A 57671-nucleotide genomic window follows, 5' to 3' on the forward strand; every position below is an offset into this window, starting at 1 on the left:
GATTTAAAATCAGGTATTAATCAAGCGAATGATAAAATAAGCGATCTCCAAAATCAGCAGGCTAATGTGAAGAGCGAGATGAAACGGATCGATTATGCAATTGGTGATGCAACAGCAAAAATCAATGAAAAAACAGCTGAAATCGAAAAGACAAAAGCTGAGATTGTGAAGCTTCAAGAAGAAACGCAGGTCATCAAAGAGCGGATTGAAAAGCGAAATGTACTGTTGAAGGAACGTGCACGAAGCTATCAGGAAACAGGGGGGATGGTCAATTACCTGGATGTATTAATGGGATCCACCAGCTTTAGTGACTTCGTTGACCGTGCGAATGCAGTTGCAACGATTATGCAGGCAGATCAGGATATACTGAAACAGCATGAGGCTGACAAAAAGGAGCTTGCTTCAAAACAAGCACAAGTTGAAAAAGACCTTGAAAGCCTGGAAAACATGAAGGCTGAATTAGAAAAACTGAACCAGCAATTGAATGCACAAAAAGCTGAGAAAGATAAATTATTGGCAAACTTGGTTGAGCAAGAAAATGAAGAACATGAACATGCCATGGAATTGAAGGAAGAGGAACAACTCCTTGCTGCGCAAGAGGCTGCGATTCAACAGGCAATTAAGATGGAGCAGGAGGCTCAAGCCAGAGCGGCGGCGGCAGCTAAAGCAGCTGCGGAGGCTGCAGCTAAGGCAGCGGCAAATAATACGTCTTCAGCTTCAGTAAGCGGTGGCGGCGGTGGAGCCAGTTCCGGATCAACACCGGGTGTATCAAGCGGCTATTGGACCCAGCCTGCGGTCGGACGATTGAGCTCAGGTTTTGGAGGCCGCGGCGGGGGAAATCATTGGGGCGTTGACATAGCAAATCGTACGCAGGTGCCGATTGTTGCTGCTGCTGATGGTGTCGTCATTAAATCCTATTATTCTAGCAGTTATGGAAACTGTATTTTTGTTTCTCACTCGATAAATGGACAAGTTTATACAACTGTCTATGCCCATATGTCCTCACGTATAGCCGCCAGTGGTGCAGTAGTGAAAAAAGGCCAGCAAATTGGTGTGATGGGTAATACTGGTGCCTCAGAGGGGCAGCATTTACACTTTGAACTTCATAAAGGTCCATGGACACCGGATAAACGTTATGCGATCAATCCTGTGGGCATTGTACCACTGCCATAATAAAGAGGAGAAGCCTAAGCGCTTTTCCTTTTTTTTACCCTTTTAGACAAGCAGTCAAACCCGGCAGGTGGAAGTTTCACTTTTTGTTCATCCCCCATTCATAACTCGTCCACTTCTCACATATAAGTTTATAAACGGGCAGGAATTCGGTGCCTTTTTATAAAATGAATATGACAGGTATTTAACTTGAGGAGGATTCTGATGAATCGTAAATGGATTGCCCTGTTGATGACGGGTTCACTACTAACGGGGGCGGGGGGCACCTATGCTGGAATGAAAGTCTTTGATCGAACGGAAGCAGCCCCTAAACCTGAAGTAAAGGCACCCCCTAAAGAACAAGCAATAAATTCAGAAGGTCATACGGAGGATCTTGAGAAAGTAGAGCAGGCCTATGATCTTATACTAAGCAGCTATGTGGAAAAGGTAGACCAGGAAAAGCTGGTTGAAGGCGCGATTCAAGGAATGCTTTCTGTTTTAAAAGATCCATATTCCGTTTATATGGACAAGGAAACGGCCCAGCAATTCACGCAAACTTTGGAATCGTCCTTTGAAGGCATCGGTGCCGAGGTCGGGATGGTCGATGGAAAAATTGTCATTGTCTCTCCATTTAAAAATTCCCCCGCAGAAAAAGCAGGAATCAAGCCGAATGACCAAATATTGAAGGTAGACGGAAAAAGTGTCGAGGGCTTAGACCTCAGTAAAGCAACCCTGCAGATTCGCGGAAAAAAAGGCACTACGGTCAATTTAGAAATTGCTAGGAAGGGTCTAAAGGAACCGCTGTCCATTGATGTGAAGCGTGATGAGATTCCGCTTGAGACCGTTCATGCCTCGATTAAAAAGCAAGACGGTAAAAAGATTGGTTATATTGAGATTACCTCTTTTTCTGAAGATACAGCAGCTGATTTTAAAAAGGAATTAAAAGCGCAGGAAAACGATGATATTAAAGGGTTAGTTATTGATGTGCGCGGCAACCCTGGGGGACTTCTAGACAGCGTTGGGGAAATATTAAAAGAATTTGTGCCAAAGGATAAACCATATGTACAAACTCAAGAACGCAGTGGTGAAAAACGGCGATTCTTCTCCACTATTTCTAAGAAAAAGGAATATCCCGTAGTAGTCCTTGTCAACAAGGGCAGTGCTTCCGCATCGGAAATATTGGCAGGTTCGTTGCAGGAGGCGGCAGGCTACCCGCTTGTTGGTGAAACAACGTTTGGCAAAGGAACTGTCCAGCAGGCAGTCCCAATGGGTGATGGCAGCAATATTAAGCTGACATTGGCGAAATGGCTGACCCCCGATGGAAATTGGATTCATAAAAAGGGGATCAAACCGGATGTAGCGATCAAACAGCCGGCCATCTTTACCACGCATCCAATCCAGGTAAAGAAACCGCTTGTTGCAGACATGAACAACGAACAGGTGAAGAATGCTCAAGAAATTTTAGATGCCTTAGGTTTTGCACCGGGGCGGACAGATGGATACTTTAGTGAAGAGACCAAAACTGCGGTGAAAGGCTTCCAAGAAGAAAACAAACTGGAACCTACAGGGAAAATTGATGAGAAAACCGCAGCCAAGCTCGAGGAATCAGTGGTAAAAGAAATGAAGAAAGAAAAAAATGATTTACAGCTGAAAATGGCATTGAAGTTGATTACGAAATGATTATCTAGCAGAGGCCGCGGTCTCTGTTTTTATTTTTTAATGGCAGAAACTTAGTGTGATATATATTTTTGCCTTTTTCTAAAAACTAGCAATATGTTTTATCGCCCTAATTTGGTAAAATAATCTTTAAGGGACTTTTACATACTAGTTTACCAGAAATATTAATAGAGGCAGGTGGCAGGATATGGTACAAGTATGGCTTGTAGAGCTTTTAAAAGGGACAGGCAAGTTATTTCTTCATCCTGTTTTATACTATCTCGTTTTCCTTGCAGGAATATTAGGTGTGATGAGGGTAAAACGTGAGCGGAAAAATTTTCATATACGTGCGCATGATGCTTATTTTGAGCTTCGACAATTATTTCCACCGGGACTTCTGATTGGACTTGTGCTTTCTATAGTTGTGGTTGCTGCAGGGCTTACAGTTCCATTCACAGCTGTTCTTCTAATCGCAGGATTTACCTTAATTTGGTCACTGACAACCAATATTCGTTTGATGTCACCGGCATACACGGTTGGAGCTGCCTTTTTCACGATTATTTTAATTGCTCAAAATAATTTGTCGATTCCACTACTTTCTGGAGCCTTTGATTCGATTAGTGATAAGGTGTACCCTTCCGTTGTCGTTGTACTTGGCCTGCTATTGATAGCAGAAGGCATCCTTATTTTTAAGCATGGCAGTAAGGGGACTTCCCCTAAACTAACAAAAAGCAAACGAGGTCAAAGCGTTGGTGCCCATGAAGTAAAGCGGCTTTGGCTGCTGCCTTTATTCCTGCTGATACCCGGGGATGTACTGCAGCTGCCTTTTGATTGGTGGCCGGTTTTTCATTTGGGAGCGGAAAGCTATTCGCTGATCCTTGTTCCGATTGCAGTTGGTTTCCATCAGCAAATCAAAGGGATGCTTCCTGTCGAAGCGATTCAGCTGCACGGCCGGAGGGTCATTTTCCTAGGAGCATTCATCACGCTTATTTCCGTAGCCGGCTATTGGTATCCGCTTATTTCAATTGTGGCTGCCGCCCTCGCTGTCATCGGACGTGAATCATTAGCATTACTGGCCTATATGAAGGATGACAGTCGTCCGCCTTATTTTTCGAAAAGAAATCAAGGGGTCATGATCATTGGCATCATACCCGAATCACCCGCAAGTAAAATGGGACTGCAGGTTGGTGAGCTGATTACAAAGGCCAATGGCGTATTGGTTCATGATGAACATACCTTTTACGAGGCGCTGCAGAAGAATCGCGCCCATTGCAAACTCGAAGTCTATGATACCAAGGGAGAAATCCGCTTCGTCCAACGCGCCCTCTACGAAGGCGACCACCACGAACTCGGCGTCCTATTCGTCCAAGACCTGCACAAATATGAGGAAAAAATCGGATAATAAATGTTAGTGTGAATGTTAGGAAAGAATAGCTCGTTTCCTGCAACTAGCGCCAAAATAAAAACTCCCCAATTCTATTTGAATGGGGAGTTCTTTCATGGTTGAATATAAATCATTTTCCAGACTTTTTTTTGATAATAGTAAACAATCTATATGTTTGCAAAGGTTACATATTTTTAGTTTTGATCAACGGTTTGATATGCTTTCTTTTCATTAAAACGTTTTAACGCTAATTGAAGCAGTTCTTCAATTAAGTCTTTATAACTTAATCCGGTGTGTTCCCATAGAAGGGGATACATGCTAAATTGGGTAAAGCCAGGCATGGTGTTCAATTCATTGATATAGATTTCGTTTGAATCGGTTAAAAAGAAGTCGCACCTGCTTAGTCCGCTGCCATCTATCGCTTGATAGGCTATGACAGCATATTCCTGTATTTTTTTGCTGATTTCTTCGGGGATATCAGCAGGTATTTTCAATTGGACGGAATTGTTGATATATTTCTCGTCATAATCGTAAAAGTCTTGATCCTTCACGATCTCACCGACAACCGATGTCCGAATCTCATCGTTTCCGAGTATGGACAATTCTAACTCTCTTGCCTTAATTCCCTGCTCTACCAAAATTCTATGGTCATAACGAAGAGCTGCCTCGATTGCATCGAGTAATTCTTCCTTATTGCATGCTTTGGAAATGCCAAGGCTTGAACCCATGTTAGCAGGTTTCACAAACATCGGGTAGGCTAATGAACTTTCACAACGGGATAAGACGTTTTCAGGGCCATTCATCCATTCCCTTTTTTTAAAGGCAACGTATGAGACTTGAGGCAGTCCGACTTGTTGGAAAAGCTGTTTACTTACTAGCTTATCCATCCCGGCTGCACTTGCTAATACACCAGCCCCTACATAAGGTATATCCAAAACTTCAAATAATCCCTGAACCGTCCCGTCTTCTCCGTTTGGTCCATGTAACACTGGGAAAATAACAGCATTGTCTTCTTTTGAAATGGCAGGTGAAACACAAATTCCAAAAGAATGTTCACTTGCATTCTTTGACATTAATTTTTCTTTCCCCGCCTGTAATCTTAAGGCTTCTGAATGAGAAACAGGCCCATTTAATTGTGCCCCTTCAATCCATTCCCCTGATTTCGTTATATAAATGGGAATGACCTCGTGTCGTTCATAGTTTACTTCTTTTACAATCGAGAAGGCTGTAAGAATAGAAATATCATGTTCCGCACTTTTCCCGCCATAAATTAGAAAAACTTTCATCTCTCTATACCTCCAATATTTTCATGTCATGAAGCTGCTGTAAACAAGTGGTATTGTATCATAATTATGAATTTTTAAAGTAAATAATTATTCGAAGTAATAGGCTAGTAGATCTTTTCATTAAAATGAAATGTTTTATCTATTTTATATTTGTCCATTTTACGGTATAAAGTAGCCCTGCTTATCCCTAATTGTTTTGCAACATGATTCATTGAAGTCTGAGAATTTCCATAGGCATTAAGGGCAGCGATAATCGTCTCTTTTTCAACCTTATCTAAATTAAACTGACTACTTTCTTGGATATTGAATTTATGAATGATTCCATAAGGAAGATTATCTAATGTGACTTGAGATTTATCCGTTTTTAGTGCAACAATCGTACTAACCATATTTTGCAATTCTCTAATATTTCCTGGCCAATTGTAGGATAAAAAGGCGTTATAAAGCTTTTTACTAAACGATACCTTTTTTCCTTCCTTTTCATTATAGTAATTTAAAAATATGTTAGTTAAAGGAATGATATCACTTTTTCTTTTTCTTAAAGGAGGAATCGTAATGGCAGTAGATTCGATGGCGTAATAGAGATTTTCTCTGAACTCTCCTTTTGAAACTAAATGCTTTAAGTCTTTATTTGTCGAGATAATGAGTCTGGATTTTATTTTATTTCTAAAAATCAAATTCATCAATTTCCCTTGAAGACGCATGGACATATCACTTATTTCGTCAATAAACAAAGTACCTTCACTTGATTGATCAATCAAATTACTTTCTCCAAAAAGTTCTTCTTCCAAGCGATTTTCCAACGTACCGCTGCAGGATGCGGTAAAGAATGGTTTATTCTTTCTCAAACTTTCAGTATGAATGGCCTTTGCAAATATTTCTTTGCCCGTACCTGTTTCACCATATATTAGAATAATATTATCGGTGATGGATAATTTTTTACTCATATCCTTAGAGATAAGTAATTCTTTACTTGTACCAAATATATTTGAAAAATTGTAAACCTTATCTTCAGAAGTTTGATAAATTTCTTTCCCTAATTGCTCAATATCTTGGTGGATCAAAATATCTCCTAAGTATTTATGATCAAATACAATCGGATATAGCGTTCCGAAGACTCGAAATTTCCGCCGTCTTATCGTTATAACAAATACTTCCCAATCATCCTCTTTTGTTTCAAGTTTTCTAATTGAAAATTCATTAATTTTTTTTAAATAATTCAATTGGGTTAAATTGTTTCCTAATAACAATTCGGACTTTTTGTTTATATGCTGTAAATTTTGATTTGTGTCAAAAATGAAGACTCCTTGATTAATGAGGCCAACTAATGTGTTAAAAATTTGGAATTGATTATTAAAGGGCGATTCCTTTACTTTTCTAATAAATTTTTCATGGAGTAATTGTAAGAACTCCTCTATAAAACCATTAATAATGCCTGCCAAAGCTTCAACGTCCGTTTTGGTTAACTTACTACTTATCCGAATCACGCATAGAAAACAGTCTTCGTTTGTTTTTATCGGTTTGAGGATGTGGTGGTCATCAAAAAGCCATTGATGCGTTTTTGAACTTGAGGAGTATTTGTATACAATGGTATGTCTATTGTTATTGAGGGCATATTTACAAACCTCCACTTGTTCTAAGTCTGAAAGATTCATTGTTTTGTTCCATTTGTTTTCATAATAAATGGTTTGCTCAAGGATATTTAATATACAAATTTTCACACTAAAAAGACTTTCAATAATTTTTATTTGGCCGATGATTTCCGTTTTGTAAATGGTAAAAATAGAGCTCTTTATCATAAGTCCCTCCTGAAAATATCTCCGATTATACAATAGATAATCCTCAAAAAAACGTCTCAAAATGAGACAGTGTTCTCAAAATAACCAAGAAATAATAGTTGAAGCATGTATTTTTCCAATTGATTATCTTTATATTGATGGCCGATTGAAGTCGCTGTAATATGAACTCATCAAATAGTTATACAAAACCAATTAAAAAGGTTTGTATAAAATAAACTTCCATGGCCATGGAAAGGACTCTATAAAATTAAAATACTCAAAACTATTTGATTTGTAAAATAGAAGTTTTGGTTACCTTCATACAAATATAGGACTTTTTATAAAACCACTCAATCAAAGTAAATAAAAATGAATGACTAAAGGGGAGTTATATGATGAGTAAATTTATCATTACGAATATTGTAGCTAGAGAAATCATTGATTGCCGTTGGAACCCGACTGTTCAAGTTGATGTATACATTAACAATGAATTAAAGGGAAGCGGAAATGTTCCTTCTGGTCGTTCTACAGGATCGAACGAAGCGTTTGAATTAAGAGATGGTGAAAAGCGATATGGTGGAATGGGCGTTCAAAAGGCTGTATCGAATGTGAATAATATCATTGCCAAAGAACTCATTGGCATGGATGTAACCAATCAAAGAAAAATAGATGAGGTATTAATTAGTTTAGATGAATCGGCTAATAAGAAAAACCTCGGTGCGAATGCTTTAATGCCTGTTTCCCTGGCATGTGCTTATGCAGCGGCAAACAGTTTGAATTTGCCTTTATATAGATATTTAAATCCAAATGCACACATTCTTCCAGTTCCATTGTTTAACTTGCTCAATGGTGGAAAACTCACAAGTAATGATCTGGATTTCCAAGAATTTTGTATTTTCCCGACTGGAGCGGACAGCTTTAAACATGCACTTGAAATTGGCCGGGCAGTAAATGATGAATTGGCAAAAATTGTCTTAGAAAAATACGGGAAACTTGCATTGAACGTAGGTGATGAAGGCGGATTTGCCACACCAATAACAGATGTTTTTGAAGCAATGGAGGTCCTTTCAACAGCAGTCAACAACTCAGGATATGCCGATTTAATTGAATACGGTTTTGACTGCGCAGCTACACACTTATATGACAAGGAAAGAAAAGTCTATACCATCCAAGGAAAAGAATATGATGCAGACGGAATTGTGCAATTCTTTAGAGATTTGATGAAAACATATCCAATCGCTACAATTGAAGACCCAATGGATGAAGATGACGTTGAAGGATTCAGAAAAATCACACAAGAGCTGGGCATTCAGATTGTAGGGGATGACTTCTTCTGTACCAATCCTCGCATCATGAAACCAAAAATTGAAAAAGGCGGAGCAAATGCACTTCTCTGGAAGTTTAACCAAGTTGGTACACTCTCTGAAGCCATTGATGCTGCAAGCCTTGCATATCGAAGCGGTTATGGAGTAATGGTATCCGAAAGATCGGGAGAAACAGAGGATTCCGCCATTGCCGACTTAGTCGTAGCCTTAGACGCTGGCCAAATTAAAACTGGTGCTGGCGTACGTGGTGAGAGAACTGCTAAGTACAATCGCTTACTACAAATTGAAGAAGAACTAGGATCCTTGGCTAGATATGCAGGGAAAGAGTATAGAAATACGTACCGAGTTACCAAATAAGATCCCGCAATAATGGTTCCTAGCAGACTCACCAATAAGCATGAATCATCATGATTATATGTCTCAACCACACATATCAAATGTCGGCTGCTTACAATATATGCGTCAAGACTTTATTACCTTGATGAAGTGGGCAGCTGACATTTCTATATTAGAATTATCTGAAAATACTGTCAACCGTGTTTATTATTTGATTCAGATTGGAAGCGTTTTCGTATGATGAGGAGTGAAAATTTTAATTTAGGGAGGTAATTTTATTGAAAGATCAGAATGCTAATGTTCCTCGCCAAACTATCGAATCTGCTACGGTTAAAAAGGTTTTTACAAGGCTATTACCGTATCTAATCCTTTTATATATTGCTGCCTATATCAGCCGGGCGAATTTAGGCTATGCTGCTTTAGGAATGAATGATGATTTAGGAATTACTGCTCGGCAATTTGGTTTAATAGCAGGAATATTTTTTATTGGTTATTTTATATTTGAGGTCCCAAGTAACATGCTTTTACAAAAATTCGGTGCCCGCATCTGGATTGCCCGAATTCTTATTACCTGGGGCATTGTAGCGATGATTACTGGTTTTGCTCAGAGTGTTACTCATTTATATATATTACGTTTTTTGCTTGGTGTAGCCGAAGCTGGATTTTTTCCAGGCGTCCTTCTCTATTTAACTTACTGGTTTCAAGATAAAGATAAGGCAAAGGCCGTTTCACTATTCATGGTAGCGATTCCAATGTCTTACATGATCGGTGCTCCATTATCAGGATGGATTTTAGATCATATCCACTGGTTAGACTTCGCAAGCTGGCGCTGGATGTTCATCATTGAAGGGGCTCCGTCCGTTATCTTAGGAATTACGACTTTATTCATTTTGCCAAACGGTCCAAAAAATGTTAAGTGGTTGACAGAAGAGGAAAAGAATTGGTTATCCACGACATTGGAGAAAGAGAATGCAAATAAGGTGAAAGGTACTAAAGGCCATCTAACTAAGGATATTCTAGCTAATAAACAATTATGGGCTTTAGTATTAATCTATTTTGCGATTGAGATGGGTGAATATGGACTTGGGTATTGGGGGCCTCAAGTCATTGATAAAATGTCAGGGCATTTTTCTAATACTCAGGTGGGATTGATTACTGCCGCAACCTATATTTTAGGGGCTATTGTCATGGTTTATTGGGGGGCCCATTCTGATAAAACCCTCGAACGTAGAAATCATATCATATTACCTATGATTGTTTGTGCAGTGAGCATTGTAGCTATCGGGTATGTAACGAATACTTTAATGTCTGTTGTTATGTTAGCGGTTATCATTGCCGCAACCTATGCATTATTTGGGCCTTTTTGGGCACTTCCATCCGCATTTTTAACTGGCACTTCTGCTGCTGTCGGCCTCGCATTGATTAATTCATTTGGTAATCTTGCTGGTTTTGTCAGTCCATTTGTTATTGGTGCTGTTGCAGAATCTACAGGAAATATCTTGAATGGGTTTTATGCGATTGCCATTTTCATGGTTTTATCGATAGTAGTTATTATTTTTGGTTTTAAAGGTGTCGACAAGGGTATGCCTGCCAGATCAAATTCAAATATAAAAATGTAGGATGATAGGAGTTAAACGCCGGATTTTCCCTGTTACCGTTGATGGACGCCGGCATTTACTCCTATTTGCGAATTGATTGAAAATTAAAATTAACATTGAAGACTTAATTGGTTGTAGGTAATATAAATTCATCAAATAGTTTAACAGAAATAATTTTAAGAGGTTCTATAATATAGAATTCCATAGTCGCGGATTTTCAACTATAGAAGGGAGACGATCATAATGACCTATATAAAAAATAAAGATTCTATTTTAAGTCATGGAAATAAACAATTACGAAAAGATGCCATAGCCCTCATCGAACAATCATTAACCGATTGTGATCCTTATATACAAGTGAAAAAATTAGTTTCCATAGATAAAAATTTACTTAAGGTAGGAGAACTTCAATTTAATATGGATGAGATTGCAAACGTTTACGTGCTAGGAGCAGGAAAAGCATCATATCCAATCGTAAAAGCATTAGATGATATTTTAGGTGAAAAGATTACCAAAGGAGTTGTCACGTTAAAATATGGTCAGGAAGCTGACGGTTTAAAACATATCAAAGCCAATTTTGCCAACCATCCAACACCAGATGTGGCGGGTGTAAAAGCCTCAGAAGAAATTATGGAGATTGCCAAGAAGACGAAGGAAAGAGATATTGTTTTCTGCGGCATTACGGGGGGAAGTACCTCTCTCATGCCTATGCCTGTAGATGGGATAACAATTGATGAATTAACTGCTACCTACGATATTTTATTAAAATGCGGTGCGAATATTGTTGAGATGAATGCTGTCAGAAAGAAACTATGTAAAATCAAAGGTGGAAGGTTAGCCAAAAACATTCATAAAAAGGCTGAGATCATTAATTTAACTGTTTCTGATGTGATTGGGGACATGCTAGATTATATTACTTGTCCAACTGTACCTGACACTTCGACTCTTGATGACGCTAGAAATACTTTCACCAAGTATTCTCTGTGGGATAGAGTACCACCCTCGGTTGCAGCTTTTCTTCGAAATGCAACTGAACAAGATGAAACCCCTAAAGATTTATCTGATCATACTATTCATAATTTTATTTTGGTAAAAGGAGACGCTCCGTGTATTAGTGCAAAGAATAAGGCTGAAGAGTTAGGATATAACGCCATGATTCTCTCTACCATGTTAGAAGGAGAAAGCAAAGAGGTGGGAGGCCTATTCGCTGCCATTGGAAAAGAGGTTCTAGCTGCTAATCGTCCAATTGCAAGACCCTGTGTCATTATTGGGGGAGGAGAAACAACTGTAAAAATCACTGGAAAAGCTTCGGGGTCTGGTGGGCCAAATCAAGAATTCGCTCTTGCAGGAGCAACATGGATAGATGGCGGTGATGATATCTTAATTGCTGGAATTGATACAGATGGTACAGATGGACACTCTGATTTAGCAGGAGGAGTGGTAGACAACTGGACAATGAGCTTAGCGAGAGAAAAAAATATCAATGTTTTTGAGGCTCTGAATAAATTTGATACTTCACCCATTTTAAGAGACTTACAGGATGCCATCCATACTGGAGCTACTGGTACAAATGTTAACGACCTTAAATTAATGATAATAAAATAATACTCCTCTCTTCAAAGGAAATTCTAAATATCATTGTGAAAGAAGGGATAAGATGAAGGCAAGAACGGCAATTAATGGTTTTGGCAGAATTGGAAGGATGGTATTTAGAAAAGCAATCTGTAATGAAGAAATGGATGTCGTAGCCATTAATGCAAGTTATCCAGCAGAAACCCTTGCTCATTTAATAAAGTATGATACAAATCATGGGGAGTTTCGCGGCGAGGTCATACCTAATCAGGATTCGATTGTTGTTAATGGTAAAGTAGTGAAATTATTAAACAATAGGAATCCAGAGGATTTACCATGGGGAGAATTAGGGATTGATATTGTGATAGAAGCGACGGGTAAGTTTAATTCTCGTGAGAAAGCTGCTATGCATCTACATGCTGGAGCAAAGAAAGTCATTTTAACCGCACCAGGAAAAAATGCAGATATAACGATTGTAATGGGAGTAAATGAAAATGAATTAAATATGGATAAACATGATATTATTTCAAACGCTTCCTGTACAACGAATTGTTTAGCTCCTGTGGTAAAAGTACTGGATGAAAACTTTGGAATTGAAACGGGATTGATGACAACTGTACATGCCTATACAAATGATCAAAATAATATAGACAATCCCCATAAAGATTTAAGAAGGGCGCGTGCTTGCGGGCGATCGATTATCCCCACTTCAACAGGTGCTGCAAAGGCTTTAGCACTGGTATTACCACAATTAAAGGGCAAACTCCATGGTATGGCACTTCGTGTCCCAACAGCAAATGTTTCTTTAGTTGATTTAGTGGTGGATCTGAAAAAAGAAGTGACCATTGATGACATTAATAATGCTTTTTACCAAGCGGCAGACGGGGAACTGCAAGGAATATTAACTGTAACTGATGAACCATTAGTGTCAATTGATTTTAATACGAATGAGCATTCTGCTATTATTGATGGATTGTCCACAATGATGATTGGTTCTAATAAAGTAAAAGTCCTCGCTTGGTATGATAATGAATGGGGATATTCTTGTCGTGTCGTGGATTTAACTATGCAAGTTGCCAACGAATTGTTAGCGGTATCGATGCTCCAAACTAGGTAAGCAGCTATTTATACAAATATATGGTCAGGAGAAACTTTTAGGATCAATCAAAAAGGGAATCTACTTTAAAATAGGGCTGAAAGCGTTTAAATGAGCACAATACTTCAGATACTCCTTGTCACTTTATTTCAGGGGTAAATAGGAAGCATTGTGCTCATTTCACTTCTTAGTTGATAGAACTAGCCTCTTCATTCTGCATTTTATTTTTTTTGTATGCTAAGGGAGTCATGTTCATGGAATTTCTAAATTCTTTAATAAAATAGCTTGTACTATTAAAACCAACTTGATAAGCAACTTCAGTAATATTGCACTCACCTTGCTGCAGAAGAGATAAGCTCTTTTGAATTCGATAGTCTATCACATAATTTAATGGTGTACATTTTAAAAACCTCTTGAAATATCGACAGCATTCAGAGCGGCTCAACTGACCAGCCCTTGCAATATCCCCTAACAGAATTTTTTCTGCATAATGCTCGTGTATCCAACTTAACATTTGTTTCATTCTTTGACTCTTTACTATTTCTGTCTGAACATATTCTAGTTTAAAACCATTATCGATTAAGTTTTTCCAAATGAATGTCAGTTGCATGGTTATATCCATTTCATAATATGGGGACTTTTTCTCAATACATTGATAGATTGCTAAAATGGCATCTAAAATGTTTTTCCCCCAAATCTCATTTGCATCTACATATAAGTAAGGTAAATTAGTCGCTTGAATATAGGGCTTTACGTATGTAGTGTAGAGTTCTTGTGATAAAACAAAATAAGGAGAAAGATTTAAGCAGATGTAGACACAACCCAAATGATCTTTATCCTGTGCCATGTGCAGGCGTCCACTATTAATAAACAGTCCATCACCTTCTCGAACCACGATCCATTCCTCATTAACTTGAAAAATGGCTTCCCCTTTTACGATTAACACAAACTGAATTTCGTCATGCCAATGAAGAGGAATATAGCCATGTATATTTTGATTAATGGTGGTTTGATAACATGCAATCGGCATGACGACTGTATGATGTTTGGTTAGCTCTTTTAAATTTTCATCAATCATAAAGTTTTTCATTTGCATTGCTTACACCTCAATATTTTTATATTTTTATATTCAATAATAGTATTTTTCAAACAATTCTTAAATTATTATAATATTATAGTTACATTTGAAAAAATATGATTTATCAAAAATGTGCTTTAACACGCCTGTGTTTAAACAAATTTATTACCTGGTTGTTTCCAATCTACTTATTTTTTAAAAAGGGGAAATGAACATGACAGTTACTAATTTAAAGCTTTCAATCAATTCCGAACGCTTACTTAACCGCATTCAAGAACTCGGCCTAACCGGTCTGGATCCTGACAACAAGCGGACTAGATTAGCCGCTTCAGATGCAGATAAGGCTGGACGTGACCTATTAGTCACTTGGATGAAGGAAGCTGGATTGGAAGTTGAAATTGACAGAATCGGTAACATCTTTGGTATTTGGTATGGCACCGAATATAGGAATGAAGCACCAATTTTACTAGGTTCGCACATCGACACAGTCATTAACGCGGGTATGTACGACGGATGCTATGGAGTTCTTTCTGGGCTTGAAGTGATAACCACTTTGCAAGAGACAGGTTTTGTTCCTACTCGCCCAATTGCAGTCGCAGCATTCACCAATGAAGAGGGAGTGCGCTATCAGCCCGACATGATGGGGTCCCTCGTGTATGCTGGCGGGCTCTCAGTGGATGATGCGCTTAAATCGGTAGGAACAGATGGCACACTATTGGGCGAGGAACTGGAACGTATTGGATATGCTGGTACGAAGGAACCTGGCTTTTTAAAGCCGCATGTTTACATTGAGCTTCATGTTGAACAAGGTCCAATTCTTGATAAAATGGGTATTCCAATTGGTGCTGTTGAGAATCTTCAAGGCATATCTTGGCAGCGCATTACGGTTGAAGGTGTTGCCAATCACGCTGGTACTACACCAACTGATTTGCGGCGTGATGCAGGACTTGCGGCGGCACGGGTCATAACATATTTACGCGATCGTGCAAACGCTTCTAATGGGCAAACGGTTGCTACAGTTGGAACAATTGAATTTAAGCCAAATGCAGTGAATGTCATTCCATCTTTGGCTACATTCACTGTTGATTTACGTGATCCAAACGAACAGAGATTGCAAGAGGAAGAGCAGGCACTTGCAAACTATCTTAGAGGACTGGCGGCATCGGAAGAAGTAACCATTACAACTGAACAACTTGTACGTTTCCTGCCAGTCACTTTTGACGAAACAATAGTTCAATTGGTAGAGGAAGCCTCTAGCGGGCGCGGACTCGGGTCTAGACGAATGACATCCGGTGCTGGACATGATGCGCAAATGATGGCTCGCATTTGCCCGGCAGCTATGATTTTTGTTCCAAGTATTGATGGTATTAGTCATAATCCTAAGGAGTATACAAAAGATACTGACTTAACAGCTGGAACCAATGTTCTACTTGATGTCGTTAGCAACCTTGCGGGTAAGAATAAAACACTTTATTAAGGAGAAAAAATGAGAAATTTAATAGAAGCAAAAACAGATATTAAATATATTGTAAATGAAAATACAAGAAAAACAGATATTGAGAAAGCATCAGCAGCATTTATGAATAGTGAAGTAGTGGAAAAGGTAAGAAATTTTCATAAAAGCTTTCCAGAGTATAAAGTAACTCCACTTCAAAGCTTAGATGAGTTGTCTAAACAATTAGAGTTTGGCAATATATGGGTTAAAGATGAATCTTATCGATTTGGACTGAATGCTTTTAAAGTATTAGGCGGCTCCTATGCGGTTGGTAAATATCTAGCAGAAAAACTGAACGTCGATATTTCAGAGCTTTCTTTTGAAAAACTAAGAAGTAAAGAAGTAAAAGAGAAACTCGGTAGTATTACGTTTGTAACGGCAACGGATGGAAATCATGGAAGAGGAATTGCTTGGGCTGCAAACCAGCTGGGACAAAAATCAGTTGTATATATGCCAAAAGGGTCCTCGGAAATACGATTAAACAATATACAAAAAGAAGGAGCAGACGCTTCTATAACCGATTTAAATTATGATGATACAGTTAGGCTGGCAAGTCAGAAGGCTGAGGAAAATGGCTGGGTCTTGGTACAGGATACTGCCTGGGATGGATATGAAAAGATTCCAACCTGGATTATGCAGGGGTATGGAACGATCCTTGATGAAGCAGTGGAGCAGATTGCTAAAGCTGGTTTTGAACGGCCGACACATGTGTTTTTACAAGCTGGAGTGGGTTCTTTTGCTGGTAGTGTGCTTGGATATCTAGTAGAGAAATTTGGAGAGGATCGTCCGATGACAGTTATAGTCGAACCAGATAAAGCTGATTGTCTATACAAATCTATGAATATAGGTGATGGACAACCTCATTCAGTAACGGGAGCTTTGAACACGATTATGGCAGGTTTAGCATGCGGGGAACCAAGTACAACTTCTTGGGGTGTTTTAAAAGATTATGCTGAGATCTTTGTTTCTTGTCCAGATTATGTGGCAGCAAGGGGGATGCGAATTCTGGCAAATCCACTTGGCAATGACCCTCAAACTGTTTCAGGTGAATCTGGTGCAGTTGGATTAGGATTAGTTAGTTTATTGGCTGAAAATAACATGCTCAGTGAAATGAAAACGACATTGAAGCTAAATCAGGATTCAAAGATTCTTATTATCAGCACAGAAGGTGACACGGATCCGGATCATTACAGAAAAGTAGTATGGGATGGGGCATATCCATCTGTATAACTTATGACTAATTCGGTGCCTGACACCCTTTTTAAGATAACCACTAAGTCAAAAGGCTTTGTGGTTTTTTTATTGGGGAGATTCGGCTAGTTGAGTACGAAAAGTTTAATATGGTTGACAAAGGTGGAGCTATATTATATTATTATCTCGGAATTAAAATATTTTAATTCATAATATTTGAATTGGGAATTAAACAAGGTGGTGTTTGTAATGGGTTTATTAGATAAATTATTTGGAAAAACACATGAGGAGGAAACAAAAATGACAAAATTAAACATTGGAATTATTTTAGGAAGCACACGTCAAGGAAGAGTAAGTCCACAAGTAGGAGAATGGGTAAAAGGAATTGCTGACAAACGCGGAGACGCAAATTATGAAATCGTTGATATTGCAGATTTCAACCTGCCATTCTTAGGTACAACTGATGGTACAGAACCAGGAATTGCTAAATGGAATGAAAAGCTTGCTAGCTTAGATGGTTTCGTATTCGTTGTTCAAGAATACAACCACAGTATCACTGGCGCATTAAAAAATGCTCTTGATTTTGCTCGTGAAGCTTGGAATGACAAAGCTGCTGGTATTGTAAGCTATGGTTCAACAGGTGGTGCCCGTGCAGCTGAACATTTACGTGGAATCCTAGGTGAATTAAAGGTTGCTGACGTCCGCACACATCCTACATTATCTTTATTTACAGATTTTGAAAACGGAAGTGACTTCAAACCAGCTGAATTGCATCTAACAAATGTAAATGCAATGCTTGACGAAGTAGTGACATGGAGCGGAGCATTAAAAACAATTCGATAAAATAATAAAAGAGGGAATGCTTACCTGCATTCCCTCTTCATTTTATAAAGTGCGATATTTTTTCATCGAGAGAATATTCAGCACGATGAATATGGCAGCGAAAATGACTAATGCCATCAGGTCGCCGCTGATCTGACTAAAGCTTTCTCCTTTATACATAACGCCCTTTAGTGCGTCCCCTGCATAATACATTGGGAACACCTTCGCAACTTCCTGCAGCCAATTGGCCATCCCTTCAAGCGGGAAGATTCCGGCAAAAAATATTTGGGGAATGACTGCAATTGGGATAAATTGCATCATTTGAAATTCGGAAGCTGCAAATGTTGATAACAATATTCCTAATGATAAGGCGACCAGTGCTAATAGCAGATTGATCAAAAGGACATTCCATATCGAACCAACTAAAACAATATCTAAAACATTAATAGCATAAAAAACGACAATCACCGTTTGAATAACCGCAAATAGGCCATAGCCGGCCAAATAGGCCGTGACAATTTCCCCTCTGCGAATCGGGGTTGATAGTAATCGTTCCAATGTTCCCGTCGTCCGTTCGCGTAATAATCCAATTCCTGAAATGATAAAAACAAAGAAGAAGACGAAGAAACCTACTAAAATAGGGCTTAATACATCAAAAAACACCGTATCCTTATTTCCATACACATAGTTTGTTTCAATCTTTTTAGGCAACATGCCTGCCAATGCCGGATTTTGCTGGATGAGTTTTGATTGTGCCAGAGCTGAAACTGTTTGGTTAACTTTCGCTTGCAAGCCCTTTGCAGAACTTGGGTCATCATTCTGAAGTGTTAATGTCATTTGTCCATTTTCCTGTTGCAGCATCCCATTTAGAGCATCATTTACCACGGTACTTTTCGTTACGGTCTCATATTCTTTAATCTTTATATCTGCATCTTCAAAGGCTTTTACGAGATTGGAATCAACGCCCGCGACACCTAATTTCGGTGTAACGGTATTACCATTAAACAAAAAGTACATCAGGGTGAGAATCAATAGCGGTGCTACAAACATTAACGCCAGGGTTCTTTTATCACGAAGCATTTGCTGAATAATTCTTTTGATTAACGCTGTCGTTCTCATCCCTGCTTCACTCCCGCCTTTAAAAATACCTCATCAAAATTGTCAGTCTCGTAAAGCGTCTTTAATTCCTGCGGAGACCCGCTAGTTAATATACGGCCATCGCGAACCATCGCGACGTGGTCACATTTCTCCGCTTCATCCATGACGTGTGTGGTCACAATAATCGTTTTTTCTTCTTCTGTTTTTAGTCGTAAAAACTCTTTCCAGATGGACAGTTTTAATTCCGGGTCGATTCCGACGGTGGGCTCATCTAAAATTAGCACCTTTGGGTCTTGAATGAGGGCAATCGCCAGGGATAAGCGCCGTTTCATGCCCCCAGAGTAGGCAGATACGCGTTTCTTTAAGTCGTCCGTCAGGTTTACTAAACTGGCTACGTAAGCAATCCGCTTTTTCTGTTCGCTTTTACTTAACCTATAAAGAGATGCAAAAAACTTCAGATTTTCTTCCCCGGTTAACTCCACGTACAAGGCATCGGATTGCGCCATATAGCCGATTTCCTGCAGCAAACCGAGATTCGGCATCTTTTGATCCAACACATGAATCGTGCCCGTATCCGTTTTTTCCATGCCGACAATCATTTTGACAAGCGTCGTTTTACCGGCGCCAGAAGGCCCAATTAACCCGAATAATTGACCCTTTGGTATGGTTAGGTTTACTTCATTCAAAACGGGTTTTTTCCCAAAGCTTTTATTGACTTCCACCACCTGAATGGTTGGATTCATTTGAAAACCCCCTCTAATTCGTGCCGTTAATGAACAGCGTGTTGACCATCTCTATACGATAATATTAAGATGGTCCGCGATGAATTACAATGAACAATATAGTGAAAAGTGTTCATTGTTTCTCTGTGCAACAAAATAGAAAGTGTTGAATGACCTTACCGCATCCATTTTATTTTTATTTTTTTAACCCTGCTACATATCCAGGTCCTAATAGGGTCATTTTCGCAAGTATTAAGGTCATTTCTCGAGGTGATTTTTCCATACCGCCTTGCAGCCAATGTTGAATAACGCCAAGATGCGCTGCGCTTACATAGGAAATTAAAAAATCCATTGGAACCAGCATTTCTTCTGTATTTATTTCATCTGCTACTTTTTCTAAAAAAGTTTGTTTAATCAATTCTTTCAGTCTCATTTGAAATGAAGCGTCCCCTTTGGGACCTAGGATAACCTTCAAAAAATAGGAATGTTCTTTGAAGCATTCAAACAATTTAATAAGTATGGGGAATGGTTCATCATGACTTGTATAGTTAACAGCATCCATTGGATTAATTTCGTTAACAATCTTATTGATGCCGGTTAGAATCGCTTCTTCACTCTGCTCTAGCAAATCGTATTTATCCCGATAATGCAAATAGAAGGTTCCACGGTTAATTTGAGCCTTTTCCGTTAAATTGCGGACGGTAACCCCTTCGAAGCCCCTTTCCTCCATAATCTCTGTGAGTGCGTCACGAATCATCCTTTTTGTGCGGATTACCCGTTTGTCGATTACATTTTCGGACACATGTATCCCTCCTAATATCTCAGCAGTGATGGATTCTTGATCATCCTGTTATCAAAATAATAACAAGGTTTCGATGTGATGTTCAACAGAGTGTTGATTAAAATGTGTATAAGATATCCATTCATACGAATATTTAGAAGGACAAAAGTGAAACATAAAGTGGGAAATTTTACATTTGTGAAAGGCGGTTAAGCGATGATTTTAAGCTTGTTGCAAGGCATTATGTATCAAACCCAGGAAATTACGACTATTGAAGGAGCGGCGGCCATCATGTTTTATTTTACGGTGTATTCGTTCATTGGCTGGCTGCTTGAAAATAGCTATAGCTTCTTCACAAAGCGTGAGTTTTTTAAGGAAAACTTTTTATTCGGCCCCTTTAAACCGATGTACGGTTTTGCCCCGGTTCTCTTGGTTTATTTGATTACCCCTGGAACTAATTGGGTGATGGTGATTCTTTTATGCTTTTTTATTCCAACACTAGTCGAATATGTAAGCGGGGCATTGCTCCAGAAATGTTTCCATAAACAATGGTGGGATTATTCCGACACCCCATTGCAGCTTCACGGGCATATATGTCTGCCTTTCTCCATCTGCTGGGTATTCCTATCCCTCGCATGTGTAAAATGGATTCATCCGGCAATCGCCGCCATGTATGAAGCCATAGAACCCTATTGGATATGGGGATGGGCAGCAACAGGACTATACTTCCTCGCTGACCTATCCCTTGCAATTCGAAAACACGTTTTACAAAATTTAACAAATGGTGCCTGACACCCTTTGCACTCCTTCTGTAGTAGAAAGAAGGAGTTTTGTTTTATCTGGTGCTATTTTTGGGCTTTTGAAGCGCTTGTACATTAAAGATTAAAATTCCATGAAAATATGAAAGCTAGGGGAAAATAGTGCTACATTGTAGATGTGGCTTTTACACGAACAAGCTATTTAGATTTGCCGCCTGAGGATCATCGTTAAAGAGGAGGGCTTATGGTGAAAAAGCGAATTTTGGTTGTTGAGGATGAAAAACAGATTGCCAAAATATTAAAGATTGAACTGGAGTTTGAAGGCTATGAAGTGGTGATTGCCTATGACGGAAAGGCGGGATTGCAAGCCGCCTTGAACGATCAATTGGATTTAATCCTATTGGATGTCATGCTGCCTGAAATGAACGGGATTGAGGTTTTAAGAAAAATACGAGTGGAAAACAACATGCTGCCTGTCATTCTGCTGACTGCTAGGAACATGACGATGGATAAAGTAACCGGACTTGATCAGGGAGCAAATGATTATATTACGAAGCCCTTTGAATTAGAGGAAGTATTGGCAAGAATTCGTTCCTGTCTTCGGCAGAATTCCATTGCTGCTAAGGCTGCGCAAGCTGAGGAAACCGTACTTTCCATAAGGGATTTAACTGTAAATCTTGATACGAGAGAGGTAATCCGGGGAGAGGTATCGATCACGCTAACTCCCAAAGAGTTTGATCTGTTAGCTTATTTGCTTACCAATAAGAATAAAATTGTTACCCGGGAAAATATCATTCTTCATGTGTGGGGCTATGAATATGAAGGGGAAACAAATGTCATTGATGTGTTTATCAGACATTTACGAAAGAAAATCGAAGAAGGCTTTTCTGACCCCACCATTATTCAGACAATCAGGGGAATTGGATACACCATAAGGGAGAAGTAAGCAAATGAAGATTACGACCAAGATTAATCTAATCACAACCGCATGGATCCTAGTCGTGTTACTTGCCGTAAACGCAGTAGTCTTTTTTTCATTTATGAAAATTACCGTCAATATGGAGGATAATGCCCTTTTTCAAAAGGCGGGTCAATTGAGAAAGGAGCTAAACCAGGAAGGTACCCCTACAGTTACTAAAGCAAAATTAACCCCATATTTGACACCTCATTCGTTTATTAGAATCATTCAACCGGATGGAAAAATTGCCCATCAAGTAACGAATGATTCGAACTTGGCTGCAACAATAAAACCGCAATTTGCCAGTGAAAAAGGGACGATGAGGAGTACGATTAGACTAAAAAATCAAGAAGAACAAATTGCCATTGTCAGGGTCCCAATCCAAGCGGATGGGCAGGTTACCGGCACGATCGAGTTTGGAGAGAAGTTAAAGGGATTGGAATTAGGTAAGGACTTATTACTTTCTATTCTGGGGTTTTGTACGTTTTTAGGAGCGTTATTATCACTGCTTGGCGGCAGGTGGCTGTCCAATCTGATTATGAAGCCGATTTCAAATATGATCAATACGATGGAGGACATTGAACAAAGCGGGATCCCGAAGAAAATTGTCATCCAGCATGAAACAAAGGATGAATTGCAAAAATTAGCGGTGACCTTTAATCGAATGATAGAAAGATTGGAGTCAAACCTGGAAAAACAGAAGCAATTTATCTCAGACGCATCTCATGAGTTAAAGACCCCGCTTACAGTGATCAAAAGTTATGCTGATCTATTGCTAAGACGAGGAATCCGAAACGAAGAGGTTGCACATGATGCCATTGAATCGATTCATTCAGAGGCCACGAGAATCCAAAGAATGACAGAACGGTTTCTCGATTTAGCCGATACAGAATCCGATAATATGTTAGAAACAAAACCAATCAATGTAGCAGCCTTGTGCGAGAATATCCGTAAACAGTTGAAAAGAGCTTATAAGAGGGAAATTGACCTCCATTTACCGGAACATGCAATGACCGTTATGGCTGATGAGTTAAAGCTAAAACAGGCTATCATCATTTTAATGGACAATGCCATTAAATACAGTTCAGAGAAAATCGATGTGTTTCTGGAGGAAAAGGAATCATTTACGGTCATAAGGGTGAAAGATTACGGGATTGGTATACCTGAGTCTGAAATCGACAATATCTTCGAACGTTTTTACCGGGTGGACAAGGCAAGGAGCCGGGAGACAGGGGGAACAGGACTGGGTCTGTCGATTGCCAAAAATATTATCAAACAGCATCACGGGGAAATTAAAGTAAGAAGTAGGGAGGGAGTCGGGACTGAAGTGGAATTGTACTTACCGAAGAGGAAAGGAACTGATCTTTGAGTGATCAAAATCATCATTGTTAGTTTCATTCTTTTACTTAGTCTATTTCTTATTTATGCTGTATTGCCAACAGTAATGATTCGTGTTTTCAGTTGGGGTATTACCAAAAGAACAACTGCTGACGCCGTCGCCTTAACATTTGATGACGGTCCCAATCCCGAATATACACCGCAATTGCTTGATCTGTTGAAAAAATATGATGTGAAGGCGACATTTTTTGTGGTCGGCAGTAAGGTAAAATCCTATCCGGCTATCATGAAACGGATGAGCCAGGAGGGACATACGATTGGCATCCATCATTTTGAACATATTTCTAACTGGATCCTCTCACCATCTCGATTGAAAAAACAGCTTAAGATGACAGTACAGGCCATCAGGGAATGCACGGGGGAAAAGGTTACCTTTTACCGGCCGCCATGGGGGCATTTCAATCTCTTTAGTCTATGTTTGAGTAAGGGATATAAAGTAATCATCTGGTCACACATTTTTGGGGATTGGAAAGTTGAAAAAGGTAAGAATGGACTGCTTGAGGAATTGCGGACCGCCACAGAACCTGGTTCGATTCTATTGCTCCATGACTGCGGGGAAACGCTGGGTGCGGATAAGGAAGCTCCAAGCTATATGCTGAAATGCTTAGAAATCTATTTACAGGAAAACAAAAATAAGGGAACAACATTTATCACATTAAAAGATCTATGAGGGCACCATGAATGTAGAGACAATCGTAAATTATATTAATGTATATGGGTATCTAGTCATATTTCTTTTTTTATTCTTTGGTGTTGTCGGCATTCCTGCTCCAGAAGAATCACTGCTCTTTCTTGTCGGAGTGCTGTGTATTCATCATAAGCTCTCGTTAGAATTGGTCATGGTATCTTCTGTTATCGGGGCGTTTACGGGCATGTTGACAGCCTATGTTTGCGGACGTTACGCAGGCTCCCCTTTTATCAAAAAATACGGCAAATATGTAGGAATTACCGAAGAGCGCTTGGAAAAAGTAAGCAGTAAATATACGAAAAACGTCGGTAAAAGCATCGTGTTTGGTTTTTATCTTCCCGGGATCAGGCAAATTAGCCCATACTTTGCAGGGATTGCACAAATTCCATTTACGAGATTTTTCCTTTTTTCCCTGCTGGGTACACTGCTGTGGACAATCCCCTTTATTTTGGCAGGGTATGTAACGGGAAGGATATTCCATATTAATCCAAACTATGTTCCATATATAGGCATCGTCTTCTTCGTTCTTTTTATCCTATATGTTTTAATGAAGTACTTAAAGGGAAAAAACGTAAATAAATCAAATTAGTTCAAAACTCGAAACGTAATTTTTCGGGTTTTTTATTTTACTGAAAAAACACTGAAGGTATGATTAAAAATTCCTTAAAAACCGCGTTTTTCAGGGAATCAGTGATACATTTGAAATGGAAAGCAGACAGCATCCCTTTTCAATAAACGATTTCTAAATGAACAGGAGATGGAACAAATGAAAAAGATTTTGTTTTTACCACTCTTACAAATGCAGTCAGGCCATCACCAGGTTGCTGAGACCTTAATGGACCTGCTGAAAAATCATACCGACGATATTATGGTTAAAAAAATCGACTTACTAAGCTATTCCAATAAATCACTTGAAAAAATGATTACCAAAGGCTATTTAAATTGGATCCGCTACGCACCGGAAACGTACAATCTTGCTTACAAAAGCTTTTTTTACATGCCAGCAGCTAAAGAACACACCTTTAAATGGTACCAACCATTCTTTATGAAGAAAATGGAACAATTGCTGGCAGAGGAAAACCCGGATTTACTTGTTTGTACGCATGGATTCCCTTCTTACCTTCTTAGCAAATTAAAGAGGAAGGGGAAATGCAACATCCCAATTATCAATGTGTATACGGATTTCTTTGTTAATAATGTGTGGGGGAAGGATGGAATTGACCTTCATTTTCTTCCAAGTCAGCAGGTGAAAGAAACGCTATTCGAGAAGGATCATATTCCAAAACAGCAGATGATTGTCACAGGTATTCCTGTCCATAAAGAGATTACCAGGAATGCAGCTATTCGTAAAACGAATAATGGACGGCCAAAAATTTTAATAGCCGGAGGGAATAGTGGTTTAAGCGGAATTGTAAAGTTAACAGCTGAGTTAAAACAATCTACTGAAGTGGATTATATCGTTCTTTGCGGAAAGAACCGAAAGCTGTATGAAGAAATCCTTTCCTGGAATATGAAGCACATTAAACCATTGCCCTACCTATCATCAAGGTCAGATATGGACACGCTCTATGAAGCGGTTGATGCTATCATGACAAAACCCGGCGGCGTCACAATTAGTGAAGCCTTACAAAAGAGACTTCCCATCTTTGTGCATACAATGCTGCCAGGTCAGGAAAAAGTGAATTTACGCTATTTAACAGATCAAAAGCTGGTCTTTAAACTTGACCAAAACGCTTCCATAGAAAAGCAGTTGATAACAGTGTTAAAGGATGACGACAAAATGAATCGCTGGGAGCAGGCGATTGATTCCTATCAAAAGGGAATAGAGCTGAAAGCCAAGGAAGATATGGTTGATTTGATCAAGGAAGTTCTTTTCCAACCAAGTAAAAGCGTGACGTCCAGATTCGTAATCCAGTCCAAATTTTTTCATAGTGCTAGGGCATAATAGGAACAAAAAGGAGGACTAATCTTGGGTAATCTGACAGCTTACATTGATCAGTTTGGATATATTGTCCTTTTTGCAGCATTATTACTTGAATTACTGGCTCTCCCATTACCTGGAGAAGTCCTCATGGGTTATAGTGGTTTTTTAGTTTTTCAAGGTCATTTAAATTGGGTCTTAAGTATTTTGACCGCGGGCATCGGAGCCTGTTTGGGGATGACTATTTCCTACTGGATTGGATTAAAATTAGGAACGCCATTTTTTGAAAAACACGGTCACCGACTACATCTCGGTCCAGATCGGATTGGAAAAACCTCCCAATGGTTTAGCAAGCATGGCAATAAATTGCTGATTATCGCTTATTTTATCCCCGGTGTCCGACACATAACTGGATATTTTTCAGGGATAACAAGGCTTCCGTTTCGAACGTTTGCGCTGTTTGCCTATAGTGGTGCATTTATATGGGTGACGGTATTTATCACTCTTGGCAAAATTTTAGGTCCCCAGTGGGAACAATTTCACAGTTCGATTAAAAAATACCTCATTATCGGGGGAATCATTGCTGCGATATTGATCATTGCTTACTTGCTTGTTAAAAAGTTCTCAGTGGAATTGAAAGATGCGGCAGTAAGCGGATTGAATTTCACGTTGAAGTTATTCCATTCAAGAAAACGGGTTGGACTTCTTTTAGCGATTACGATGGCAATAACCATAGGCCTAATCGTCCTAATGATAGGGATGATCCAAGATTTCCTAGCTGGAGAATTCTCAGACTTTAATGAAATTGTCGGAATGTTAGTGCCATTAACGTTTAATAAAAATTGGGCCGGCATTATGCAGGTTTTTTCATTTATGGGCTCTAGGCAGATTCAAATCGTGATTATTATTCTTTCGCTGTTTTGGATTGTATGGAAAGGCCATGATAAGCTGCTTGAATGTTTGTCTTTTGGTCTGGCGGTGGGCGGCGGCGAACTCTATGAGGAAAGTTTACGGAGGATTTTTCACAAACTTTCACCTGTTAAGCAAACACTCATAGAGCAGCTGTTTTATTCTTTTCCGAGCGAACAGCTGCTCATGACGATTGTGATTTACGGTTTTGCCGTCTTTCTCTTTGTCCGCCATTCGAGAAGAGTATGGGTTCATACTTTTGTTCCAATAGCGGCTTTGGCTTTATTCGTTCTAATCGCCATCAGCACATTGTATTTTCAAATCGAACTCCCAAGCGACGTTGCCGCAGGCTACGTCTTCGGCGCAGTCTGGCTGGGCATCAACATCCTTCTCCTCGAAATTCTCCGGATCTTAAGAACCATGGACCCCCTGCCGAAGCGTGGTGCCTGACACCATTTGCACTAAATGCACTCATTCTATAGTGAAAAGAGGGGGTTTTTGCAATTTTCTTTAGGTGGTATTATTTCTGTCCATTCTCGTTTTTGGTCATAAATCACTTATTCTGACATATAATCTAAAGTTAGTGAATCGGCCGTAAAGGGGGAATGGCTATCCATGTTCTATGCTGTATGGCTTGAAGGTCAATTGGTGTGGAATATCCCATTATTAACGGGGCTTATTTGTATCGCTGTCATCTACGGCTGCTTCGTCACATATTATACGAATATAAAAATCTATCATCAAAAGCCCCTGCTTTTCTTCCTCAGCCTAACCCTATTATACGTAACCATTGGCAGCCCTTTATCTACTCTAAGCCATTTATCATTCAGTTTTCACATGATACAAATGAGTATTTTATACTTCATGATTCCGCCACTACTTCTAATAGGAGTTCCCGAATCCTTCCTAGAAATAATGAAAGGAATAAATAAACTGTTCCTTCCTCCATTGGCTGCCTTGTACACATTTTCCGTCCTCTTCTTGATGTACCATTTGCCGGTAATGTTATCATTTCTCTCAAAACATTCGCTTGTTCATAATGGATATCTAGTCGTGCTGTTTTCGTTGTCATTTAGTATGTGGCGTCCAATTGTTATGGACCAGAATAAACGATTTGCGGTATTAAGCGGCCTGTTATTAATGCCTGCTTGCATTCTATTCATCATAACCGGCCTGATTGGCGGATTAAATAATCCTTTCCTTGCGCAAATGACTAGTAATCTGTGCATTTCCCCCTTGGCGTTAAGTTCTCTCCATATCCTTCCACCACCGTTCAATACGGGTTTAGACCAAATAATGGCCGGAATTCTTATGATCCTTATGCATAAATTTGCGTTATATATAGCAGTACGTACCGGAAAAAAAGCTCGAGTGTTTGAATGGGGGAGAATGGGTTAACAAACCAGCTCCCCTTTTTTCTATGCTCCCATTCCGCAAAAAGGTTCTTGCCAAAAAAATTTCATATATGAACGAAAAAATAGCCCCTCTGAGTCATAGGAAATACCCGCCGAATCGTTTACTTTAAACTTGTTACATATTTCAACTCATGAAAATGGTTTAATTGACCATGAAGTAAACTTTAAAGTTCGCAGGAAGGAATTAAGAAAATGAAAGGTTTACTGAAGCTGATTTTATTGGTGGGGATCATTAGTTTCGTTGGGGGAATGGAGACATCCGCAGACGGATCCCTTCAATCACAAATCAATGCGGTTCCAGCAGGCGGCATACTAACAATAGCGGCCGGTATCTATCAAGAACCGATTGTTCTAAAAAAGCCAATCGTAATAGAGGCTGAAAAAGGAACGATTCTCAAAGCCTGCAATTCTAAACCAGCAATTACCATCAAGGGGAACAGTGTGACCGTAAAAGGGATTCAGATTATAAGCTGTAAAAAAGATAAGAGTCGGGTAGTGATTAAAATGAGCGGAAAGAATCATCACCTTGAAGATCTAACCTTGAAAATCTGGAAATCCGGAATTTACCTCGAAAATGTTGAAAAAGCGAGTTTCCGAAATCTTAGACTGACAGGTGTCGGCAAGGAGAATGGGTTTGAACTGTGGGATTCCCATCATAATACGTTTGAAGGAATCAAGGTCGAGCATGTCCAAGATGGTTTTTATATGGAGAATAGCCACCATAACACCTTTAGCGGCAACACCATCAGTGATTCGCGGTATGGGCTGCATGTGATGTTTTCCGACAATATTACCATCATCCAGAATGTCTCAACCAGGAATTTTACCGGTGCGATGGTGATGGGAACCAACCATTCCGTGATCGAGAATAATCAGCTGCTGGAAAATAACCAAAATGTGAACGCCCAAGGTCTGCTTCTCTACGATGTCCACGATTCAACGGTACATCACAATCGCATTACCGATAATCGAGTCGGGATGTTTATCGAGGATTCAAGCGGAAATGAAATCACTGACAACGAAATAACCGCTAATTTTGTTGGCGCACAAATCAATCGGATTGAGAACAATGTCATTACCGGAAATGCCTTTATCAGTAATGTAAACGATTTTCAAGCGACGGAAGGAACGGAGAATACGATTGAAGGAAACTATTGGGATGCTGCTCTAAAGCTTGATACGGATGGCGATGGAAAAAGCAATCTGCCTCATAGTGCCGATCCCTTTTTTCTTCATCTGACAAGAGAAACACCGCCCTATCAGCTATTCTTTCAGCACCCTGGGATGATGTTATTGCAAAAAATGCTAAAAAGCCCCGCGAACATGCTAGTAACGGACAGGGAACCATTAATGCATCATGTATTAAACAACCAGCCACAACTTGAACAGCGGGCACCAACTTTATGGGGCATCTGCCTAGCAATGATTTTCGCAAGTCTACTAATTATTTATTTTGGGAGGAAAAGAATATGAAACACAAATTTTTAAAAATAAACCTGCTAGCTGTCCTATCCCTAATCGTGATCGCCGCCTGCAGCAAAAAGGATGTTAAGCCAGCAGCCATTAACGAAAAAACGGATAAATGTGAAATCTGCCATATGGCCGTTAAAGACAACGAGTTTGCTACTGAAATTATGCTTGAGAACGGAAAGACAATGGTATTCGATGATATCGGCTGCATGTACAAATGGATGCAGGAAAACACTGATAAAAAAGTCGCCCATTCCTTTGTGAAAGACTATGATTCAAAGGAATGGATGGAAGCCGATACTGCTTCATATGTGTATGACAAACCGATCAAAACCCCGATGGCTTATAATGTCATCTCATTTACGGATAAAAAAGCGGCTCAAAGTTTCATTGATCAACATGGCGGCAGCCTATTAACCTATGAAAAACTTGAACATCATTCCTGGGAAAGGAATGAAGAAATGATCAAGGAAATGAAGGAAAAGATGAAAATGCATGACGGTGGGGATGGAATGGAGATGGAACATTCAGAGGAAAGCCATAAATAAATAATAAAAATGTATGCATAGGGACAGTCTGCCAAGGTTGTCCTTCTGCTTGAAAGGAATCGAACGATGACAAACTTATGGCTCTCGGAATGGAAGACAATGACAAGGCAGCGTTCCTACTATCTATTTCTCATCCTTTGGGTACTGGTATTTTCGCTGTTGTTTTTACTGGAACGAAATAATGCCGGGCTTTCCAGCTTTACGAATGTCACAGGAACGATCGTCAATATTTTACTCTATTTATTGCCGTTATTCATGCTGATTATCGGATCCCTTTCGATTACCAATGAAATGGAAAGCGGGCAGTGGCAGCTTCTCTGCACCTATCCTGTCTGTATTCCCGCGTATCTTTTCGGAAAATTTGCCGGGCTTCTGACTGCACAAACGGCTGTGTTCACGTTAGGATTTGGGATCAGCATGGTGATTGGTTTACTAACAGGCATCCAGCTATCGCTGCCATGGCTGCTGGGCATCTACCTTTTTTCGATTCTGCTAATCTATGTCTTTATCATTCTTGGCCTCTTTCTTGGTACAGTAGCGACAACAAGATGGAAGGCATTAATGGCTGCTGTTGCCGTCTGGTTCTTCCTGATTATGATTTGGCCAACCGCTTTAATTGCCATTTTGGGTCTCGTTCCTTATTCGATGGTTGACCCATTAATGAAACTGGCGATGGTCGTAAATCCTGCAGAGTTTTTGCGGATTTTTTTAATCATTCAATGGGATAGCGGCGCAATCTTTGGTGCGTCATATGATGCGGTTGTTCACCTTTTCCAATCAGCTGCAGGCTGGGGCATCCTAATTGGCTACATGATGGCATACCTGCTGATTGTGCTCTCCCTCGCGATCCTGTTCCTAAAAAGAAGGAGATTCTATGATTGAAATAAAAAATGTTTCCAAGGTATTTAAACATAAGACGGCGCTTTACCCCTTATCATTAACAGCAGCGGACGGTGAGTGCATCGTTCTTTGCGGTGGAAACGGTGCCGGAAAGAGCACACTGCTGCATATTATTGCCGGTATTTCTGCACCGAACGATGGCACGGTTACCATCAATCAAGTCGATATCAAGCAAAATAGACAGCAATATGTTTCGTTAATCGGTTACATGCCGGATGAATTTTTTGCGCAAGAAACACTAACGGTCAAAGAGTTTTTAACTTTTTATGGAACATTCCGAAAGACAGCGCCAGCCCGGGTGGAGGATGTGATCCACCTCCTAGGGTTAGCGGCAAAAAAAGATGAAATGGTGAAACACCTGTCAAAGGGGATGCGCCAGCGGCTGTTATTTGGCCAGGCATGGCTGGCAAACCCAACTGTGCTAATTCTCGATGAACCGACAAATGGCCTTGATCCCTATTGGATTGATGTATTTATAGGATTCCTGAAAAAAATAAAGCAGAGCGGCACGACGATTATCTTTTCAACCCATATGATGGATGTGGCAGCTGAAGTGGCTGACCGAGTCATCTTCATGGAAAATGGAAGAATGATGGAAGTACTGAAAAATAACGACACAGAATCGAAACCATTTATGGTAAAACTGCTCAGCCGCTATCGTCAAAAAGAAGTATAATCGGGACGGGTATGCTTTAATGGAGATAGAAGGAAGTAGAGGGGCGGTCAGAATGTCATACCGAACGTTGAAAATTATTGCGATTTTAATCCCACCCTTGTTGATAGGGGGCTTTGAGCTTATCCGGCATAATACGGGGTTACTGCACAATCTGTCGATGGAAGCTGGAAATTACGTGATTATCCTGTTAACATGGACCGTTTCCTATGTATTTACCACCTGGATGTTTAAGATGATTGAGGGAAAAAATCACCGCCTCACTACAGAACGGGAAATGCGCGCCGTATATGAAGAAAGAGAACGGCTGGCAAAAGAATTACATGATAACATTGCCCAGACTTTATTTTTACTAAAGGTAAATTTAAAAAAGGGAAAAATTAATGAAGCGAGCGGACTCGTCAATTCCATTGATGCCACCCTCAGGCAGGCGATTTATAACCTGCGCGTGAACCCGCTTGAGGCCGTTTCTTTTTCGAAACGGGTGGAGAATTGGCTGAATGATTGGAGTACTGTCTCCGGGATTGAAACAAAGGTTACCATCCAGATCACGGAAGGCTATTTTAGCCCATCTGAAGAGGTGCAGCTGTTCGGCATAATTCAGGAGGCATTTACGAACATTCGAAAGCACTCCGGGGCTCAATCGGCCCGTTTACTTCTGCAGCCCATCCCTAATGGATGGGAAATGAACATTTCAGACGATGGCAAGGGGTTTACGAAAAATGGACGGGGTCTGAACCAATATGGTCTTATCATGTTAAATGAGCGAGCTGAAAAGATTGACGCGGTGCTTGAAATCATCTCTGAAAAGAATCATGGGACAAAAATAATGGTAAAAGGGAGCGATAGTTGATGGTTCCTTATCGGGTTTTGATTGCTGACGACCACCCCCATGCAAGACAGGCAATTATGGCCATTCTGGAAGAAGATCCGCTGTTTACCATTGCCGGTCAAGCGAAGAATGGTAAGGAAGCGATCGAGCTGTGCGGTGAACATCTTCCCGACATCTTATTAATTGATATTGAAATGCCGGTTTTAAATGGTTTAGCGGCAACGAAAATCATCAAAGAGAAATATCCGTTTATCAAAGTGATTATCTTAAGTGTATCCGATAATGTCGGAGATTTATTTACCAGCATTCAGTATGGGGCACAGGGCTATTTATTAAAAAGTATGGATCCCGATGATTGGCTTCAGTACCTTCATTCTATTGTTGATGGGTCAAACGAGGCGACAAGGGATTTGGCTGGAAAATTGCTCTATCAATTTCGGGAGCGCGATTTGCAGAATACTCCGGCAATCAGTTCATTGACTCCGAGAGAGAAAGAAATCCTACTCTTAGTTTCAGAGGGGAAAACCAATAAGCAGATTGCCGAGAATCTGTTTATCGCTGAGAATACAGTCAAAAATCATATTAAAAATCTGCTGGAAAAGCTAGGACTCGAAAACAGGGTACAGCTTGCTTCCTATGCAGTAAAATATATTACCAAATGAATTTGGGTATAGTATAACGGAGTGTTTCAATCTGAGTATAAGGGGGAATTCCTATTTATAAAAAACAAGAACGGAAGTTGATTTGGCTGACCTTTATGGTGGCGGCCATTTTAGGGCTGGCGATCGTTGGAAGGATCGTTTCGGGCTAAGATTGGAGAGACAGCAAATGGGAAATGAAGAAACAGTATTTTTAAGCCGTGTTTTAACCGAATTGACCTTATCCTTTCATATTATTTATGCAACCATTGGTGTCGGCATTCCACTCATGATCATGATTGCCCAATGGGTCGGGATTAAAAAGAATGACGAGCATTATATTTTACTGGCAAGAAGGTGGACACGGGGCTTCGTGATTACCGTTGCGGTTGGGGTGGTCACTGGAACCGCGATTGGCCTGCAGCTCTCACTATTATGGCCAAGATTTATGGAGCTTGCGGGAAATACGATTGCCCTGCCATTATTTATGGAAACCTTCGCCTTCTTCTTTGAAGCAATCTTTTTGGGAATATACATATATACGTGGGATCGATTTGAAAATCAGAAAAAGCACTTGCTGCTGCTGATTCCCGTCGCGTTGGGTGCCTCTTTTTCCGCCGTGTTTATCACCATTGTCAATGCGTTTATGAATGCACCGCAAGGGTTTGACCTTGTCAATGGGGAGCTAGTCAATGTAAGTCCGTTCGTAGCGATGTTTAACCCGGCGATGCCGACGAAGGTAGCACATGTTGTCGTCACGGCCTACATGACTTCAGCGTTTGTCCTCGCTTCCATCGGTGCGTTTCGGCTGTTGAAGGGGTCCAATCAGCTGTACCATAAAAAGGCGCTCTTTTTAACAATGAAGCTCGGGCTCATTTTTTCGATTGCCACCGCCATTATCGGCGACTTTTCCGGAAAGTATTTAGCAGAATATCAGCCGGAAAAATTAGCGGCAGCCGAATGGCACTTTGAAACAGAAAAAGGGGCACCGCTGATTCTCTACGGTGTCCTTAAGGACGGCGAAGTGAAATATGCGCTGAAAATTCCATTTGGACTCAGTATTTTGGCACATAGCAGCCCCAATGCGGAAGTGATTGGGTTAGATCAATTTAAAGAAGCCGACCAGCCACCGCTATATATCCATTACATGTTTGACTTAATGGTGACGATCGGTATGTGGATGGTTTTTATCTCATTGGTGTATGTCGTGGGTACATGGCGTGAGTGGCGGTTTATTTTAACAAAATGGTTTAGATGGCTGATGGTACTCGGCGGCCCCTTGTCAATTATCGCAATTGAAGCGGGATGGTGGCTTGATGAAGTAGGGCGCCAGCCATGGGTATTGCGAGGGATAATGCGCACAAAGGATGCTGCCACAACAAGCGGTCAAGTGGATACGATGCTCTGGCTTTTCGCCGGATTATACATCATCCTCGGTATTGGCAGTGTATTCGTACTATGGCGGATGTTCCGTAACAATCCGGTGGAACAGGAATTAGCTGACCGGGCAGCAGATAGGGCTGGTGAGATGAAATGACGCTAGAGATTCTCGGAATTACGGTATTGGGCATTTTTCTATTCGGCTATATTATTGTGGCCTCGATAGACTTTGGTGCCGGGTTCTTTAATGCCTTCAGTACCTTGACGGGCAAGGAGCATATTTTAACGAAGGTGATTCAGCGTTATTTATCCCCTGTTTGGGAAGTCACCAATGTCTTTCTTGTCTTCTTCTTTGTCGGGATTGTCGGTTTTTTTCCAAAAACAGCTTATTATTATGGCTCGACATTGCTTGTCCCAGCGAGCATCGCGATTATACTCTTAGCAATCCGCGGCGCCTATTACGCGTTCACCACGTATGGCGGCTTGAAGCATAAACGATATACAATTCTGTACGGTCTGACGGGACTATTTATCCCTGCTTCGTTATCCATCGTTTTAGTAATTTCCGAGGGCGGTTTTGTTACTCTGGAGGATGCAGGTCCATTACTTGATTATTGGGCATTGTTTACGAGCCCCTTAGCTTGGAGTATTGTTGCCCTCAGTTTAACATCTGTTTTATATATTTCCGCCGTGTTTTTAACCTGGTATGCGCAAAAAGCGAAAGACAGGCAGGCAGCAAACCTGCTGCGGAAATATGCGCTTGTCTGGGCGGGGCCGGCGATCATCACCGCTGCCGGCATTATAATTGAAATGAAGAATCATAATCCGGAACATTATGAGCGTTTAGTTGATCTTTGGTGGCTGTTTGGACTGTCGCTGATTTTCTTCGCAGGAACCGTTTATTTACTTTGGCAGCGGATTGCCTATGGGTTTGCCTTTTGGCTGCTGGTCGGTCAGTTCACTCTCGCCTTTTTGGCTTACGGTATTTCCCATTATCCGTATTTAATGTATCCGTACTTAACCATCTATGACAGCTTCACGAACGAGGCGATGGCAACCGCGCTGGTGATTGCGTTTATTGCCGGACTTTGCTTACTGCTTCCGTCGCTGTATCTGTTGCTCAGACTGTTCTTGTTTAACAAGGCCTATGTACAAGGGAATCGAAATGATCATGCCTAAAGGGGGGCATTATTATGTTGGAGCTGGATAAATTCCTCATGTTCTATGCACCGTTTCTGGTGCTGATCGCATCCATTCTAGCGGCGTTCTGGGCCGCACGAAAAGATGATGCCGTGAAAAAATAAAGGTTCAAATAAGGTAACACCGAACCCGTAAAATAAAAGGAAGAAAAGACGTGTGCCCGCACACGTCTTTTCTTATTTCATAATTAAATAAATTGACACATATAACTTTATTCAATAACATAAAATGGTGTTACGATTTATTTGAAAAGTAACACGTTTAAGGCTCGTTTATAGGAGAAACGGATAAATTACCATACTTTACCCCTTTTAAACTAAGTAATTTATCTCGTAAAGTACGGATTGATTGGGCATTCCCGCGAACGACAATCATCTCGAGGCAATTATGGTGATCAAGGTGAAAATGAGTCGTCGCAAGAATCGCATCGTGGTAATCGTGCTGAATCGCGGTCAGTTCACCCATTAGATGGCGTTGATGATGGTCATAAAAGATGAGGAGACAGCCTGCCACCTGAAGGTCATTTTGTTCCCATTTATCTTTGACCAGCTTTTCACGGACCAAATCACGGACGGCTTCCGAGCGGGTTTTATACCCTTTCTCTTCGATTAATTGATCGAAGCTTTCAAGCAAACTTTCTTCCATGGATACGCCAAACCGGCTTAAGTTTTTTGAAGTCAAAGCATTAAGCCTCCTTCCTAATAACGTAACAATATCATAAATATTTTAATAGAAAAAGTGAAAAGGAGAATCGATCATGCACATTCCTGACGGGATCCTAAGTCCCACTATTTTAGCGGCAGGTGCCGTTGTATCTGTTGCTGTACTTGCCAAAAGTGTTCGAGAATCGAAAAACAACCTTGAACAGACGGCAGTTCCGATTATGGGCGTGATGGCTGCCTTTATTTTTGCGGCACAAATGGTGAATTTCCCCCTTTTAGGTGCAGCAGCTTCCGGCCATTTGATGGGGGGAGCACTGGCTGCCTACCTGTTTGGCTTCTGGCCGACGACACTCATTATGACGACCGTGGTCACGATTCAAGCCGTCGTGTTCCAGGACGGAGGAATCAGCGTCCTTGGTATCAATATCCTAAATATGGCGATTCTTGCCCCGCTGTCCGCATCATTGGTTTATAAAATGTTTCAAAAAAGTAAGCTGCCGGTTTCGGTCATGGTCTTTATTGCAGGGTGGGTTTCGGTTGTGGTTACCTCCGTCTTTGCCGCCCTGCAGCTCGGTGCATCACATGTTGTTTCCTATCAGTTGGCACTAAAAACACTTATTCTTTGGCATGCAATTATTGGGATTGGAGAAGGTTTGATCACGGTAGCTGTCGTTCCTTTTGCCCGCCGATCATCCTTTTTCCTGAGAAGAGGGGAGGAGCATTCCTCATGAAAAAACGAATCTATCTTTGGATTATCATATCGTTAGTAATTGCCGGGGCTGTATCTTTACTTGCCTCGGGACATCCGGATGGCTATGAAAAGACAGGAGAACAGCTGGGTTTTATTGATCGGGCAACGTCGTATTTGCAATCCCCGCTGCCTGATTATGCCGTTCCAGGTATGCACACTTGGCTGTCATCCAGTCTTGCCGGAATCATTGGGGTTGCCTTGACATTCCTGTTCTTTCTCATGATTGGTAAATTGGCTGGCAAACGCAAATGATGACACTGCCGAAACCAAGGGTAAAGGTAGTATTGGCACTTTTGATGATTATTCTTGGTGTTTTACCGAAGAATCTTATCATTATTGGGGGAAATCTCATTATCGGAACAACGCTTCTCTTTATTTATCGAATTCCGTTTCACGCGTTCATCAAACAGCTAAAACCAATCGCTTTTTTTATGTTGTTTACGTTTCTCTTTTTCCCCCTTTATGAAGGGGGGCATGGCTGGATAAAGGCACTTCAATACAGCGGCCGTTTGTTGTTTGTTGCTCAGATGCTTACCTTTGTATTTTACCGCTTGGGTGTTCCCGCCTTTTTGCAGGTGTTGGCAGAAATAAGGATTCCGTCGATTTTTATCGAGCTGATGATGTTTACTTTAAGGTTTATGGACGTGTTTCGTACGGAAGTCCGGCAAATGCTGTTAAGTCTTAGGAGTAGAGGTTTCTATACAGGAAATTGGTTTCAAGTAAAGAAGTACTGGGTACTAGGCGGACTGTTAGGAAGCCTGCTGCTGCGTTCTTTTCAACGCTCTGAACGAATATATTTAGGCATGTTAAGTAAGGGCTATAAAGGAGAACGTACATCATTGAAACCAGAAATGATCCCTCGAACCGAATGGCTTCATTGTGTATTGTGGGTCGGCTGTGTTCTCTGCTTGTTTTTTGTAGGAGGAAAGCAATAATGGATATTTTTCGATTTAATGGGGTTTCATACGGCTATACCAAGGACAAGCCCATCTTAAGAGACATCTCCTTTTCAATCCGTGAGGGGCGAAAAACAGCGATCGTCGGTGCAAATGGAGCGGGAAAGTCGACGATTTTGTTTCATTTAAATGGGTTGTATGCCCAGCAGCAAGGGGAGATCTTCTTCCGTGAGCAGAAACTTGATAAGAAATTACGGCGTGAGTTATATAAGCAAGTTGGTATTGTCTTTCAAGACCCTGACGACCAGATTATTTCTTTAACGGTGTCAGATGATATTGCATTTGGCCCTGTTCAGATGGGTATTACCGGCGAAGCCATTAAGAAACGGATAGAAAAATATATTAAATTAGTAGAAATTGAGCATTTACTCTCCGACAATCCATCCGAGCTAAGCTATGGGCAAAAAAAGCACGTCACCGTTGCCGGAGTACTTGCGATGGAGACTGACGTGTTTATTTTAGATGAGCCAATGGCCTTTCTCGACCCCTTAGGAAAGGAACGAATGGCGTCGATTTTGCAGCTGTTGCAAGAGCAGGGTAAGACTGTGATAGTAACTACACATGATATGCAATTTGTTGCAGAATGGGCGGAGGATGTAATCGTGATTCATCAAGGCCAGTGCCTGGGGACGTTCCAGGCTAGAGAACTCTTCGGGCGTCAAGATATTATGAAACAGGCGAATTTAACGCTGCCGCCAATTGTCCAATTAATGACCTCCCTTTGGAAAGGAAAGAAAGAGGAAATGCCGATTCGATTGGATGAAGCAAAAAGATGGTTAGCAGCTATACTATAAAGAGAAATGGAGAGAGCAAATGGGTTCTCTCCATTTTTTTTAGAAATATATAAAAATAATTGACATTCAAACTACTGTTTGAATATGATATAATCAAACAAACATTTGAATGAATAAATTGAACATGATCACTGTTGTGGGTATAAGAATAACAACGTCACATTTGGAAAAAACTAGTCTTATTCGTAACAATTTCGGTTTAGAAAGACAAAAATAAAGTACCTGCGTTATTAGGGTTCTGGGGGGATCAACATGGGTCATCATCACCACCATCATGGTCATTCACACGGCCACTCGCATGGCCATTCACATACAGGCAATAAAAAAGCGTTAATGAGTTCTTTCATTCTAATTGCTGCATTTATGGTTGTCGAGGTCATTGGCGGACTCCTGACAAATAGTTTGGCGCTGCTTTCCGACGCCGGCCACATGCTCAGTGACGCCGCGGCCCTGGGGCTAAGCTTCTTCGCCATTAAACTCGGTGAAAAACAAGTGTCTCAAGAAAAGACCTATGGCTACAAACGATTTGAAATCATTGCTGCTGCCCTAAATGGGTTAACCTTAATGGCCATTTCATTCTTTATTTTTTACGAAGCAATCCAGCGCTTTTTTGCTCCGCCGGAAGTGCAAAGCACGGGGATGCTGATCATTTCGGTCACTGGGTTAATCGTCAACATCATCGCTGCCTGGATTCTTATGCAGGGTGACAAGGATGATAACCTGAATATAAGAAGTGCCTTTTTACATGTTATCGGTGATATGCTCGGGTCAGTCGGCGCCATTATTGCCGCACTGCTCATCATGTTTTTCGGCTGGGGCATTGCCGATCCGATTGCAAGCGTTATTGTTGCCGCCTTAATCCTTATCAGCGGGTACCGCGTCACGAAGGATTCCTTCCATATTCTAATGGAGGGTGCCCCAACGCAAATCGATATTGATCAAGTGAAAGCGGCGCTTGGCAGGATACCGCTCGTTAAGGAAGTTCATGATCTTCATATATGGACGATAACCTCCGGATATCCAGTTTTAAGCTGCCATCTTACCATCTCTGATGAAGGAGTTCACGATGAAATCCTGTCGCAATCGCAGCGGATTCTTCATGATGAATTCCATATCGAACACAGCACCATCCAAGTCGAAAAAGAAACAAACGGCTGCCCAAGTCCGCACGGTACATGTAACTAACAAAGTAAAGGAAAAAAGACATCCTCAAAAGAGATGTCTTTTTTCAGTTTCCATTAAATCTAGATATCATTTAATAGAGATCAATTTTGAAATAGGAGAAATCTCACAATAAATATCCAAATATTGTAGATTATAAAGGCGTGTGCGTGTTAGAATGATTTTAATATTTAAATATTTTAGGAGGATTGTTATTTTTGAAAGCGTTGTCTCGCTATTTGCTAATCTTTTTACTGCTATTTTCTAGTGTTGGGTCTTTCATTCATGGGAAATCTGTTTACGCAGCGACGGCTGTTAAAGGATCTATTACCCTTCCGTTTAAGCCGAATGATACAGCCGTTGACCCGAATAAACCTGTGATTTATGCGACAAAACTGGGAAGTAAGACACTCTATGCAGTTAATTTTTCAACAGGAGAGATTAAATCTCTTAACCTGCCATACCCGGCAGAAAGATTAGATTTTAATCATAATAAGCTTTATGTTACTCAGCTTAAAATGAGCCATGATACCTACAATCAAGGCCCTTATTCTGGCGCAATTGCAGAGGTAGATCCTAGTAATTTTACCATAAGTAATGTATTGGATATTAATCAAGACCCATACGACATCGCTGTAGACAACTATGGATACATTTATATTTCACCTGGTTCAGGACAGTGGGATGATTTAAAAGTATATTCGATGAAGGATAAAAAGAGATTGTTCAAACTGCACCATACCCAGCTACATCCATGTATGAAAGAACGAATATCTTTTTTAATGCAGAAACATCGAAAATTTACTCAAATGAGACAACCGGAAGTCCTTTAGATATTGAGGCGTATGAAGTCGTAAATGGGGTCATCCAAAATCACTATGATTCTCCTTATCATGGGGATTATAATCTCGGTATTACCGGTAAAATTTCTCCTGATGGAACGAGCATATACAATACTGGCGGGGTTGTATTTGAACTAGCTACATATAAATCAGGGGACATGAATTACCGTTTTTCTTTCGGGAAAAAATACAATGATTATGAGTTTAGTCAAGAGCAGGGATTAACCTTTGCCGCCAGTACGACCACCGGAATTGACGTCTATCAATATGATACAAAAACGTTTTTATACTCCTTAAGAAAAGATTTAAATGTCCAAAAGCTTCATATTCAAAACGGGATTTTGGTAACTATTAATCAAGATAGCAGCGGAAATTATTTTATCGAGACAATGAATGCGGATACGCCGCCATCATCAGGTGTACCGGAAATACCTGGTATCCCGGATCCGGTGGGAACCCTTAATAATCTTGGTTTTAAACCAAATGATACGGCCATGGATCCGAACAATCCGGTAATTTATATGACTAAAATGGGAAGTAAAACGGTTTATGCGGTTAATATTTCTACAGGCGAAATCAAATCATTAGCACTTCCATACCCTGCAGAAAGGCTGGAGCTTTATAAAAATAAACTGTATGTAACACAACATAAAATGACCCATCAATATGTAGCCTCTAAACTAATCGGAGCCATCGCTGAGGTTGACATACAAACATTTAAATTAACTAAGGTCATCGATGTTGACGCGGATCCTTATGATATTGCAATTGATCAAAATGGCTATATTTATATCGCGCCAGGTTCCGACCAGTGGGAGGATATGAAAGTTTATTCTCTGGCAACGGGAGGAGAAATACCAAACACGTATATTGCCAATATGCGGGCATGGTCCTACCTCTATTTCAATCCTGAATCATCCAAGATTTATTCCATTTCAACGGATACAAGCCCAAGGGATGTGGATGCATTTGAAGTGGAAAATGGGATAATAAAAAGGAACTACAATTCTCCCTATCATGGCGACTATCCGTTAGAGCCTTTTGCCAAAATAACACCAGATGGTCAAAGGATGTACAATAATAGCGGTGTTGTCTTTGACCTTGCGATGTATCAGACGGGTGATTTGACCTATGCCTTTAAACTAGAAAGAAAATACACTGATTATGAATTCAGCTTACAGGACCAATTGACATTTGCTGCTAGAGTAGACGGCGGAATCGATGTCTATGAATATAATACGAATAAATATTTGTATACGATTAAAAAAGAGGCAACTGTCGAAAAACTTCATCTTCAAAACGGGAAATTGACGGCCGTTTCTACTGATAGCTCTGGAAAATATAATATTATTACCATGGATACAAAAACCCAAGGGACACCGGATACACCAAGTAACCCGGAGACACCGACTGATCCGGGAACTCCAAGCACACCTATACCACCAAAGGCAGTACAATATCTGGAAGGTGCAATCTTCACGTGGAATGATGAAATAGAGGAATTCGACTATTATGATCATTTGACAGATGGCGCCCAAAAAGTTCCTTTAGACAGTATCTTCGGCTTTCACTTTGATCAAAAGGTGGAAGTGAATGACGAATCAGGAATAATTATTAAAGGACCAGGTGGCATTGTTGACACATTTAGTTGGGTTTCCGATGATGGCTTATTCATTGCTGCTGACGTTTTAAATGGGACTACAGCCTACACCCTTACTATTAAGAAGGATGCCTTATCTGGTCCTCAAGGACAAAGCTTAGCAAATGATATTATTATCAAGTTTACAACTGCCTCTAACTGGGAGTTTTACTATGGTAAGTGGCATTTCTATGACCCGGCTATCGGAGATTATGCCACAGGCTGGAAAGACATTTCAGGAACCCGCTACTATTTTAACCATGCAGGCGAAATGCTAACGGGCTGGCAAAAGATAAATAGTATTTGGTACTACTTTGCAGGCAGTGGCGCGATGCAAAAGGGCTGGCTGAAATTAGGTACTACTTGGTATTACCTGGATGCCAGTGGTGCGATGAAAACGGGCTGGTTAAAACAAGGAACGACCTGGTATTACTTAGACGGCAGCGGCGCGATGAAAACGGGCTGGTTAAAACAAGGAACAACTTGGTATTACTTAGACGGAAGCGGCTCGATGAAGTCAGGCTGGTTAAAGTTAGGTACGACTTGGTATTATCTAAACAGCAGCGGCGCGATGAAAACCGGCTGGCTCCAATTAGGGAAAGACTGGTACTACCTATACAGCAGCGGTGCCATGGCCTACAACACAAAAATCGGCGGCTATAGACTGGGCGCGAATGGAGCATGGATACGCTAGAAAACCTATTAGGATGAGTCGACTTATCGTACACATCCTAACAGGTTTTTTTTTTGCATTTTTCTTTATCTCTCATAATTGTTTGGTAAAATGTTCTTTATTCGTTAAAAATAAAATGAACAACAATTTTGAGGGGGAAACCTGTTGAAAAAGACAGTCAATCCGCCGGACAAGCGTTTCAAAATCGCGCATAGGGAAGCTCTTATGGGAGTGGTCCTTGTCATCATCAATTTCATTTGGTGGTATGGTTTTGCATATGGTCTCGGTTCGGATCAAGTTGAAAATTATACATATATTGCTGGGTTACCAGCCTGGTTCTTTTACAGCTGTGTCGTTGGATCAATCGTTATGATAATTCTCGTGATTCTAACGGTGAAATTTTTATTTAAAGAAGTTCCTTTTGAAGAGGAAGAGGGGGACATCAAGTGAATTGGCCAGTGATTACCCCGTTACTCATTTTCTTACTTATTATTTTTGCTGTTGGCTTTTGGTCGCATAAATTTGTCCTTAAATCCAATTCGTTCATCGAAGAATACTTCTTAGGTGAACGGCAGATGGGCGGGTTTATTCTGGCGATGACCATGGTGGCAACCTATGGCAGTGCCAGCAGCTTTATCGGCGGTCCGGGTATCGCCTATACGAAAGGATTAGGCTGGGTTCTGCTGGCCATGGCCCAGCTGGCAACCGGTTATTTTACGTTAATGGTGCTTGGGAAAAAATTTGCCATTGTGGCTCGGCAATATAAGGCGATTACACTTATTGATTTTTTGAAGGAGCGCTATAAAAGTAAAACGGTTGTCATCGTATCTGCGGCAAGTATCATCATCTTCCTTTTTTCATCGATGACTGCCCAGTGGATTGGCGGAGCGCGGCTCGTTGAATCGTTAACAGGCCTGCCGTATACGACTGCCTTATTGATCTTTGCTTTTTCCGTCCTCGTCTTTGTTATTGTCGGTGGCTTCCGGGCTGTCGCCTTAACCGATGCTGTCCAGGGTGTCGTAATGTTCGTGGGAACGCTGATTCTGCTGATTGCTACCATTAAAGCCGGGGGCGGAATCCCGAAGATCATTTCCGATTTAGCAGCGGAAAATCCTAATTTAATCACTCCCTTTGGTGCTAATCGGGAGCTCACTCCCGCCTATGTTTCTTCCTTTTGGATTTTAGTGGGAATCGGGGTGGTTGGCCTGCCGCAAATAACGGTACGAGCGATGTCCTATAAAAACTCTAAAGCAATGCACAGCGCCATCATTATTGGAACGATTGTGGTCGGTTTCATCATGCTGGGGATGCATCTGATTGGCGTTTTTGCAAGGCCGGTCCTTCCTGGAGTTGAAATCGGTGATACTGTCATGCCGCTGTTATCGATGAAGGTGCTGCCGCCGTTTGTCGCTGGAATTGTTCTAGCTGCACCGATGGCCGCCATTATGTCGACAGTTGATGCCCTGCTGATTTTAGTAAGCTCCGCACTTGTTAAAGATGTTTACTTAAATTACATCAAGCCTTATGCTAAAGAGGACCATGTCAAAAAAGTCAGTTTTAGTGTAACAGCCATTATTGGTATTCTGGTTATTCTGCTGGCGTTGAGTCCGCCTGATCTAATCGTCTGGCTAAATTTATTCTCATTTGGCGGTCTGGAGTCCGTCTTTATCTGGCCGGTCGTGTTAGGATTGTATTGGAGTAAGGGAAATAAATACGGGGCGATTACTTCGATGATTCTAGGAATGGGGTCTTATATACTATTAGATCGTTTTTATCCTAATCCATTCGGGGTGCATACCGTTGTCATGCCGATTGTTCTATCACTTCTAGGATTTATTGCGGTTAGTCTAATGTCCCAAAAAGCAGGCTCTATCTTGAAAGGTACACCCGCTCAATGATATTTTTGTTGCAATTTTATTGATAAATTTCTAGAATGAATGAACAGAAATCTTTAAATAAGGTGGGTGCCCAATGATAGGAGTTATGCAATTTTTATCGGCGCTAATTTTGCCAGGGATACTAGTCTTACTTTTTACACGTGTCACCTATAATCGTCTGATCGGTCTTGCCTTAACGATTGCCCTGATTGCAGCGTCTGCCTATAAAGGATATACAAATACCTTGGTGCTCATCGTCATCGATGCATTCTCGTTAACCGCCGGCTTCTGGCTGGCGGCAAAGATGAAACCGCGAGCCGTGAAAGGCAGCTAGTATCCCTTTCAAGTCTGTCCATTAATTGGCAGGCTTTTTGTTTTTTTAGTTCTGTTGATTGGAGCGGAAGGCGCGAGACTCCTGCGGGAGGACGGGGCAGGGGAGACCCCGCAGTCGCTTTAGCGACGAGGAGGCTCCCCGGACCGCCCGCGGAAAGCGAAGCGACTGGAGCGCAATCAACAGACATATTTAACAAAGTCTAAAAAAATCGAATACTAGTTCGCATATTATTGGTTTGTTTTTGGCTGAATGTGGTAGAATATGAATATGAAATTAAGAGAATACACTTTTCGGTTGTCATCCCGTCCACTACAAAGTTTTTCCAGCTGTTAAGTGATTTTTTATAACGGGAGGAAATGAATGGTGAAAGACCAATTTGAATTAGTTTCAAAATACACGCCGCAAGGTGACCAGCCAGAGGCCATCCGCCAATTAGTAGAAGGTATCCGGCAGAATAAACGCCATCAAACGCTGCTTGGCGCCACTGGTACGGGTAAGACATTTACCGTTTCAAATGTGATTAAAGAGGTAAACAAACCTACACTAGTCATTGCCCATAACAAAACGTTGGCCGGTCAGCTGTATAGCGAGTTCAAGGAGTTTTTTCCGAACAATGCGGTCGAGTATTTTGTCAGCTACTATGATTACTATCAGCCAGAAGCCTATGTGCCACAGACAGATACATTTATTGAAAAAGATGCCAGCATCAACGACGAGATTGATAAACTGCGCCACTCGGCCACCTCTTCCTTATTTGAACGGAAAGACGTAATCATCATCGCCAGTGTTTCCTGTATCTACGGTCTCGGTTCGCCGGAAGAATACCGCGAAATGGTGCTGTCCCTCCGGACTGGCATGGAAATTGAGCGCAATAAGCTGCTGCACCGCCTCGTCGATATCCAATATGAACGAAATGATATTGATTTCAAACGGGGAACCTTCCGCGTCCGCGGCGATGTCGTCGAGATTTTCCCGGTTTCCCGGGATGAGCATTGCATGCGTGTCGAATTCTTCGGCGATGAAATTGACCGCATTCGCGAAGTCGATGCCCTTACTGGTGAAATTATGGGTGAACGCGAACATGTGGCCATTTTCCCAGCATCCCACTTCGTTACAAGGGAAGAGAAAATGCGTGTCGCGATTGAGAATATTGAAAAAGAACTCGAAGAACGACTGGCCGTGCTTCGAGCAGAAGATAAATTGCTTGAAGCACAGCGGATTGAGCAGCGCACCCGCTACGATCTGGAAATGATGCGCGAAATGGGTTTCTGTTCAGGGATTGAGAATTACTCACGCCACCTGACATTAAGACCTGCCGGTTCCACACCGTATACCTTGCTGGATTATTTTCCGGAAGACTTCCTGATGATTATCGACGAATCGCACGTCACCCTGCCTCAGGTCAGAGGAATGTTCAATGGGGACCAAGCGCGGAAACAGGTACTTGTGGACCATGGATTCCGTCTGCCGTCAGCACTAGACAACCGGCCGCTCACCTTTGATGAATTTGAAAAGCACGTACACAATGCCATTTTTGTATCTGCTACACCTGGTCCGTATGAGCTGGAGCATACTCCGGATATGATTCAACAAATCATCCGCCCGACCGGCCTGCTTGATCCAACCATCGAAGTCCGTCCAATTGAAGGTCAAATCGATGACTTGATCGGTGAAATTCAGGAACGTGTGAAGAAAAATGAACGGGTACTTGTTACGACACTGACGAAAAAAATGTCTGAAGACTTAACCGACTATCTGAAGGAAATCGGTATTAAAGTGCAATACTTACATTCGGAGGTCAAGACGCTTGAGCGGATTGAAATTATCCGTGAGCTCCGCCTTGGGAAATATGACGTTCTCATTGGAATCAACTTACTCCGTGAAGGCCTGGATATACCAGAGGTTTCGCTTATTACCATACTTGATGCGGACAAAGAGGGATTCCTCCGCTCCGAGCGTTCCCTGATCCAAACGATTGGCCGGGCCGCCCGGAATGCTAACGGCCATGTAATCATGTATGCCGACCGCATAACCGATTCGATGGAAAAGGCGATCAGCGAGACGAAGCGGCGCCGCGAGATTCAAGAGGAATATAATGAAAAGCATGGCGTAACCCCTCAGACGATCCAAAAAGAAATCCGCGATGTCATTCGCGCGACACATGCTGCCGAGGAGCAGGAAGAGTATACACCGGCTTCATCATTCAGCAAGATGAACAAGAAAGAGAAAGAAAAACTTATTGCGACAATGGAAAAAGAAATGAAAGCCGAAGCCAAAGCGCTTAATTTTGAACGCGCTGCCGAGCTTCGTGACTTACTTTTGGAATTAAAAGCGGAAGGATGACGTACAGATGGCGATGGAGAATTTAATTGTAAAAGGCGCCAGAGCCCACAACTTGAAAAATATTGATGTCACCATTCCGAGAGATAAGCTTGTTGTTGTAACGGGACTTTCCGGTTCAGGAAAGTCCTCGCTTGCGTTCGATACCATTTATGCAGAAGGCCAGCGCCGTTATGTCGAATCACTTTCGGCATATGCAAGGCAATTCCTCGGCCAGATGGATAAGCCCGACGTCGATGCGATTGAGGGCCTCTCCCCGGCGATTTCGATAGATCAGAAAACAACAAGCCGCAATCCGCGTTCAACCGTCGGAACGGTGACTGAAATCTATGATTACTTACGATTATTATACGCAAGGGTTGGACATCCAACCTGTCCGATTCACCATATCGAAATCTCCTCACAAACGATTGAGCAGATGGTCGACCGAATTCTTGAATACCCGGAACGAACGAAAATGCAAATCCTAGCCCCGGTTATATCCGGGAGAAAAGGAACGCATGTGAAAGTCTTCGAAGATGTGAAGAAACAAGGCTTTGTCCGGGTTCGCGTTGATGGGGAAATGATGGATCTTGGCGATGAGATTGAACTGGAAAAGAATAAAAAGCACTCGATTGAAGTCGTAGTTGACCGGATTGTCGTTAAGGAAGGAATCGCTGCCAGAGTGGCGGATTCACTTGAAACAGCACTGAAGCTGGGCGAAGGCAAGGTCATCGTCGACGTCATTGGTGAGGAAGAGCTGCTGTTTAGCGAAAATCATGCTTGTCCGATTTGCGGATTTTCCATTGGTGAGCTTGAACCGCGGATGTTTTCTTTCAACAGTCCATTCGGGGCCTGCCCGGAGTGTGACGGGCTCGGTTCCAAGCTTGAAGTCGATGTCGATCTTGTGATACCAAATAAGGATTTAACCCTAAAGCAGCATGCGATTGCCCCATGGGAGCCGACAAGTTCACAATATTACCCGCAGCTCTTGGAGGCGGTCTGTAACCATTTCGGAGTGGATATGGACGTACCTGTCAAGGATATTCCTGAGCATCTTTTGGAAAAAGTGCTCTACGGCTCCGGACGTGAAAAAGTTTATTTCCGCTATGAGAACGACTTTGGACAAATCCGCGAGGGGCATATTGAATTTGAAGGCGTCATCCGCAATGTCGAGCGCCGGTTTAAAGAGACGAGCTCTGACTATATCCGTGAACAAATGGAAAAATACATGGGCCAGAAGCCATGTCCAACCTGCAAAGGCTTTCGTTTGAAAAAAGAAACGTTAGCTGTTTTGATTGACGGCCGCCACATTGCCAAAGTGACGGACCTTTCGATCGAAGAAGCCTATCAATTTTTCTCGGAATTACACCTGTCGGAAAAAGAAATGCAAATTGCCAAGCTGATTTTTCGTGAAATTCAAGAGCGCCTTGGCTTCTTAATCAATGTCGGTCTTGATTATTTAACGCTTAGCCGAATGGCCGGTACTTTATCAGGCGGGGAAGCACAGCGGATTCGTTTAGCGACGCAGATTGGTTCGCGTTTAACAGGTGTGATGTATATCTTGGATGAGCCGTCCATCGGTCTTCATCAGCGTGATAACGACCGGTTAATTGGAACACTGAAAAGCATGCGCGATATTGGCAACACCTTGATTGTCGTTGAACATGACGAAGATACGATGCTCGCCGCCGATTATTTGATTGATATCGGCCCTGGTGCCGGTATCCACGGTGGAGAAGTGGTCTCCGCCGGAATACCTGCAGAAGTAATGGCGGACCCGAATTCGCTGACAGGCCAATATTTGTCAGGGAAGAAGTTTATTCCACTGCCGCTTGAACGCCGCAAGCCGGATGGCCGCTATATTGAAATCAAGGGCGCATCGGAAAATAATTTGAAAAATGTGAACGTGAAGTTTCCACTCGGCGTATTCACCGCCGTAACCGGTGTGTCCGGCTCTGGAAAAAGTACGCTCATTAACGAGATACTTCATAAATCACTGGCGCAAAAGCTTAACCGTGCCAAAACAAAGCCGGGGGAACACAAGAGTATCAAGGGAATTGAATACTTAGAAAAAGTTATCGATATTGATCAGTCGCCAATCGGGCGAACACCGCGTTCTAATCCGGCTACGTATACCGGTGTATTTGATGATATCCGCGATGTGTTTTCAGCAACGAATGAAGCAAAGGTCCGCGGGTACAAAAAGGGCCGCTTCAGCTTTAATGTCAAGGGCGGACGCTGTGAAGCCTGCCGCGGTGATGGGATTATCAAGATTGAAATGCACTTTTTGCCTGATGTCTATGTTCCGTGCGAAGTGTGCCATGGGAAACGCTACAACCGGGAAACATTAGAGGTAAAATACAAAGGGAAAAGCATTTCCGATATTCTTGATATGACTGTTGAAGCGGCTGTAGAATTTTTCGAAAACATTCCAAAAATCAGCCGCAAACTTCAAACGATTTTGGATGTCGGACTTGGCTATGTGAAACTTGGCCAGCCTGCAACGACGCTGTCCGGAGGCGAAGCCCAGCGCGTGAAGCTTGCATCGGAACTTCACCGACGTTCGACCGGGAAGACCTTCTACATTTTGGATGAGCCGACAACCGGGCTGCATGTGGATGACATTTCCCGTTTGCTAGTTGTGCTGCAGCGTCTAGTGGAAAATGGCGACACTGTTTTAGTCATTGAGCATAACCTTGATGTCATTAAAGCAGCCGATTACCTCGTCGACCTTGGTCCAGAGGGAGGAGACAAAGGCGGAACAATTGTTGGGACTGGAACACCGGAGAAGATTGCAGAAACCCCTGCGTCATATACCGGAAAATACTTAAAGCCAATCCTCGCTCGGGATCGAGAACGAATGAAACAGCTAATTGCTGATAAAAGTACTGTAAAAGCATAAATTTAGGAGAAGGGCCGGATGAAATCCGGCTCTTTTGTACTTCATATGGAGTAGAAAAATATGGTCTTCTTTGTCTATTTTAATTTTATAGAAACTTTTTCCTTTTCAGTTCGTAGATAAGAGATAGAGGTGATGAACGAAATGGAAACAAGAAAAGTCCTTTCAAGTTTGTGTTATTTCAGCATTTTTTTCGCCGGGTTTATTTTTCCGCTCGCCGTCTTTATTGCTACCGGTGATGAGGCGACAAAAGTGCACGCCAAGAAATCGTTATTATCCCATTTAATTCCGCTGATCCCGACACCGCTGATTGTATTTGCAGTGTTTTATGACTTTACCAATATTCAAGATACAGTTCCGGCGTTTACGGTCATTAGCATTGTTGTTCTTGTCATCATTTGGATTGTTGTTGTGATTTGGAACATTGTCAAAGGCGTAAAGGTCCTCCTGGCTGAATAAGCTAGTAGAAGGAAAAAATTATATCTGAGGTGGAAAAGATGAAAGAGGAAAAAAAACGGATTCTGCAAATGGTTGAAGAAGGAAAACTAAGGGCTGACGAGGCATTAGCGCTGCTCGATGAACTGGAAAAGGCACAGGAAACGATGGAGCAAAAGCAGGAACAAATGGTGAACGAGCTTTCAACCGCTGTACAGTTTGATGAAGCAAAAAAAGAAGACCCATTCCAAACGAAAACCCAATCAACAAAAGATAAGATTTTTGAGTTTGTTGATTCCGCATTGAAAAAAATTAAAGACTTTGATTTTGACTTAAACTTCGGCCAATCCGTTGATATCTCCCATATTTTCCAACACGGTGAAGTGGATTTAAAAGATATGGACATCGATGTTGCCAATGGTTCCGTGAAGCTCGCTGCTTGGGAGCAGCCGGACGTAAGGATAGAGTGCCAGGCAAAGGTATACCGGGTGGACAATCAGGATCAGGCGCGGCAAAACTTTCTCCGCGATGTGCACTTTACAGTTGAACACCAAAAATTGCGGTTTAGCACACAGCAAAAGTGGATGAAGGTGGAGGCTATCATTTATGTGCCAAAAGCGCAATATGAACGCGTCCGTATTCGCATGTTTAATGGCGGTGTTACCGGTGAAGGAATGAATGTCCATGACCTTCGGGTAAAAACAGCAAATGGAAAAATAAGCCTTCATCAGATCAATGGAAAAAAGGCAGAGGTGGAAACGGCAAACGGGAAAATATCGGTTGTCGGCAGTCAAATTGATGAGGTGGAAACCGAGACCATTAACGGTGCGATTCAACTTGATGGCGACTTTAGAAAGGTAGAAGCAGAGTCGTTCAACGGAAATATCAGCGCAAATCTGCAGGGAAATCGTTCCGAATGGGTTCAAGTAAAAGCGACCACGGGAGGCATTGACCTATTTGTCCCGGAGGCATTGCCGGTTAATGGTGAACTCAAGACCAATCTTGGCGGTTTTAATCTTAATCTAACCGGTGTCCAGGTGCTTGAGGAGAAGAGTGAAATGATTCAGAAGTTGCTTCGCTTCCAATCGGTTAACCATCCTGATAAAATGATGAGAATCTATGCCGATACGAAAACAGGCTCAATCACGGTTCATAAATCACACGAAGCCTAAATAGGAGACGTTTAAAAGATGAGATGGCTGATTGGATGTTTGATAAATGCTGTTTTGTTCATGGCGCTTGCGGGCTATTTTCACGACAGCTTTCAATTAACAGGATTTTGGGCCGCATTTCAGGCAAGTATTTTATTATCTATCTTAAATGTACTCGTGCGCCCGCTCCTCATTTTATTAACCCTGCCTGTAACGCTTTTAACAATGGGGCTGTTCTTGTTTGTGATCAACGCGATTACACTTGAATTGACCGATTATTTGATGGGCGATAGCTTTGAAATCAACGGCTTTGGCATGGCACTATTCTTCGCTGTTTTGATGTCACTTGTCAACATCATGATTCAAAAAACGATTCTGGAGCCGTCAAGGAACAAGAAGAATTAACACAAAAAGGTGCGAACCATTTCCATGTGGTCTGCACCTTTTTCACTTTTTGAACAACTTCCATTTGGTTCTTTTTCAAAAAATGCTAAAATAAGAGGAAATGAATTTTTTAGATGATAAAATCCGTTGAGGAGGAAGCTTCTTGTCTAAAGTACGTACCAAAGATATATTGGAGAAATTTAAGCTTGAATTGGTCAGTGGTGAGGAGGGAATTGATCGTCCAATCACCACAAGTGATATATCCCGGCCGGGAATTGAAATAGCAGGTTATTTTGAATTTTATCCTGCAGAACGAATCCAGCTGTTAGGAAAGACGGAACTATCATTTTTCGAAGAGCTGCCTGAAGGGGAACGCATTTCCCGAATGGAACGGTTATGCACGGATATCACGCCGGCGATTATCGTCACAAGGGGTATTGAAGTGCCGGTGGAGTTAGTTGAAGCAGCTGAGAGGGAATCTGTGCCTGTCTTACGGACAAGCATGAAAACGACTCGATTTTCAAGCCGTCTCACCAATTATTTAGAGAGTAAACTAGCACCGACTACGGCAGTTCATGGCGTATTGGTCGATGTGTATGGCATTGGCGTGCTTATTACCGGAAAAAGCGGGGTGGGTAAAAGTGAAACCGCGCTCGAGCTTGTGAAACGAGGCCACCGCCTTGTTGCCGATGATTGTGTGGAAATCCGGCAGGAAGACCAGGATACATTAGTTGGGACATCACCAGATTTAATTGAGCATTTATTAGAAATCCGCGGCTTAGGGATAATCAACGTAATGACATTATTCGGAGCAGGCGCTGTCCGGAGCAATAAGCGGATCACGCTGATTATGGATTTGGAAATCTGGGATTCCAAAAAGCAATACGACCGCCTTGGTTTAGATGAGGAAAAAGTGAAGATCATTGACACGGAGGTCACTAAGCTGACTGTGCCTGTTCGTCCAGGACGAAACCTGGCTGTAATAATCGAAGTAGCGGCGATGAATTTCCGTCTCAAAGGAATGGGTGTGAATGCGGCACAGCAATTTACCGAGCGGCTTGCTGATGTGATTGAAGATGGAGAACGCGAAGAACTGTAAGGGGGAGAAGAGAGAATGAACGAAACGATTCAGCCGCTAAACCCAATTGCCTTTTCACTTGGTCCGATTGATGTGCACTGGTATGGGATTATTATCGGCTCAGGTTTAGCGTTGGCACTGTTTTTGGCCATTAGAGAAGGAAATCGCCGAGGGCTCCCGAACGATACGTTTGCTGATTTGATGTTATGGGCGATTCCGATTGCGATTATTTCGGCGCGGATTTATTATGTGATTTTTGAATGGGAGTATTATGTCAATCATCCGGCAGACATACCGAAGATTTGGAACGGCGGGATTGCCATCCACGGGGCATTGATTGGTTCCGTTATAACAACGATTATTTTTGCAAAAAAGCGCGGCGTTTCTTTTTGGAAAATTGCCGACATTGCCGCCCCAAGTATTATTCTAGGTCAGGCGATCGGCCGCTGGGGCAATTTTATGAACCAGGAAGCCCATGGTGGGGAAGTCACGAGGTCGTTCCTCGAAAACTTGCATTTACCAGACTTTATTATCAATCAAATGTATATCAATGGAACCTATTATCATCCAACCTTTTTATATGAATCCATTTGGGATTTTATCGGCTTTTTCCTATTAATTTTCCTTCGCCGCGTGAATTTCCGCCGTGGCGAGCTATTCCTTTCCTATGTCATTTGGTATTCTGTCGGCCGCTTTTTCGTTGAAGGACTGCGGACGGATAGTTTAATGCTTGGCAGTCTGAGGATGGCGCAGACCATTTCGATTGCCCTAATTGTTGTGGCAGCAGCGATCATTATCTATCGCCGGATGAAACAGCCATCAGAAGTGCGCTATTTAGATCAAAGTAATTAAGAAAAGCGTAAGCGCCCTGGTCAGCGGCGTATGGCCTCCTCGAAAAATTAATTCTTATATTGTAAAAAAGGAGTTTGGGGAAATGTTAGTAAACTCAATAAAAAAGGGGTTACTTGTCGGTCTAAAGACAACCTGGACATTAGGAAAAGTGATTTTTCCTGTTACCCTGATTGTGGCAGTGCTGCAATATACACCAGTCCTGCCATGGGTGATGAAAATGATTTCCCCGATAATGGAACTGATTGGTCTGCCAGGAGATGCGGCAATACCGCTCGTCCTTGGAAATTTTCTTAACCTTTATGCCGGCATTGGTGCGATTCTCACGCTAGATTTCTCGGTAAAAGAAGTATTTATCTTAGCCGTGATGCTGTCCTTTTCCCATAATTTATTCATCGAATCCTCTGTGGCGATGAAAGCGGGCGTGAAGCTGTGGGTCGTCTTGGTCACAAGGCCGGGGCTGGCACTCCTTTCCGCGATCGTCATTAATCTTGTCTGGCATGGAGGCGGGGAGAAAGCAAAGTATGGCTTGATTCAATCAAGTTCTGTCCAACCAGAGGGAGTCGCCGGCATCATTGTAGAGGCAGTGCAAAAAGCGGGGCTTGGCATCTTTCAGCTCGCCATCATTGTCATCCCGCTTATGGTTGTGATACAAATATTAAAAGATTTACACTGGTTAAACAAGTTTTCAAAAACGATGACTCCAGTAACGAAAACGCTTGGGATGAAGGAAAATACCTCGACGACGATGGCTGCCGGTTTATTATTTGGCCTGGCCTATGGTGCAGGTGTCATGATCCAAGCCGTGAAAGAAGATGGAGTCAGCCAAAAGGATATTACCCTGGCATTTATTTTTCTAATGGCCTGTCATGCGGTGGTTGAAGATACGTTAATCTTTGTGCCGCTTGGCATCCCCGTCCTGCCGCTGTTTTTAATCCGTCTCGGGGTAGCCATTGTATTAACTTTAGTGGTAGGTATGATTTGGAAACGCTCGGGGATGGTGAAAAGAAAGGATGCAACCTATGAACAACAAAATCACGACAATTCTCTTTGATTTAGATGGGACGTTAATTGATACGAATGAATTAATTATATCGACTTATTTGCATACACTTGAAAAATATTATCCTAGCAAGTACAGCCGTGAGGATGTTTTGCCGTTTATGGGCCCAACCCTGCACGAAGCCTTTAGTACCGTAGATCCGGATCGTGTGGAGGAGATGATTGTCGAGTACCGCACATTTAATCTCGCTAACCATGATGCACTCGTGAAAGAATTTGAAGGTGTGTTTGAGACGATTCAAACTTTATTCGAAAAAGGCTACAAACTTGGCATCGTCACCACGAAACGTCATGATGTTGCCTTGAAGGGGCTGCGTCTGACAAATCTTGATCAGTTTTTTGAGGTCGTGGTCGCTCTTGATCATGTAACAAAGGTCAAGCCTGATCCGGAGCCAATTTTTCATGCGCTTGAGCAAATAGATGCTGCACCAGAGGAAACGCTCATGGTCGGCGATAATTACCATGATATATTAGCCGGAAAAAATGCCGGTACGAAAACAGCTGGTGTCGCTTGGTCCATCAAAGGCCGAGAGTATATTGCAAAATACGAACCCGATTACATCCTTGACCACATGCAAGACTTATTAAATATCCTCGGAGAGTGAGAATATGAGGAATACGACCCGTTACCCGGTCACAGGAGCGAACTCCCTATGGCACGTTTACAAAACCGTGCCGTTTTGGAAAGTAGTGAAAAATTTTATAGTCATCCAGCTCGCCCGTTATACGCCCTTTTTGGGAATGAAGAATTGGCTTTACCGTGTGTTTTTAGGACTGAAGGTTGGCGAGCATACCTCATTTGCCTTAATGGTCATGCTCGATGTGATGTTTCCGGAAAAAATCACTGTCGGCCGCAATACGGTCATCGGCTACAATACGACGATTCTTGCCCATGAGTATTTAATTAAAGAATACCGGCTTGGTCCAGTCTCGATTGGCAGCGAAGTCATGATCGGCGCAAACTCCACGATTCTCCCCGGGGTGACAATTGGTGATGACGCGATTGTCTCGGCCGGGACACTTGTTCATAAGGATGTTCCCGCTGGGGCATTCGTCGGCGGAAATCCGATGCGTGTCATCTACACGAAGGAACAAATGGCTGAGCGCTGGGCGGATGATCCGATATATGGTGTAGAAAAAGAAATTACTTGAGCTCGGTTTTTTATAAAACTGGGCTCTTTTTTCATATGATAAAGTGGTTTCCTATAAAAAGGTAGTGTAACTGGTTTGGCGGAATTCCTGACAAAACCCGCGGAATAAATTCAAATTCTCGCGGAATAATGCTAAAGGTACGCGGAATCCACCGACTGTATTTAACGATACCTGTCATCGGAAGTTTTTTTCATTGACGAAACGATCACCAAGGGGTAAACTACTAATTATTAACTTTAACTCACTACCAATTTAGCAGACTAAAGCAAAATGAAAAAGGGTGAACACATTGAGTCGCTTGTTTATGTTTGAAAAGCCTTTAGGGATGCGTGACACGCTGCCGGAATTATATGAGAAGAAACATCGCGTTCGTTCTGTCATGGCAGAAACGATAAAGCTTTGGGGCTACCAATTTATCGAAACTCCGGCGCTTGAATACTACGAAACCGTTGGAGCGGCCTCAGCCATTGCTGACCAGCAGCTCTTTAAATTACTTGATAAAGAAGGTCATACACTTGTGCTCAGGCCGGACATGACCTCACCAATCGCCCGTGTAGCAGCATCGAAACTGCTGGACGAGGATTTGCCTGTTAGA

Annotated in this window: 55 protein-coding genes (2 of these 55 running past the window's edge); 48 read left to right on the forward strand and 7 right to left on the reverse strand. The window is 41.6% G+C overall.

What is annotated here, in order from left to right:
• The 3 genes from ACO1D1_RS09470 to ACO1D1_RS09480 form a co-directional block, all read left to right on the forward strand.
• A protein-coding gene (locus ACO1D1_RS09470) for a murein hydrolase activator EnvC family protein (RefSeq protein ID WP_423335730.1) crosses the window boundary here: on the forward strand, positions 1-1173 show its 3' portion. 141 nt of this gene lie to the left of the window's left edge; 1173 of the gene's 1314 nt are visible here — the last part of the coding sequence; its start codon lies beyond the left edge, outside the window; the stop codon is at positions 1171-1173.
• A 201-nt stretch (positions 1174-1374) separates the two neighbouring features.
• Entirely contained in the window at positions 1375-2829 is a 1455-nt protein-coding gene (locus tag ACO1D1_RS09475) for a S41 family peptidase (RefSeq protein WP_423335731.1), read from the forward strand.
• 184 nt (positions 2830-3013) lie between these two features.
• A complete protein-coding gene (locus tag ACO1D1_RS09480) occupies positions 3014-4207 on the forward strand; it encodes a PDZ domain-containing protein (protein ID WP_423335732.1) in 1194 nt (397 codons plus the stop codon).
• A gap of 176 nt (positions 4208-4383) precedes the next feature.
• On the opposite strand, the gene ACO1D1_RS09485 is transcribed toward ACO1D1_RS09480, so the two are convergent.
• Both ACO1D1_RS09485 and ACO1D1_RS09490 read right to left on the reverse strand, forming a co-directional pair.
• On the reverse strand, positions 4384-5475 hold the full coding sequence (locus ACO1D1_RS09485) for a D-alanine--D-alanine ligase (RefSeq protein ID WP_423335733.1): 1092 nt from the start codon (positions 5473-5475) through the stop codon (positions 4384-4386).
• A 104-nt stretch (positions 5476-5579) separates the two neighbouring features.
• On the reverse strand, positions 5580-7274 hold the full coding sequence (locus ACO1D1_RS09490; protein ID WP_423335734.1) for a sigma 54-interacting transcriptional regulator: 1695 nt from the start codon (positions 7272-7274) through the stop codon (positions 5580-5582).
• 371 nt (positions 7275-7645) lie between these two features.
• On the opposite strand from ACO1D1_RS09490, the gene eno reads away from it, so the two are divergent.
• From eno to ACO1D1_RS09510, 4 genes are all read left to right on the forward strand, one after another.
• Positions 7646-8935, forward strand: a complete 1290-nt coding sequence (gene eno / locus ACO1D1_RS09495) for a phosphopyruvate hydratase (protein ID WP_423335735.1) — start codon at positions 7646-7648, stop codon at positions 8933-8935.
• Positions 8936-9192: 257 nt separating this feature from the next.
• On the forward strand, positions 9193-10533 hold the full coding sequence (locus ACO1D1_RS09500) for an MFS transporter (RefSeq protein ID WP_423335736.1): 1341 nt from the start codon (positions 9193-9195) through the stop codon (positions 10531-10533).
• Positions 10534-10755: 222 nt separating this feature from the next.
• Positions 10756-12117, forward strand: coding sequence for a glycerate kinase type-2 family protein (locus ACO1D1_RS09505; protein WP_423335737.1), 1362 nt, complete (start codon positions 10756-10758; stop codon positions 12115-12117).
• 52 nt (positions 12118-12169) lie between these two features.
• Positions 12170-13201: a glyceraldehyde-3-phosphate dehydrogenase gene (locus ACO1D1_RS09510; RefSeq protein WP_423335738.1), complete on the forward strand. Its 1032-nt coding sequence runs from the start codon at positions 12170-12172 to the stop codon at positions 13199-13201.
• 166 nt (positions 13202-13367) lie between these two features.
• On the opposite strand, the gene ACO1D1_RS09515 is transcribed toward ACO1D1_RS09510, so the two are convergent.
• Positions 13368-14276, reverse strand: coding sequence for an AraC family transcriptional regulator (locus ACO1D1_RS09515; protein ID WP_423335739.1), 909 nt, complete (start codon positions 14274-14276; stop codon positions 13368-13370).
• Positions 14277-14472: 196 nt separating this feature from the next.
• Here ACO1D1_RS09515 and ACO1D1_RS09520 point away from each other — a divergent pair, with 196 nt between their 5' ends.
• From ACO1D1_RS09520 to ACO1D1_RS09530, 3 genes are all read left to right on the forward strand, one after another.
• Entirely contained in the window at positions 14473-15735 is a 1263-nt protein-coding gene (locus tag ACO1D1_RS09520; RefSeq protein ID WP_423335740.1) for a Zn-dependent hydrolase, read from the forward strand.
• 9 nt (positions 15736-15744) lie between these two features.
• Positions 15745-16983 carry a diaminopropionate ammonia-lyase gene (gene dpaL / locus ACO1D1_RS09525; RefSeq protein WP_423335741.1) on the forward strand — a complete coding sequence of 413 codons (1239 nt, stop codon included), beginning with the start codon at positions 15745-15747 and terminating at the stop codon, positions 16981-16983.
• A 210-nt stretch (positions 16984-17193) separates the two neighbouring features.
• Entirely contained in the window at positions 17194-17787 is a 594-nt protein-coding gene (locus ACO1D1_RS09530) for an NADPH-dependent FMN reductase (RefSeq protein ID WP_423335742.1), read from the forward strand.
• 42 nt (positions 17788-17829) lie between these two features.
• Here ACO1D1_RS09530 and ACO1D1_RS09535 read toward each other — a convergent pair whose 3' ends face one another.
• The 3 genes from ACO1D1_RS09535 to ACO1D1_RS09545 form a co-directional block, all read right to left on the reverse strand.
• Complete coding sequence (locus ACO1D1_RS09535) at positions 17830-18885, reverse strand: ABC transporter permease (protein WP_423335743.1); 1056 nt, start codon at positions 18883-18885, stop codon at positions 17830-17832.
• Positions 18882-19607: an ABC transporter ATP-binding protein gene (locus tag ACO1D1_RS09540; RefSeq protein WP_423335744.1), complete on the reverse strand. Its 726-nt coding sequence runs from the start codon at positions 19605-19607 to the stop codon at positions 18882-18884. Before ACO1D1_RS09540 ends, ACO1D1_RS09535 begins: the two co-directional genes overlap by 4 nt.
• Positions 19608-19782: 175 nt before the next feature.
• Positions 19783-20388, reverse strand: a complete 606-nt coding sequence (locus ACO1D1_RS09545) for a TetR/AcrR family transcriptional regulator (protein WP_423335745.1) — start codon at positions 20386-20388, stop codon at positions 19783-19785.
• Between the two features lie 195 nt (positions 20389-20583).
• Here ACO1D1_RS09545 and ACO1D1_RS09550 point away from each other — a divergent pair, with 195 nt between their 5' ends.
• The 17 genes from ACO1D1_RS09550 (at position 20584) to cydS (ending at position 36159) form a co-directional block, all read left to right on the forward strand.
• Positions 20584-21159 (forward strand): putative ABC transporter permease, encoded by a 576-nt coding sequence (locus tag ACO1D1_RS09550; protein WP_423335746.1) that lies wholly within the window; start codon positions 20584-20586, stop codon positions 21157-21159.
• A gap of 213 nt (positions 21160-21372) precedes the next feature.
• Positions 21373-22071 (forward strand): response regulator transcription factor, encoded by a 699-nt coding sequence (locus tag ACO1D1_RS09555; RefSeq protein WP_149871611.1) that lies wholly within the window; start codon positions 21373-21375, stop codon positions 22069-22071.
• A gap of 4 nt (positions 22072-22075) precedes the next feature.
• Complete coding sequence (locus tag ACO1D1_RS09560) at positions 22076-23452, forward strand: HAMP domain-containing sensor histidine kinase (RefSeq protein ID WP_423335747.1); 1377 nt, start codon at positions 22076-22078, stop codon at positions 23450-23452.
• Positions 23453-24151 (forward strand): polysaccharide deacetylase family protein, encoded by a 699-nt coding sequence (locus ACO1D1_RS09565; protein ID WP_423335748.1) that lies wholly within the window; start codon positions 23453-23455, stop codon positions 24149-24151.
• Between the two features lie 7 nt (positions 24152-24158).
• Positions 24159-24758 carry a DedA family protein gene (locus ACO1D1_RS09570; protein ID WP_423335749.1) on the forward strand — a complete coding sequence of 200 codons (600 nt, stop codon included), beginning with the start codon at positions 24159-24161 and terminating at the stop codon, positions 24756-24758.
• A gap of 177 nt (positions 24759-24935) precedes the next feature.
• A complete protein-coding gene (locus ACO1D1_RS09575) occupies positions 24936-26114 on the forward strand; it encodes an MGDG synthase family glycosyltransferase (RefSeq protein WP_423335750.1) in 1179 nt (392 codons plus the stop codon).
• A 24-nt stretch (positions 26115-26138) separates the two neighbouring features.
• Positions 26139-27449 carry a VTT domain-containing protein gene (locus tag ACO1D1_RS09580; protein WP_423335751.1) on the forward strand — a complete coding sequence of 437 codons (1311 nt, stop codon included), beginning with the start codon at positions 26139-26141 and terminating at the stop codon, positions 27447-27449.
• A gap of 165 nt (positions 27450-27614) precedes the next feature.
• Complete coding sequence (locus tag ACO1D1_RS09585; protein WP_423335752.1) at positions 27615-28397, forward strand: cytochrome c oxidase assembly protein; 783 nt, start codon at positions 27615-27617, stop codon at positions 28395-28397.
• A gap of 209 nt (positions 28398-28606) precedes the next feature.
• Positions 28607-29887, forward strand: a complete 1281-nt coding sequence (locus ACO1D1_RS09590) for a right-handed parallel beta-helix repeat-containing protein (protein ID WP_423335753.1) — start codon at positions 28607-28609, stop codon at positions 29885-29887.
• Complete coding sequence (locus tag ACO1D1_RS09595; protein WP_423335754.1) at positions 29884-30432, forward strand: nitrous oxide reductase accessory protein NosL; 549 nt, start codon at positions 29884-29886, stop codon at positions 30430-30432. Before ACO1D1_RS09590 ends, ACO1D1_RS09595 begins: the two co-directional genes overlap by 4 nt.
• 66 nt (positions 30433-30498) lie before the next feature.
• Positions 30499-31314 (forward strand): ABC transporter permease, encoded by an 816-nt coding sequence (locus ACO1D1_RS09600; protein ID WP_423335755.1) that lies wholly within the window; start codon positions 30499-30501, stop codon positions 31312-31314.
• Complete coding sequence (locus ACO1D1_RS09605) at positions 31307-32008, forward strand: ABC transporter ATP-binding protein (RefSeq protein ID WP_423335756.1); 702 nt, start codon at positions 31307-31309, stop codon at positions 32006-32008. Before ACO1D1_RS09600 ends, ACO1D1_RS09605 begins: the two co-directional genes overlap by 8 nt.
• A gap of 52 nt (positions 32009-32060) precedes the next feature.
• Complete coding sequence (locus ACO1D1_RS09610; RefSeq protein ID WP_423335757.1) at positions 32061-32858, forward strand: sensor histidine kinase; 798 nt, start codon at positions 32061-32063, stop codon at positions 32856-32858.
• Complete coding sequence (locus ACO1D1_RS09615) at positions 32858-33499, forward strand: response regulator (protein WP_423335758.1); 642 nt, start codon at positions 32858-32860, stop codon at positions 33497-33499. The genes ACO1D1_RS09610 and ACO1D1_RS09615 overlap by 1 nt, the downstream gene beginning before the upstream one ends.
• A 166-nt stretch (positions 33500-33665) precedes the next feature.
• A complete protein-coding gene (locus ACO1D1_RS09620) occupies positions 33666-35012 on the forward strand; it encodes a cytochrome ubiquinol oxidase subunit I (RefSeq protein ID WP_423335911.1) in 1347 nt (448 codons plus the stop codon).
• Positions 35009-36034, forward strand: coding sequence for a cytochrome d ubiquinol oxidase subunit II (locus tag ACO1D1_RS09625; RefSeq protein WP_423335759.1), 1026 nt, complete (start codon positions 35009-35011; stop codon positions 36032-36034). Before ACO1D1_RS09620 ends, ACO1D1_RS09625 begins: the two co-directional genes overlap by 4 nt.
• A 23-nt stretch (positions 36035-36057) precedes the next feature.
• Entirely contained in the window at positions 36058-36159 is a 102-nt protein-coding gene (gene cydS / locus ACO1D1_RS09630) for a cytochrome bd oxidase small subunit CydS (RefSeq protein WP_411675506.1), read from the forward strand.
• 157 nt (positions 36160-36316) lie between these two features.
• On the opposite strand, the gene nikR is transcribed toward cydS, so the two are convergent.
• Positions 36317-36736, reverse strand: coding sequence for a nickel-responsive transcriptional regulator NikR (gene nikR, locus ACO1D1_RS09635; RefSeq protein ID WP_423335760.1), 420 nt, complete (start codon positions 36734-36736; stop codon positions 36317-36319).
• 76 nt (positions 36737-36812) lie between these two features.
• Here nikR and ACO1D1_RS09640 point away from each other — a divergent pair, with 76 nt between their 5' ends.
• The 21 genes from ACO1D1_RS09640 to ACO1D1_RS09740 form a co-directional block, all read left to right on the forward strand.
• Complete coding sequence (locus tag ACO1D1_RS09640; protein WP_423335761.1) at positions 36813-37448, forward strand: energy-coupling factor ABC transporter permease; 636 nt, start codon at positions 36813-36815, stop codon at positions 37446-37448.
• Entirely contained in the window at positions 37445-37720 is a 276-nt protein-coding gene (locus tag ACO1D1_RS09645) for a PDGLE domain-containing protein (RefSeq protein ID WP_423335762.1), read from the forward strand. The genes ACO1D1_RS09640 and ACO1D1_RS09645 overlap by 4 nt, the downstream gene beginning before the upstream one ends.
• Positions 37717-38403 carry an energy-coupling factor transporter transmembrane component T family protein gene (locus tag ACO1D1_RS09650; protein ID WP_423335763.1) on the forward strand — a complete coding sequence of 229 codons (687 nt, stop codon included), beginning with the start codon at positions 37717-37719 and terminating at the stop codon, positions 38401-38403. The genes ACO1D1_RS09645 and ACO1D1_RS09650 overlap by 4 nt, the downstream gene beginning before the upstream one ends.
• Positions 38403-39218 (forward strand): energy-coupling factor ABC transporter ATP-binding protein, encoded by an 816-nt coding sequence (locus ACO1D1_RS09655; protein WP_423335764.1) that lies wholly within the window; start codon positions 38403-38405, stop codon positions 39216-39218. The genes ACO1D1_RS09650 and ACO1D1_RS09655 overlap by 1 nt, the downstream gene beginning before the upstream one ends.
• A gap of 252 nt (positions 39219-39470) precedes the next feature.
• Positions 39471-40403 (forward strand): cation diffusion facilitator family transporter, encoded by a 933-nt coding sequence (locus ACO1D1_RS09660; protein ID WP_423335765.1) that lies wholly within the window; start codon positions 39471-39473, stop codon positions 40401-40403.
• A gap of 194 nt (positions 40404-40597) precedes the next feature.
• On the forward strand, positions 40598-41212 hold the full coding sequence (locus ACO1D1_RS09665; protein WP_423335766.1) for a YncE family protein: 615 nt from the start codon (positions 40598-40600) through the stop codon (positions 41210-41212).
• Positions 41134-43554, forward strand: coding sequence for a hypothetical protein (locus ACO1D1_RS09670; protein ID WP_423335767.1), 2421 nt, complete (start codon positions 41134-41136; stop codon positions 43552-43554). Before ACO1D1_RS09665 ends, ACO1D1_RS09670 begins: the two co-directional genes overlap by 79 nt.
• A 144-nt stretch (positions 43555-43698) precedes the next feature.
• A complete protein-coding gene (locus ACO1D1_RS09675; protein ID WP_423335768.1) occupies positions 43699-43983 on the forward strand; it encodes a YhdT family protein in 285 nt (94 codons plus the stop codon).
• Positions 43980-45431, forward strand: coding sequence for a sodium/pantothenate symporter (gene panF, locus ACO1D1_RS09680; RefSeq protein ID WP_423335769.1), 1452 nt, complete (start codon positions 43980-43982; stop codon positions 45429-45431). Before ACO1D1_RS09675 ends, panF begins: the two co-directional genes overlap by 4 nt.
• A 73-nt stretch (positions 45432-45504) precedes the next feature.
• Entirely contained in the window at positions 45505-45744 is a 240-nt protein-coding gene (locus ACO1D1_RS09685) for a CsbA family protein (protein ID WP_149871591.1), read from the forward strand.
• Between the two features lie 363 nt (positions 45745-46107).
• On the forward strand, positions 46108-48087 hold the full coding sequence (gene uvrB, locus ACO1D1_RS09690) for an excinuclease ABC subunit UvrB (protein WP_149872794.1): 1980 nt from the start codon (positions 46108-46110) through the stop codon (positions 48085-48087).
• Positions 48088-48094: 7 nt separating this feature from the next.
• Positions 48095-50968 carry an excinuclease ABC subunit UvrA gene (gene uvrA / locus ACO1D1_RS09695; protein ID WP_423335770.1) on the forward strand — a complete coding sequence of 958 codons (2874 nt, stop codon included), beginning with the start codon at positions 48095-48097 and terminating at the stop codon, positions 50966-50968.
• Positions 50969-51109: 141 nt separating this feature from the next.
• Positions 51110-51424, forward strand: coding sequence for a DUF4870 domain-containing protein (locus tag ACO1D1_RS09700; RefSeq protein ID WP_423335771.1), 315 nt, complete (start codon positions 51110-51112; stop codon positions 51422-51424).
• Between the two features lie 38 nt (positions 51425-51462).
• The gene (locus tag ACO1D1_RS09705) at positions 51463-52572 is read left to right on the forward strand and encodes a DUF4097 family beta strand repeat-containing protein (protein WP_423335772.1); all 1110 of its coding nucleotides are present in this window, start codon (positions 51463-51465) and stop codon (positions 52570-52572) included.
• Between the two features lie 18 nt (positions 52573-52590).
• Complete coding sequence (locus tag ACO1D1_RS09710; RefSeq protein ID WP_423335773.1) at positions 52591-52956, forward strand: phage holin family protein; 366 nt, start codon at positions 52591-52593, stop codon at positions 52954-52956.
• A gap of 142 nt (positions 52957-53098) precedes the next feature.
• The gene (gene hprK, locus ACO1D1_RS09715) at positions 53099-54034 is read left to right on the forward strand and encodes an HPr(Ser) kinase/phosphatase (protein WP_423335774.1); all 936 of its coding nucleotides are present in this window, start codon (positions 53099-53101) and stop codon (positions 54032-54034) included.
• Between the two features lie 15 nt (positions 54035-54049).
• Positions 54050-54865: a prolipoprotein diacylglyceryl transferase gene (gene lgt / locus ACO1D1_RS09720; protein WP_423335775.1), complete on the forward strand. Its 816-nt coding sequence runs from the start codon at positions 54050-54052 to the stop codon at positions 54863-54865.
• An 82-nt stretch (positions 54866-54947) separates the two neighbouring features.
• Complete coding sequence (locus ACO1D1_RS09725; protein WP_423335776.1) at positions 54948-55916, forward strand: nucleoside recognition domain-containing protein; 969 nt, start codon at positions 54948-54950, stop codon at positions 55914-55916.
• Positions 55885-56529: a pyrophosphatase PpaX gene (gene ppaX / locus ACO1D1_RS09730; RefSeq protein ID WP_423335777.1), complete on the forward strand. Its 645-nt coding sequence runs from the start codon at positions 55885-55887 to the stop codon at positions 56527-56529. The genes ACO1D1_RS09725 and ppaX overlap by 32 nt, the downstream gene beginning before the upstream one ends.
• Positions 56530-56533: 4 nt before the next feature.
• Positions 56534-57076 carry an acyltransferase gene (locus tag ACO1D1_RS09735; RefSeq protein ID WP_423335778.1) on the forward strand — a complete coding sequence of 181 codons (543 nt, stop codon included), beginning with the start codon at positions 56534-56536 and terminating at the stop codon, positions 57074-57076.
• Positions 57077-57365: 289 nt separating this feature from the next.
• A protein-coding gene (locus tag ACO1D1_RS09740; protein WP_423335779.1) for an ATP phosphoribosyltransferase regulatory subunit crosses the window boundary here: on the forward strand, positions 57366-57671 show its 5' portion. 867 nt of this gene lie beyond the right edge of the window; 306 of the gene's 1173 nt are visible here — the first part of the coding sequence; its start codon is at positions 57366-57368; its stop codon lies beyond the right edge, outside the window.

The sequence above is a fragment of the Neobacillus sp. 19 genome (genome assembly GCF_049463095.1).
Classification (GTDB): domain Bacteria; phylum Bacillota; class Bacilli; order Bacillales; family Cytobacillaceae; genus Neobacillus.

Bases quoted from the DNA above. Each gene is read 5' to 3' on its own strand.
- ACO1D1_RS09475 (WP_423335731.1), top strand. From the start codon at position 1,375: ATGAATCGTAAATGGATTGCCCTGTTGATGACGGGTTCACTACTAACG.
- ACO1D1_RS09480 (WP_423335732.1), top strand. From the start codon at position 3,014: ATGGTACAAGTATGGCTTGTAGAGCTTTTAAAAGGGACAGGCAAGTTA.
- ACO1D1_RS09485 (WP_423335733.1), bottom strand. From the start codon at position 5,475: ATGAAAGTTTTTCTAATTTATGGCGGGAAAAGTGCGGAACATGATATT.
- ACO1D1_RS09490 (WP_423335734.1), bottom strand. From the start codon at position 7,274: ATGATAAAGAGCTCTATTTTTACCATTTACAAAACGGAAATCATCGGC.
- eno (WP_423335735.1), top strand. From the start codon at position 7,646: ATGATGAGTAAATTTATCATTACGAATATTGTAGCTAGAGAAATCATT.
- ACO1D1_RS09505 (WP_423335737.1), top strand. From the start codon at position 10,756: ATGACCTATATAAAAAATAAAGATTCTATTTTAAGTCATGGAAATAAA.
- ACO1D1_RS09510 (WP_423335738.1), top strand. From the start codon at position 12,170: ATGAAGGCAAGAACGGCAATTAATGGTTTTGGCAGAATTGGAAGGATG.
- ACO1D1_RS09515 (WP_423335739.1), bottom strand. From the start codon at position 14,276: ATGCAAATGAAAAACTTTATGATTGATGAAAATTTAAAAGAGCTAACC.
- ACO1D1_RS09520 (WP_423335740.1), top strand. From the start codon at position 14,473: ATGACAGTTACTAATTTAAAGCTTTCAATCAATTCCGAACGCTTACTT.
- dpaL (WP_423335741.1), top strand. From the start codon at position 15,745: ATGAGAAATTTAATAGAAGCAAAAACAGATATTAAATATATTGTAAAT.
- ACO1D1_RS09530 (WP_423335742.1), top strand. From the start codon at position 17,194: ATGGGTTTATTAGATAAATTATTTGGAAAAACACATGAGGAGGAAACA.
- ACO1D1_RS09535 (WP_423335743.1), bottom strand. From the start codon at position 18,885: ATGAGAACGACAGCGTTAATCAAAAGAATTATTCAGCAAATGCTTCGT.
- ACO1D1_RS09540 (WP_423335744.1), bottom strand. From the start codon at position 19,607: ATGAATCCAACCATTCAGGTGGTGGAAGTCAATAAAAGCTTTGGGAAA.
- ACO1D1_RS09550 (WP_423335746.1), top strand. From the start codon at position 20,584: ATGATTTTAAGCTTGTTGCAAGGCATTATGTATCAAACCCAGGAAATT.
- ACO1D1_RS09560 (WP_423335747.1), top strand. From the start codon at position 22,076: ATGAAGATTACGACCAAGATTAATCTAATCACAACCGCATGGATCCTA.
- ACO1D1_RS09570 (WP_423335749.1), top strand. From the start codon at position 24,159: ATGAATGTAGAGACAATCGTAAATTATATTAATGTATATGGGTATCTA.
- ACO1D1_RS09575 (WP_423335750.1), top strand. From the start codon at position 24,936: ATGAAAAAGATTTTGTTTTTACCACTCTTACAAATGCAGTCAGGCCAT.
- ACO1D1_RS09585 (WP_423335752.1), top strand. From the start codon at position 27,615: ATGTTCTATGCTGTATGGCTTGAAGGTCAATTGGTGTGGAATATCCCA.
- ACO1D1_RS09590 (WP_423335753.1), top strand. From the start codon at position 28,607: ATGAAAGGTTTACTGAAGCTGATTTTATTGGTGGGGATCATTAGTTTC.
- ACO1D1_RS09595 (WP_423335754.1), top strand. From the start codon at position 29,884: ATGAAACACAAATTTTTAAAAATAAACCTGCTAGCTGTCCTATCCCTA.
- ACO1D1_RS09600 (WP_423335755.1), top strand. From the start codon at position 30,499: ATGACAAACTTATGGCTCTCGGAATGGAAGACAATGACAAGGCAGCGT.
- ACO1D1_RS09605 (WP_423335756.1), top strand. From the start codon at position 31,307: ATGATTGAAATAAAAAATGTTTCCAAGGTATTTAAACATAAGACGGCG.
- ACO1D1_RS09610 (WP_423335757.1), top strand. From the start codon at position 32,061: ATGTCATACCGAACGTTGAAAATTATTGCGATTTTAATCCCACCCTTG.
- ACO1D1_RS09615 (WP_423335758.1), top strand. From the start codon at position 32,858: ATGGTTCCTTATCGGGTTTTGATTGCTGACGACCACCCCCATGCAAGA.
- ACO1D1_RS09620 (WP_423335911.1), top strand. From the start codon at position 33,666: ATGGGAAATGAAGAAACAGTATTTTTAAGCCGTGTTTTAACCGAATTG.
- ACO1D1_RS09625 (WP_423335759.1), top strand. From the start codon at position 35,009: ATGACGCTAGAGATTCTCGGAATTACGGTATTGGGCATTTTTCTATTC.
- ACO1D1_RS09640 (WP_423335761.1), top strand. From the start codon at position 36,813: ATGCACATTCCTGACGGGATCCTAAGTCCCACTATTTTAGCGGCAGGT.
- ACO1D1_RS09645 (WP_423335762.1), top strand. From the start codon at position 37,445: ATGAAAAAACGAATCTATCTTTGGATTATCATATCGTTAGTAATTGCC.
- ACO1D1_RS09650 (WP_423335763.1), top strand. From the start codon at position 37,717: ATGATGACACTGCCGAAACCAAGGGTAAAGGTAGTATTGGCACTTTTG.
- ACO1D1_RS09655 (WP_423335764.1), top strand. From the start codon at position 38,403: ATGGATATTTTTCGATTTAATGGGGTTTCATACGGCTATACCAAGGAC.
- ACO1D1_RS09660 (WP_423335765.1), top strand. From the start codon at position 39,471: ATGGGTCATCATCACCACCATCATGGTCATTCACACGGCCACTCGCAT.
- ACO1D1_RS09670 (WP_423335767.1), top strand. From the start codon at position 41,134: ATGTATGAAAGAACGAATATCTTTTTTAATGCAGAAACATCGAAAATT.
- ACO1D1_RS09685 (WP_149871591.1), top strand. From the start codon at position 45,505: ATGATAGGAGTTATGCAATTTTTATCGGCGCTAATTTTGCCAGGGATA.
- uvrA (WP_423335770.1), top strand. From the start codon at position 48,095: ATGGCGATGGAGAATTTAATTGTAAAAGGCGCCAGAGCCCACAACTTG.
- ACO1D1_RS09700 (WP_423335771.1), top strand. From the start codon at position 51,110: ATGGAAACAAGAAAAGTCCTTTCAAGTTTGTGTTATTTCAGCATTTTT.
- ACO1D1_RS09705 (WP_423335772.1), top strand. From the start codon at position 51,463: ATGAAAGAGGAAAAAAAACGGATTCTGCAAATGGTTGAAGAAGGAAAA.
- ACO1D1_RS09710 (WP_423335773.1), top strand. From the start codon at position 52,591: ATGAGATGGCTGATTGGATGTTTGATAAATGCTGTTTTGTTCATGGCG.
- lgt (WP_423335775.1), top strand. From the start codon at position 54,050: ATGAACGAAACGATTCAGCCGCTAAACCCAATTGCCTTTTCACTTGGT.
- ACO1D1_RS09725 (WP_423335776.1), top strand. From the start codon at position 54,948: ATGTTAGTAAACTCAATAAAAAAGGGGTTACTTGTCGGTCTAAAGACA.
- ppaX (WP_423335777.1), top strand. From the start codon at position 55,885: ATGAACAACAAAATCACGACAATTCTCTTTGATTTAGATGGGACGTTA.
- ACO1D1_RS09735 (WP_423335778.1), top strand. From the start codon at position 56,534: ATGAGGAATACGACCCGTTACCCGGTCACAGGAGCGAACTCCCTATGG.